55 protein-coding genes (2 of these 55 only partly in view) are annotated in these 56,269 nt (G+C 57.7%); 25 read left to right on the forward strand and 30 right to left on the reverse strand.

Annotated features, from left to right (window positions below):
* On the reverse strand, window positions 1-162 hold the 5' portion of the coding sequence (locus GOW93_RS08260) for a peptide chain release factor 3 (protein ID WP_170383027.1). It extends 1,446 nt beyond the left edge of the window; the window shows 162 of its 1,608 coding nt (coding positions 1-162); the start codon lies at window positions 160-162; its stop codon lies beyond the left edge, outside the window.
* Between the two features lie 109 nt (window positions 163-271).
* On the opposite strand from GOW93_RS08260, the gene GOW93_RS08265 reads away from it, so the two are divergent.
* The 8 genes from GOW93_RS08265 to GOW93_RS08300 all read left to right on the forward strand — a co-directional run bounded on the left by GOW93_RS08265 (window position 272) and on the right by GOW93_RS08300 (window position 7,688).
* A complete protein-coding gene (locus GOW93_RS08265; protein ID WP_170383029.1) occupies window positions 272-634 on the forward strand; it encodes a nuclear transport factor 2 family protein in 363 nt (120 codons plus the stop codon).
* A 72-nt stretch (window positions 635-706) separates the two neighbouring features.
* Window positions 707-1,486: an SDR family oxidoreductase gene (locus tag GOW93_RS08270; RefSeq protein WP_170383030.1), complete on the forward strand. Its 780-nt coding sequence runs from the start codon at window positions 707-709 to the stop codon at window positions 1,484-1,486.
* Between the two features lie 2 nt (window positions 1,487-1,488).
* Entirely contained in the window at window positions 1,489-2,601 is a 1,113-nt protein-coding gene (locus GOW93_RS08275; RefSeq protein WP_170383032.1) for a hypothetical protein, read from the forward strand.
* Window positions 2,602-2,696: 95 nt separating this feature from the next.
* On the forward strand, window positions 2,697-3,743 hold the full coding sequence (locus tag GOW93_RS08280; protein ID WP_170383034.1) for a methyltransferase domain-containing protein: 1,047 nt from the start codon (window positions 2,697-2,699) through the stop codon (window positions 3,741-3,743).
* A gap of 45 nt (window positions 3,744-3,788) precedes the next feature.
* Window positions 3,789-4,910 carry an ABC transporter ATP-binding protein gene (locus tag GOW93_RS08285; RefSeq protein ID WP_170383036.1) on the forward strand — a complete coding sequence of 374 codons (1,122 nt, stop codon included), beginning with the start codon at window positions 3,789-3,791 and terminating at the stop codon, window positions 4,908-4,910.
* Between the two features lie 121 nt (window positions 4,911-5,031).
* On the forward strand, window positions 5,032-5,814 hold the full coding sequence (surE, locus tag GOW93_RS08290; RefSeq protein ID WP_170383038.1) for a 5'/3'-nucleotidase SurE: 783 nt from the start codon (window positions 5,032-5,034) through the stop codon (window positions 5,812-5,814).
* Entirely contained in the window at window positions 5,811-6,461 is a 651-nt protein-coding gene (locus GOW93_RS08295) for a protein-L-isoaspartate(D-aspartate) O-methyltransferase (protein ID WP_170383040.1), read from the forward strand. Before surE ends, GOW93_RS08295 begins: the two co-directional genes overlap by 4 nt.
* Before the next feature lie 63 nt (window positions 6,462-6,524).
* Entirely contained in the window at window positions 6,525-7,688 is a 1,164-nt protein-coding gene (locus GOW93_RS08300) for a LysM peptidoglycan-binding domain-containing M23 family metallopeptidase (protein WP_170383042.1), read from the forward strand.
* Between the two features lie 65 nt (window positions 7,689-7,753).
* On the opposite strand, the gene GOW93_RS08305 is transcribed toward GOW93_RS08300, so the two are convergent.
* Together GOW93_RS08305 and GOW93_RS08310 are read right to left on the reverse strand one after the other, a co-directional pair.
* Window positions 7,754-8,425, reverse strand: coding sequence for a helix-turn-helix transcriptional regulator (locus GOW93_RS08305; protein ID WP_170383044.1), 672 nt, complete (start codon window positions 8,423-8,425; stop codon window positions 7,754-7,756).
* A gap of 21 nt (window positions 8,426-8,446) precedes the next feature.
* On the reverse strand, window positions 8,447-8,752 hold the full coding sequence (locus tag GOW93_RS08310) for a hypothetical protein (RefSeq protein WP_170383046.1): 306 nt from the start codon (window positions 8,750-8,752) through the stop codon (window positions 8,447-8,449).
* Between the two features lie 219 nt (window positions 8,753-8,971).
* On the opposite strand from GOW93_RS08310, the gene GOW93_RS08315 reads away from it, so the two are divergent.
* From GOW93_RS08315 to GOW93_RS08330, 4 genes are all read left to right on the forward strand, one after another.
* On the forward strand, window positions 8,972-9,187 hold the full coding sequence (locus tag GOW93_RS08315; protein WP_170348913.1) for a twin-arginine translocase TatA/TatE family subunit: 216 nt from the start codon (window positions 8,972-8,974) through the stop codon (window positions 9,185-9,187).
* 6 nt (window positions 9,188-9,193) lie between these two features.
* Window positions 9,194-9,652, forward strand: coding sequence for a Sec-independent protein translocase protein TatB (gene tatB / locus GOW93_RS08320; RefSeq protein ID WP_170383048.1), 459 nt, complete (start codon window positions 9,194-9,196; stop codon window positions 9,650-9,652).
* The gene (tatC, locus tag GOW93_RS08325) at window positions 9,649-10,524 is read left to right on the forward strand and encodes a twin-arginine translocase subunit TatC (RefSeq protein ID WP_170383050.1); all 876 of its coding nucleotides are present in this window, start codon (window positions 9,649-9,651) and stop codon (window positions 10,522-10,524) included. The genes tatB and tatC overlap by 4 nt, the downstream gene beginning before the upstream one ends.
* A gap of 117 nt (window positions 10,525-10,641) precedes the next feature.
* Window positions 10,642-11,484 carry an ATP-binding protein gene (locus tag GOW93_RS08330; RefSeq protein WP_170383052.1) on the forward strand — a complete coding sequence of 281 codons (843 nt, stop codon included), beginning with the start codon at window positions 10,642-10,644 and terminating at the stop codon, window positions 11,482-11,484.
* A gap of 61 nt (window positions 11,485-11,545) precedes the next feature.
* On the opposite strand, the gene GOW93_RS08335 is transcribed toward GOW93_RS08330, so the two are convergent.
* From GOW93_RS08335 to alr, 11 genes are all read right to left on the reverse strand, one after another.
* Complete coding sequence (locus GOW93_RS08335; protein ID WP_170383054.1) at window positions 11,546-12,190, reverse strand: SDR family NAD(P)-dependent oxidoreductase; 645 nt, start codon at window positions 12,188-12,190, stop codon at window positions 11,546-11,548.
* Window positions 12,191-12,231: 41 nt separating this feature from the next.
* Window positions 12,232-12,480, reverse strand: a complete 249-nt coding sequence (locus GOW93_RS08340; RefSeq protein WP_170383056.1) for a hypothetical protein — start codon at window positions 12,478-12,480, stop codon at window positions 12,232-12,234.
* A gap of 265 nt (window positions 12,481-12,745) precedes the next feature.
* The gene (purF, locus tag GOW93_RS08345; RefSeq protein ID WP_170383058.1) at window positions 12,746-14,269 is read right to left on the reverse strand and encodes an amidophosphoribosyltransferase; all 1,524 of its coding nucleotides are present in this window, start codon (window positions 14,267-14,269) and stop codon (window positions 12,746-12,748) included.
* A gap of 631 nt (window positions 14,270-14,900) precedes the next feature.
* Complete coding sequence (locus tag GOW93_RS08350) at window positions 14,901-15,512, reverse strand: CvpA family protein (protein ID WP_170383059.1); 612 nt, start codon at window positions 15,510-15,512, stop codon at window positions 14,901-14,903.
* Between the two features lie 41 nt (window positions 15,513-15,553).
* Window positions 15,554-16,915, reverse strand: a complete 1,362-nt coding sequence (gene radA / locus GOW93_RS08355; protein ID WP_170383061.1) for a DNA repair protein RadA — start codon at window positions 16,913-16,915, stop codon at window positions 15,554-15,556.
* Window positions 16,916-17,035: 120 nt separating this feature from the next.
* Window positions 17,036-17,683 carry a DNA repair protein gene (locus tag GOW93_RS08360; protein WP_254443493.1) on the reverse strand — a complete coding sequence of 216 codons (648 nt, stop codon included), beginning with the start codon at window positions 17,681-17,683 and terminating at the stop codon, window positions 17,036-17,038.
* Between the two features lie 287 nt (window positions 17,684-17,970).
* Window positions 17,971-18,423 carry a paraquat-inducible protein A gene (locus GOW93_RS08365; RefSeq protein WP_170383064.1) on the reverse strand — a complete coding sequence of 151 codons (453 nt, stop codon included), beginning with the start codon at window positions 18,421-18,423 and terminating at the stop codon, window positions 17,971-17,973.
* 86 nt (window positions 18,424-18,509) lie between these two features.
* Window positions 18,510-19,121 carry a hypothetical protein gene (locus GOW93_RS08370; protein WP_170383066.1) on the reverse strand — a complete coding sequence of 204 codons (612 nt, stop codon included), beginning with the start codon at window positions 19,119-19,121 and terminating at the stop codon, window positions 18,510-18,512.
* The gene (locus GOW93_RS08375; protein WP_170383068.1) at window positions 19,118-19,864 is read right to left on the reverse strand and encodes an ABC transporter ATP-binding protein; all 747 of its coding nucleotides are present in this window, start codon (window positions 19,862-19,864) and stop codon (window positions 19,118-19,120) included. The genes GOW93_RS08370 and GOW93_RS08375 overlap by 4 nt, the downstream gene beginning before the upstream one ends.
* Window positions 19,861-20,643, reverse strand: coding sequence for an MlaE family ABC transporter permease (locus GOW93_RS08380; RefSeq protein WP_170383070.1), 783 nt, complete (start codon window positions 20,641-20,643; stop codon window positions 19,861-19,863). The genes GOW93_RS08375 and GOW93_RS08380 overlap by 4 nt, the downstream gene beginning before the upstream one ends.
* Complete coding sequence (gene alr / locus GOW93_RS08385) at window positions 20,640-21,674, reverse strand: alanine racemase (RefSeq protein ID WP_170383072.1); 1,035 nt, start codon at window positions 21,672-21,674, stop codon at window positions 20,640-20,642. Before alr ends, GOW93_RS08380 begins: the two co-directional genes overlap by 4 nt.
* A 174-nt stretch (window positions 21,675-21,848) precedes the next feature.
* Here alr and GOW93_RS08390 point away from each other — a divergent pair, with 174 nt between their 5' ends.
* Window positions 21,849-22,430 (forward strand): GNAT family N-acetyltransferase, encoded by a 582-nt coding sequence (locus GOW93_RS08390; RefSeq protein WP_170383074.1) that lies wholly within the window; start codon window positions 21,849-21,851, stop codon window positions 22,428-22,430.
* 1 nt (window position 22,431) lies between these two features.
* Here the strand turns inward: GOW93_RS08390 and GOW93_RS08395 are convergent, their stop codons facing one another.
* The 6 genes from GOW93_RS08395 to GOW93_RS08420 form a co-directional block, all read right to left on the reverse strand.
* Entirely contained in the window at window positions 22,432-23,922 is a 1,491-nt protein-coding gene (locus tag GOW93_RS08395; RefSeq protein WP_170383076.1) for a replicative DNA helicase, read from the reverse strand.
* A gap of 235 nt (window positions 23,923-24,157) precedes the next feature.
* Window positions 24,158-24,838 carry an orotate phosphoribosyltransferase gene (locus GOW93_RS08400; RefSeq protein WP_058280452.1) on the reverse strand — a complete coding sequence of 227 codons (681 nt, stop codon included), beginning with the start codon at window positions 24,836-24,838 and terminating at the stop codon, window positions 24,158-24,160.
* Between the two features lie 142 nt (window positions 24,839-24,980).
* Window positions 24,981-26,162, reverse strand: a complete 1,182-nt coding sequence (locus tag GOW93_RS08405; protein ID WP_170383077.1) for an ammonium transporter — start codon at window positions 26,160-26,162, stop codon at window positions 24,981-24,983.
* 153 nt (window positions 26,163-26,315) lie between these two features.
* Window positions 26,316-26,798 carry a CinA family protein gene (locus GOW93_RS08410; protein WP_170383079.1) on the reverse strand — a complete coding sequence of 161 codons (483 nt, stop codon included), beginning with the start codon at window positions 26,796-26,798 and terminating at the stop codon, window positions 26,316-26,318.
* The gene (locus GOW93_RS08415; protein WP_170383080.1) at window positions 26,795-27,292 is read right to left on the reverse strand and encodes a phosphatidylglycerophosphatase A family protein; all 498 of its coding nucleotides are present in this window, start codon (window positions 27,290-27,292) and stop codon (window positions 26,795-26,797) included. Before GOW93_RS08415 ends, GOW93_RS08410 begins: the two co-directional genes overlap by 4 nt.
* Window positions 27,289-28,419, reverse strand: a complete 1,131-nt coding sequence (locus tag GOW93_RS08420) for a bifunctional 2-C-methyl-D-erythritol 4-phosphate cytidylyltransferase/2-C-methyl-D-erythritol 2,4-cyclodiphosphate synthase (protein WP_170383081.1) — start codon at window positions 28,417-28,419, stop codon at window positions 27,289-27,291. Before GOW93_RS08420 ends, GOW93_RS08415 begins: the two co-directional genes overlap by 4 nt.
* Before the next feature lie 184 nt (window positions 28,420-28,603).
* On the opposite strand from GOW93_RS08420, the gene dusB reads away from it, so the two are divergent.
* From dusB to ntrX, 5 genes are all read left to right on the forward strand, one after another.
* A complete protein-coding gene (gene dusB, locus GOW93_RS08425; protein ID WP_438826185.1) occupies window positions 28,604-29,587 on the forward strand; it encodes a tRNA dihydrouridine synthase DusB in 984 nt (327 codons plus the stop codon).
* Window positions 29,584-30,651 (forward strand): two-component system sensor histidine kinase NtrB, encoded by a 1,068-nt coding sequence (locus GOW93_RS08430; protein ID WP_170383085.1) that lies wholly within the window; start codon window positions 29,584-29,586, stop codon window positions 30,649-30,651. The genes dusB and GOW93_RS08430 overlap by 4 nt, the downstream gene beginning before the upstream one ends.
* A gap of 37 nt (window positions 30,652-30,688) precedes the next feature.
* The gene (locus GOW93_RS08435) at window positions 30,689-32,056 is read left to right on the forward strand and encodes a response regulator (protein ID WP_170383087.1); all 1,368 of its coding nucleotides are present in this window, start codon (window positions 30,689-30,691) and stop codon (window positions 32,054-32,056) included.
* Window positions 32,057-32,155: 99 nt separating this feature from the next.
* A complete protein-coding gene (locus tag GOW93_RS08440) occupies window positions 32,156-34,444 on the forward strand; it encodes a sensor histidine kinase NtrY-like (RefSeq protein ID WP_170383089.1) in 2,289 nt (762 codons plus the stop codon).
* Window positions 34,441-35,850 (forward strand): nitrogen assimilation response regulator NtrX, encoded by a 1,410-nt coding sequence (gene ntrX / locus GOW93_RS08445; RefSeq protein ID WP_170383091.1) that lies wholly within the window; start codon window positions 34,441-34,443, stop codon window positions 35,848-35,850. The genes GOW93_RS08440 and ntrX overlap by 4 nt, the downstream gene beginning before the upstream one ends.
* 12 nt (window positions 35,851-35,862) lie before the next feature.
* Here ntrX and GOW93_RS08450 read toward each other — a convergent pair whose 3' ends face one another.
* Complete coding sequence (locus GOW93_RS08450; protein ID WP_170383093.1) at window positions 35,863-36,345, reverse strand: hypothetical protein; 483 nt, start codon at window positions 36,343-36,345, stop codon at window positions 35,863-35,865.
* A 96-nt stretch (window positions 36,346-36,441) separates the two neighbouring features.
* Between GOW93_RS08450 and trkA the strand changes: the two genes are divergently transcribed.
* The 4 genes from trkA (at window position 36,442) to hflX (ending at window position 40,992) form a co-directional block, all read left to right on the forward strand.
* The gene (trkA, locus tag GOW93_RS08455) at window positions 36,442-37,818 is read left to right on the forward strand and encodes a Trk system potassium transporter TrkA (RefSeq protein ID WP_170383094.1); all 1,377 of its coding nucleotides are present in this window, start codon (window positions 36,442-36,444) and stop codon (window positions 37,816-37,818) included.
* Window positions 37,818-39,356, forward strand: a complete 1,539-nt coding sequence (locus tag GOW93_RS08460) for a TrkH family potassium uptake protein (RefSeq protein ID WP_170383096.1) — start codon at window positions 37,818-37,820, stop codon at window positions 39,354-39,356. The genes trkA and GOW93_RS08460 overlap by 1 nt, the downstream gene beginning before the upstream one ends.
* 125 nt (window positions 39,357-39,481) lie before the next feature.
* Window positions 39,482-39,721 (forward strand): RNA chaperone Hfq, encoded by a 240-nt coding sequence (hfq, locus tag GOW93_RS08465; RefSeq protein ID WP_010440340.1) that lies wholly within the window; start codon window positions 39,482-39,484, stop codon window positions 39,719-39,721.
* Entirely contained in the window at window positions 39,721-40,992 is a 1,272-nt protein-coding gene (gene hflX, locus GOW93_RS08470) for a GTPase HflX (RefSeq protein WP_170383098.1), read from the forward strand. The genes hfq and hflX overlap by 1 nt, the downstream gene beginning before the upstream one ends.
* A 3-nt stretch (window positions 40,993-40,995) precedes the next feature.
* Here hflX and GOW93_RS08475 read toward each other — a convergent pair whose 3' ends face one another.
* From GOW93_RS08475 to hemB, 4 genes are all read right to left on the reverse strand, one after another.
* On the reverse strand, window positions 40,996-41,391 hold the full coding sequence (locus GOW93_RS08475) for an SgcJ/EcaC family oxidoreductase (RefSeq protein ID WP_170383100.1): 396 nt from the start codon (window positions 41,389-41,391) through the stop codon (window positions 40,996-40,998).
* Between the two features lie 107 nt (window positions 41,392-41,498).
* Entirely contained in the window at window positions 41,499-43,961 is a 2,463-nt protein-coding gene (locus GOW93_RS08480) for a penicillin acylase family protein (RefSeq protein WP_170383102.1), read from the reverse strand.
* Between the two features lie 167 nt (window positions 43,962-44,128).
* Window positions 44,129-44,701 carry a YSC84-related protein gene (locus GOW93_RS08485; RefSeq protein ID WP_170383104.1) on the reverse strand — a complete coding sequence of 191 codons (573 nt, stop codon included), beginning with the start codon at window positions 44,699-44,701 and terminating at the stop codon, window positions 44,129-44,131.
* Between the two features lie 142 nt (window positions 44,702-44,843).
* A complete protein-coding gene (hemB, locus tag GOW93_RS08490) occupies window positions 44,844-45,842 on the reverse strand; it encodes a porphobilinogen synthase (protein ID WP_170383106.1) in 999 nt (332 codons plus the stop codon).
* A gap of 119 nt (window positions 45,843-45,961) precedes the next feature.
* On the opposite strand from hemB, the gene GOW93_RS08495 reads away from it, so the two are divergent.
* Together GOW93_RS08495 and mfd are read left to right on the forward strand one after the other, a co-directional pair.
* Window positions 45,962-46,486 (forward strand): component of SufBCD complex, encoded by a 525-nt coding sequence (locus GOW93_RS08495; protein ID WP_170383108.1) that lies wholly within the window; start codon window positions 45,962-45,964, stop codon window positions 46,484-46,486.
* Window positions 46,487-46,507: 21 nt separating this feature from the next.
* On the forward strand, window positions 46,508-49,963 hold the full coding sequence (gene mfd, locus GOW93_RS08500; RefSeq protein ID WP_170383110.1) for a transcription-repair coupling factor: 3,456 nt from the start codon (window positions 46,508-46,510) through the stop codon (window positions 49,961-49,963).
* Here the strand turns inward: mfd and GOW93_RS08505 are convergent.
* From GOW93_RS08505 to GOW93_RS08525, 5 genes are all read right to left on the reverse strand, one after another.
* Window positions 49,960-50,634, reverse strand: a complete 675-nt coding sequence (locus GOW93_RS08505) for an SH3 domain-containing protein (protein ID WP_170383112.1) — start codon at window positions 50,632-50,634, stop codon at window positions 49,960-49,962. The two genes, mfd and GOW93_RS08505, sit on opposite strands and share 4 nt — an antisense overlap.
* Window positions 50,631-52,295, reverse strand: coding sequence for a tetratricopeptide repeat protein (locus GOW93_RS08510; RefSeq protein ID WP_170383114.1), 1,665 nt, complete (start codon window positions 52,293-52,295; stop codon window positions 50,631-50,633). Before GOW93_RS08510 ends, GOW93_RS08505 begins: the two co-directional genes overlap by 4 nt.
* A gap of 57 nt (window positions 52,296-52,352) precedes the next feature.
* Entirely contained in the window at window positions 52,353-53,561 is a 1,209-nt protein-coding gene (locus GOW93_RS08515; RefSeq protein ID WP_170383116.1) for a multidrug effflux MFS transporter, read from the reverse strand.
* Between the two features lie 76 nt (window positions 53,562-53,637).
* Window positions 53,638-54,297, reverse strand: a complete 660-nt coding sequence (locus tag GOW93_RS08520) for a DsbA family oxidoreductase (RefSeq protein WP_170383118.1) — start codon at window positions 54,295-54,297, stop codon at window positions 53,638-53,640.
* On the reverse strand, window positions 54,294-55,811 hold the full coding sequence (locus tag GOW93_RS08525; protein WP_170383121.1) for a class I adenylate-forming enzyme family protein: 1,518 nt from the start codon (window positions 55,809-55,811) through the stop codon (window positions 54,294-54,296). Before GOW93_RS08525 ends, GOW93_RS08520 begins: the two co-directional genes overlap by 4 nt.
* Before the next feature lie 65 nt (window positions 55,812-55,876).
* On the opposite strand from GOW93_RS08525, the gene GOW93_RS08530 reads away from it, so the two are divergent.
* Window positions 55,877-56,269, forward strand: partial view of a helix-turn-helix domain-containing protein gene (locus GOW93_RS08530; protein WP_170383123.1) — the 5' portion only. 231 nt of this gene lie beyond the right edge of the window; 393 of the gene's 624 nt are visible here — the first part of the coding sequence; it begins with the start codon at window positions 55,877-55,879; the stop codon falls past the right edge of the window.

Below are 56,269 nucleotides of genomic sequence, written 5' to 3' on the forward strand. Positions count from 1 at the left end.
CTTGGCGCGCACCTGTCCAGCCATCTGGATCGCGCCCCCGTACAGCAGAAACTTTTCAGTCAACGTCGTCTTGCCCGCATCCGGGTGCGAGATGATGGCGAATGTCCGGCGCCGGGCGATCTCGGGCGGCAATACGGGTTTGTTCGAGGCGGTATCAAGCATGCAGGCGCGTATAGGCGGGGAATCCTGCCGAAGCAAGACAAAGGGGCTAGTTCGAATCGTAGGGTTATGGCAATAAGAACATATAGTGAACAAATAATGGAGAAGATAAATGAATTTGAAAGAAATCGCTGACGAATTGGTAGCCGGATGCCGTGAAGATCGTGCCAAGGAGAATCTGGAAAAACTCTATGCCCCAGATGCCGTCTCGGTCGAGGCGCAAGACTTTATGGATATGGGCCGCGAAACCCACGGGATCGAAGCCATTCGTGGCAAGCATGAATGGTGGGAAGGGGCGCATGAGGTGTCGGGCGCATCAGTTAGCGATCCGTTCCCCCATGGTGACGACCGGTTTGCCGTGATCTTTGAGGTGCAAGGAAAGGTCAAGGAAACCGGCGAGAGTTTCGATATGCGCGAGGTGGGTATCTACCACGTGGCAAACGGAAAAATCGTGCGGGAAGAGTTCTTTTACTGACGCGTTTGAATTCTGGTCTTCTCTGTCTGGCCGGTGCTAGACATGCGGGCAAGGACAGATGGGGAGGATCGAATGGATCTGGGTATTCGCGGAAAGCGCGCGCTGGTATGCGCCAGCAGCAAGGGGCTGGGTTTGGGTTGTGCCGAAGCGCTGGCCGAGGCGGGCGTTGATCTGGTGATGAACGCGCGAGGGGCCGAAGTGCTGGAGGTCGAGGCGGCCCGTCTGCGCTCTGATTATGGAGTGGACGTTCAGACTGTAGCCTGCGATGTGACCGTTACGAGTGGTCAAGAAAAGTTGATTGATGCCGCGCAGGGCGTTGATATTCTTGTAACAAACGCCGGTGGGCCGCCGCCCGGATTGTGGTCGGACTGGGACCGTGAGGATTTCATCAAGGCGCTGGACGCAAACATGCTGACGCCGATTGCCTTAATGAAAGCGCTGCTGCCGGGGATGATGGATAAGGGATGGGGCCGTGTGGTGAATATCACCTCGCAATCCGTGCGTGCTCCGATCGCAGCCTTGGGCTTGTCGAATGCCGCGCGGACCGGGCTGACTGGCTACGTGGCAGGTACATCGCGCCAGGTTGCGCCATTTGGGGTGAATATCAACAACTTGTTGCCGGGCATTCACGACACTGATCGCGCATTGTCTCTGGATACGGGTGTGTCCGCGCAAAAGGGAATTACCATTGATGAGGCCCGTGCTGAGCGTTCTCAAACGATCCCTGCGCGACGTTATGGCACTCGGCAGGAATTCGGCGCGACTTGCGCTTTCCTGTGCTCGCAGCAGGCAGGTTTTATCGTTGGTCAGAATATCCTGATGGATGGCGGCGCGACCAATTTGACGATGTGATTATGGCGCAAGGGTTTTCGCTCAAGGATCAGTTGTTTAACGCAGAAAAGACCCGCTATTTGGCTGGCTTGTTTGCCGCGGCAGATCCGTCTTTTAATGCCGAGGCTTTTCAGTCACGGGTCACGGCGCGTCTGTTGGATCTTGAGCTGAAAGAGCGCATGGCCTGGATCGCCGAGTGCCTGCAACAGGCCGTACCCGGTGATTTACCGGACGTGGCACCTGTTATCCTGAAGGCGCTGCCGCCACCGCTGGACCCGAGCAAATCAGATGATGATTTCGGTGATTTCATATTCGCGCCTCTGGGTGACTGGGTTGTAACTGTAGGGTTGGATCACCCCGAATTGGCGTTGGATGTGCTTGAGGAACTAACTCAGAGGTTCTCAATGGAGTGGGCCATTCGTCCGTTCCTCAACCAACACCAGGATCAGGTGTTGGTGCGGATGGAGCATTGGTGCCAGCATGACAGCTATCACGTGCGACGACTGGTCAGCGAAGGCACGCGCCCGCGTTTACCTTGGGGGCAGGCGGTTGGGTTGGGCTTAACCGACCCGCTGCCCTTGCTGGACCGGCTACACGGTGATCCTACGCGCTATGTAACGCGGTCGGTTGCGAACCATCTAAACGACATATCCAAGAAATACCCGGAGCTTGTGCTGGACCGATTGCAAGAATGGTCGCGGGCTGATCAACAGGCGGCGGACGAATTGCGCTGGATGACCTCTCATACCCTTCGGGGATTGGTAAAATCAGGACATCCGGGTGCGATGAAGATGTTGGGATATGATCCAGATGCTGAGATCGCGGCCACTGCACAGGTAATTGGCACGGCGCGGATCGGTGGGGCGTTGGAGTTCGAAGTCACGCTGAATGGCAAAGGAGACCAACCAGTGTTGGTCGACTATATTATTCATTTTCAAAGGCCTGGTGGGAAAACCTCGGCCAAGGTTCACAAGCTTAAGCAGACTGCATTGCGCGATGGAACGCTAAATCTAAGCAAGAAACACAAGCTCAAGGGCAATGCGACCACTTTTAAATTGGTCCCCGGGGCGCATAGGCTTGAGATACAGGTGAACGGCCAAGTGCGCGCGGCCGCTGATTTCGATTTGCTGGATTAGAACCTCACGCTTTCGTCAAAATTCATCCAACCGGATTGCGTAGGCAGTGGCGCTGCATTAGCTGCATTTCAGCCAATTGGAAAAGGATCGCTACGATGAAGCATGAGTCCGTGCAGAACTACTATGGTGAAGTACTGCAGAGCAGTTCGGATTTGCAGACCAACGCGTGCTGCACTCCCGATGACATGCCGGATCATCTTAAGAGCATCTTGTCCAAAGTGCATGACGATGTACTTGCGCGCTATTACGGTTGCGGCTTGATTGCGCCGCTGGACCTTGAGGGGATGAGCATTCTTGATCTGGGCTGCGGAGCTGGGCGCGATGTCTATGCTCTCTCCGCGATGGTGGGCGAAAAGGGTCGCGTGGTTGGGGTTGATATGACGCCGGAGCAATTGGACGTCGCCCGCGCGCATCAGGATTATCACGCGCAGGCCTTTGGTCACGCGGCCAGTAATGTGGAATTCCATCACGGTTATATCGAGAAACTGGATGACTTAGACCTAGAACCGGGGTCCTTTGACATCATCGTCTCGAATTGTGTGATCAATCTGGCCACTGACAAAGAGGCCGTCCTGCGTGGCGCGTATCGTTTGTTGAAAGAGGGTGGCGAGATGTATTTCTCGGACGTTTATGCCGACCGTCGCGTGCCTCAGGCGATGAGTGAGGATGAGGTGCTGTATGGCGAGTGCTTGTCGGGTGCGCTGTATTGGAATGATTTCCTGTCGATCTCGCGCAAGGCGGGCTTTGGCGATCCGCGTCGTGTGACGCACCGTCCGCTGACCATCGAGAACCCGGTGCTGGAGGAGCGGGTCGCACCGCTGAAGTTCCTCTCGGCGACCTATCGGTTGTTCAAACTGCCCGAACTGGAACCTGCTTGCGAGGAGTATGGTCAGGCAGTGATCTACAAGGGCACCATTCCCAACGCACCGCATCTGTTTGAGTTAGACGACCATCACGCGATTGAAACCGGCAAGGTCTTTCCGGTTTGCGGCAACACCTGGATGATGCTGAAAGACACCCGTTTTGCGCGGCATTTTGACTTCATCGGAGATTTCTCGACCCATTACGGCATCTTTGAAGGCTGCGGTGGCGAAAGTCCGTTTGAGGCCGCAGGCGAGCCTGCTTCGGGAGGGTGTTGCTGATCCCTTGCGCCTGACGGGCGAGGTTGTTATCCCCGCCTAAGTCCGATGATTTTCATCGGGAAAAGGCAACGGGGTCCATCGGTGACAGTAGACGCAACTCCTCCTCGTCTGGAAATTCGCAATCTGATCGCCCGGTACGAGGGGCGTGTAGTTGTCGATAACGTCTCACTGACCGTGCAGGCGGGGCAGGTAACCTGTCTGCTTGGGCCGTCGGGCTGCGGAAAGTCGACCACGCTGCGTATGATCGCCGGGGTCGAGATGCAGGAATCCGGTGAGATTTATGTTGATGGCAAGCTGATCTGCGACACGGTGTTTAGGGTGCCGCCCGAACGTCGTGAGATTGGTCTGATGTTTCAGGACTTTGCCCTGTTTCCCCACCTGAGTGTTGCCGACAACGTCGCTTTTGGTTTGAAGGGGCACAAGGAAGAAAAGCGCGCCCGCGTTGATGAGCTGCTGCGCAAGGTCGATCTGATCCACTTCATTGATAAGTTTCCGCATCACCTGTCAGGTGGCGAACAGCAACGTGTGGCGCTGGCTCGCGCACTGGCTCCGCGCCCGCGGATCATGCTGATGGACGAACCGTTCTCGGGCCTCGACAACCGCTTGCGCGACGGGATCAGGGACGAAACGCTGGCGATCCTCAAGGAAGAGGACGCCGCCGTGGTGCTGGTAACACATGAGCCCGAAGAGGCGATGCGAATGGCGGACGAGATCGCCCTGATGCGGCGCGGCAAGATCGTGCAGCAGGGTGCGCCGTATAACGTCTATACCCGACCGGCTGATAAAGCGGCCGTGGCATTTTTCAGCGATATCAATGTTTTAAAGTCGCAAGTTAATGGGGCGTTGGCGGATACGCCCTTTGGTCAGTTTCTGGCACCCGGTGTCCCGAACGGAACGGATGTCGAGATCGTGTTCCGGCCACAGCACGTGCGTCTGGACTTTGACCGCAGCGGCAAAGGTCCGCTGCCCACTGCCACAGATGGTGTGGCGGCGCGTGGCGTGGTGGAGCGCGCGCGATTTCTGGGAAATGAAAGCCTGATCGAATTCCGAATGGACCATGATGGCTCGATCTTGAAGGCCACGGTGCCGAATGTGTTTGTTCCGGGGCCGGGGCGGGTCATGTGGCTGACGGTCCGCCGCAATCGGTGTTTTGTTTTCCCGGTTTAGGACCCGAAAGTCACAATTTTGGGTCAAGTGGTGCGCGAAAGCCTCAGATTGCGCGTGGCTCCGCTTGCCGTGGCGCAGGGCCGGGTCTATCAAGGTCAAAACGCAGCGGTGGACGGGGCATATGCGTATTCTTTTAACCAATGATGATGGCATCAACGCACCGGGCCTGATTGTCTTAGAGGGTATCGCGGTCGAACTGGCCGGACCTGACGGAGAGGTCTGGGTGGTCGCGCCTGCGTTTGAGCAATCCGGCGTTGGCCATTGCATCAGCTACACCCATCCGATGATGGTCGCCAAACTGGGCGAGCGTCGCTTTGCTGCCGAAGGTTCTCCGGCTGATTGTGTGCTGGCTGGTCTGCACGATGTTATGAAAGATGCGCCGCCCGATCTGGTGCTGTCCGGAGTGAACCGGGGCAATAACTCGGCAGAAAATACACTCTATTCCGGCACCGTTGGCGGTGCGATGGAGGCCGCGTTGCAGGGCATTCCGGCCATTGCACTATCGCAGTATTTTGGACCTCGTAATCTTGGTCTGGACGATCCTTTCGAGGCCGCAACCCGCTTTGGCGCTGATCTGGTGCGGAAAATTCTGGACGCGACACCGACTGAGCAAGGCGATTACCGGCTGTTTTACAACGTGAACTTCCCGCCCGTTCCTGCTGATGAAGTGCTGGGTACACGGATCGCGCCGCAGGGGTATCGCCGTGATACGCATTTCTCGGTCGAGCCGCACAGCTCACCTTCTGGGCGACGGTTCCTGTGGATCAAAGGCGGGTATCAGCACAATCCAACTGCGCCGGGCACCGATGCGGCGGTTAATCTGGCTGGCTATATTTCGGTCACGCCGATGCGGGCGGATCTGACAGCGCATGACACGCTGGAGGCGCTGAAGGCAATCGAATGAACGGACTGAACCCCGAAACCACCATGCAGTTCCTGTTTGCCCTGCGGTCCCGTGGGGTGACAGATGCGCGCGTTCTGGCCGCGATGGAACAAATCGACCGTGGCCGCTTTGTCAAAGGTCTGTTCGCCGAACGCGCCTATGAGGACACGCCGCTGCCGATTGCCTGCGGGCAAACAATCAGCCAACCCTCGGTCGTTGGGCTGATGACGCAGGCGCTTGAGGTGCGACCACGGGATACAGTGTTGGAGGTAGGTACTGGCTCGGGCTATCAGGCTGCGATCCTGTCCAAGCTTGCGCGCCGGGTCTACACGGTTGAACGCCACAAGCGGCTTGTGCGGGAAACCGGCCAGTTGTTCCGCGACATGGGGCTGACCAATGTCACCGCGATGCTTTCGGATGGGTCATTCGGTCTGCCCGAACAGGCACCGTTTGATCGTATCATTGTGACGGCTGCTGCCGAGGATCCGCCCGGGCCGCTCTTGGCGCAGCTTAAAATCGGCGGTATCATGGTTCTGCCGGTGGGACAGTCGGATGCGGTTCAAACCTTGATCCGGGTCAGACGAACAGAGACCGGCTTGGACTATGACGAATTGTTACCCGTTCGTTTTGTGCCTTTGTTAGAAGGTATTGGCAGGGACGGGGCTTAAAAGAATATTCTGCAACACGCGCCGGAACCCCGGAAAACACGGGCAGGCGATGAGGACAGTAAGATGAGAGCAGTTTCCAAATCAGCGATACTTCGCTGCGCGACAAGTGCGGCGGCTTTGGCGATTCTGGTCGGGTGCGAAGGCCCACTGGATTATGACTTGCGTGGGGAAGTCGGCGGATTTTCGACCGCCGATGCCGCGCGAGCGGTGACCACAAATCGGCCCGCTCCAGACGCGCGAGGCGTCATTACCTATCCTAACTATCAGGTGGCTGTCGCGCGCCGGGGTGACACGGTCAATGACCTGGCTGCCCGTGTTGGCTTGCCAGTGGTCGAACTCGCCCGTTTTAACGGGTTGCAAGCCACGGACCGATTGCGTGAAGGGGAAGTGATCGCCTTGCCGCGCACGGTCCCTTCGGCCAGCGGGGTGGATATCGCCACCATAGCCGGAACTGCGATTGATGAGGCTCCGGCTGATGGGTCGGTGCGGACTTCAACGCTGGAACCTGCGCAACCTGCAGCCGCTGCGGCTCCGGCGCCCACGCCACCGGGCCCGGAACCGATCCGGCACAAGGTTAAACGGGGTGAAACAGCATACACCATCGCGCGGCTTTACGATGTGCCGGTTGATGCTTTGGCCGATTGGAACGGGTTGGGGCCTGATTTCACGGTGCGCGAAGACCAATTCCTGTTGATCCCGATTAAGAATCAACCTGCGCCGCAACAGGCCGCTGTTCCGGCCACCAATGTCACGCAGCCGGGGCAGGGCTCTCCTACACCGACACCGCCCAGTGCGACGCAACCGCTGCCGGACGAAGTGATCGCCCCTGCCACGCCTGTTCCGGACGTGACGGCTGAGGCCCCTACCAATCAAAGCAACTCGGCTCTTGGTTTGCCGGTCACGGGAACAATCATTCGGACCTATGAAAAGGGCAAGAACGAAGGCATAGACATCGCGGCTGCTCCGGGCGCTGCCGTAAAGGCGGCTGAGGCAGGAACAGTTGCGGCGATCACCGCAGATGCGGATCAGGTGCCGATCATCGTGGTTAAGCACAACAGTGATCTGCTCACCGTCTACGCAAATGTCGATAAAGCCACCGTCAAGAAAGGCGATCGGGTGCGTCGAGGAGAACAAATTGCCTCTCTGCGCAGTGGTGACAATGCCTATGTCCATTTCGAAGTACGCAAAGGGTTCGAATCTGTTGACCCAGAGCCCTATCTGAAGTGACGGGAATGGCCCTGTGCGGGCCATGCCTCCGGCGGGGATATTTTTGGCCAGATGAAGCGGGCGGATCAGGCGTGCGGGTCGTAGTCGCTGAGCCGTTTTCCGGGCTCATCGGCAAAGATCTCGGGCAGGGGTGAGACGGCTTCGATCAGGTCTATGCGGAATACGCGGAAGCCGTGGCGCAACTCGCACCACGCGGTCAAAGTCCAGACCCGCCCCCAATATTCCATATGTAATGGACGGATCGTGCGGTCTGTTAGCACCCCATCAATGCGACGGTAGGACAGGTGCAGTTTCTGTCGGGATTTGATCGCTGCGCGGATCGGGGCCATATAGGCCAATCCACGTGCCGCGTCTGCGAACGGGTAAACCGCGAATTTCCAAGTGTCCGCCTCGGCCACGACTTGCGTGGGCAGCACGGCGTCAATCTTATCAGCGAGCGTTTCAGCGGCGGCTTTGAGGTCGGGATCGGCTGCTTCGGCCACGATGGCCATACCGAGGTTCAGCGCTTCTAGTTCTGCGGGTGTCAGGTTCAGCGGAGGCAGGGTGATTTGTTCGCGGACCATGTAGCCCACACCGCGCTCACCCTCGACCGGGACGCCAGAGGCAGCCAGCGTGTCCATGTCGCGATATATCGTGCGGACCGAAACCTCGAGACGATCCGCAATGTCCTGCGCGCGGTGCAGTTTCCCGTCGCGCAGGATTTGGATGATATCGAATAGGCGGTCAGTGCGGCGCATGACACCCCGCCCGAACCGCGTCTAAGCGGTCATGTTCCATAGTACATTCTCATGGCGCATCTGAATGCTGCTGGGCTCGATCGCAGCCATTAACCCAGCGCAGAAATCCTGCTGTGGAAATTGCGCGGCGGCGTCCTTTGCGGCCTTCATATCGGTCCAGATGACGTAATCGGTCCAACGACCATCCTCGCCTTGGCTTAGTTGCCGATGAGCAAATCCAGGTGCCGAGCGGACAAACGCCTCGGAGGCCTGGCTGAGTTTCACAAATTCCTCCGGTGTGGTGTCGTTGGCGAGGGTGAAGGTGACGATTTCTGCAACATGGGTCATTTGAGTCTCCGTTGACCAGGTTTCGATGCGTTCTACCTAGCCACCTACAACTGACATAAACCTGTCAGTTGGAAATTGCGAGTCCGCAAAAAATGCGTGAAGGCGGTAAATTTGCTCCCGGATTTGACCTGCCTCACTTTTGTGATCGGGAATGTGGGCGTAAACACTGGGCCAGATCATATTCCCGGCGTGCTGCGCCGACGTACAAGGAGAAGAGACATGCTTAACAATATCGGCCTTCCCGGTCTTCTGCTGATCGCAGTTGTGGTGCTGGTGCTGTTTGGACGCGGCAAAATCAGCTCGTTGATGGGCGAAGTGGGCAAAGGCATCACATCGTTCAAGAAGGGCGTCAAGGAAGGCGCGGACGAACTAGAGCAGGACGCAGCCGAAGTGGCAAAAGACGTCACGCCCGAGACCGACAAAGACAAGGCCTAAGACCAGATGTTTGATCTTGGCTGGACCGAACTTCTGGTCATCGGCATTGTCGCCCTGATCGTTGTGGGGCCAAAGGACCTGCCGGTGTTGTTCCGCAATGTCGGCCGCTTTGTCGGCAAGGCACGCGGTATGGCGCGCGAGTTCAGCAGCGCCATGAATGAGGCCGCAGATCAGGCGGGGGTGAACGAGATCAAGAAGGGTCTTGATGCGGCTGCAAATCCTGTGGGCAGTGCCATGGATGGCGTGAAAGAAGCCGCGCAGGAAATGGCCCGAAGCATGGACCCGACCAAGTTCGACCCCGACAGCGAAACCGGCAAGCTGGCCGCTGAACGGGCCGAGCAAGCCAAGAAGATTCAGGCATCGGCTGCCCGTGCCGCTGCCGGGCGGAAAGCTAAGGAAGCTGCCGAAGCACTAACCAAAGCTGAAGAGGCCGAGGCCGCGCTGAAGACTGAAAGCAAAACATGACCAACACCGACGAGATCGAGGACAGCTCGGCCCCATTGATCGAGCATCTGGCGGAATTACGCACGCGGTTGATACACTGCGTTGTGGCGTTTCTGGTCGGGATGATCATTTGTTTCACCGTGGCCACGCCGCTGTTCAACTTTTTGACCAACCCCCTGTGCGAGGTTCTGGCTGAGCGCGGGCAGGATTGCGACCTGATCTTCATCTCTCCGCAGGAAGGGTTCTTTGTCGCCATCAAGGTCTCGTTGCTGGGCGGGTTCATTCTGGCCTTTCCGTATATCGGGATGCAGATGTGGCGGTTTGTAGCGCCTGGGCTGTATCGGTCGGAAAAGAACGCGTTCCTGCCCTTTATGCTGGCGTCACCTTTCATGTTCCTGCTGGGCGCAAGCTTTGCGTTCTATGTGGTCACACCGCTGGCCTATGACTTCTTTCTGGGCTTCCAACAGTTCGGCGCTGAGGGCGAGGCAGTAACCGAGGGCGCAACCGCAGCCCCGCTAAGCGTGGTGTTCCAAGGTTCGGCACAGGAATATCTGAATCTGACAATCAAGTTTGTCGTAGCATTTGGCCTGTGCTTCCAACTGCCCGTCTTGCTGACCCTGATGGGCAAGGCCGGGCTGGTTTCGGCCGAAGGGCTGGGCTCGGTGCGCAAATATGCTGTGGTTGCCATTCTGGTGCTTGCTGCATTGGTCACACCACCGGATGTGATCACTCAGGTAATCCTGTTTGTGGTTGTGTATGGGCTCTACGAAGTGTCGATCTTCCTCGTGGGTCGCGTCGAGAAAAAGCGCGAGGCGCAACTGCGCGCCGATGGTTACTACGACGATGAAGAAGAAGCGGATGAAGAGATCGTCCGTGAAGAAGACGCCAAGTAATCTGCTGAACTTCAGAAGACAGGCGCGCCTAAATTAGGCGCGCCTTTTTCGTTGCAAGACCTTGTTGCGCGAGGCGGAACATGGTTTGAAACCGCCAAGACACGACCGGAGGCCTCAATGGACGACCAAGCCCTGAACCGTATCGCAGATGCGCTGGAACGTATGGCTCCGGCACCTCTGGCCGCACCCGATTTCAGCGCGGCCCCGGCGTTTGTATGGCATGTCGAACCCGACCGCCTTGAGCCGGTGACAAAGGTTAATCGCGTCGATCTGGACCTGCTGTTGGGCATCAACCGCTCGCGCGATACTCTACTAGACAACACGCGGCGCTTCGCGGCTGGGTACAAGGCGAATAACGCGCTGCTCTGGGGTGCGCGGGGCATGGGGAAATCCAGCCTGGTCAAAGCGGTCCACGGTACCCTGCAATCCGACTGTCCCGACCTGAAACTGGTCGAACTTCAGCGCGAGGATATGGGCTCGGTCGCGCGCCTGCTGAACCATCTGCGGGCTGCACCGCATCGGTTCATCCTATTCTGCGATGACCTGTCCTTCAGCCACGATGACCAGCACTATAAATCGCTTAAGGCGGTGCTTGATGGCGGCATAGAAGGCCGACCGGAAAATGTGGTGTTCTACGCCACGTCGAACCGCCGCCACCTGATGCCGCGGGACATGATCGAAAACGAACGCTCTAGTGCCATCAACCCGTCCGAGGCGGTTGAGGAAAAGGTCTCGCTATCCGACCGATTCGGCTTGTGGCTGGGCTTCCATCCCTGCGATCAGGACGAGTACCTTGCCATGATCGACCGTTATTGCGCGGCCTATGGAGTCTCGGTCGACGCCGACACCCTGCGGGCCGAAGCGATTGAATGGCAGGCGACGCGCGGCGCGCGCTCGGGTCGTGTGGCGTGGCAATTCTTCGTCGATCTGGCCGGGCGAACTGGTGTTCATATCGCCTGATCCGCCTGCTTCATCTGGCCAAAAATATCCCCGCCGGAGGCATGGCCCAAAGGGCCATTCCTTATAGCAATGCCAGGATTCGAGCAGCCTCATCCGTTGTGCTGGTCAACGCATCACGATCTTCCCCAGGATGGAACCGTGCACGTACAGCAGTTGGCATCGGTGCGGGCTCGACAATTGTCACACGCGGGCCGGTGCGTTCGGTTTCAAGTGCCCAGCTGCGTGCCAAGGCCATCTGAGCCGCTTTGGTCGCGCCATAAATCCCGTAAAATTTCTCACCGGCTTTGGGGTCGTCAAAAAACACTGCGTGACCGCTCTCACCCAGCAGGGGCGCGATATAGGGAATCAAAACCGATGTTGCGGTCGCGTTCGTATTGACCGCTTTGGTCCATTCCTTCGGGTCAATAAAATGCGTGGGCGTCAGGGCCGATGTGTGAACAGCCGTGTGTAGCCACAGGTCCACTTTACCCCAGCGGTCGTAAATACCACGGCACAGAGTCGCCATTGCATTCGGATCGGCGATGTCCATTGGCGCCAGAGTGGCCGCACCGCCCTTGGCTTGAATACGGTCGTCCAGTTCTTCCAACCCGCCAGTGGTGCGGGCAACAGCGACAATGTGGTATTCAGGTGCCAGCGCCTCGGCAAGTGCAGCGCCCAACCCGCGGGAGGCCCCGGTAACAAGGGCAATTTTGGTCTGATCGGTCATGACAGCGGTTTGAACCCCTGCGCGCAGGGCGTCAAGCCAGTTTAACTGCCAGGGATGGTGATCCGCTTGGTCTGGCCGCTTTGTCGCAGCATCACGCCTTCGGCATCAATTGCAACTACGGTGCCCGAGGACACGCGACTGCCCAGCTTGACCTCTTTCACGCGTCCCGAGGACATGCGCATCAAGGCCCGCATGTCCGATTTCGGGCCAAATACCCCCAGAACGGACAAAGAGCTTTTGTTCAGCGCGCCCTTTTGTGTGGCCGCACTTTTGACGGTGGCGTTTGACATGCATTCCTGTCCAGCCGCAGCGGCCCGACCCCTTGTTTTATGTGGTTGGCAGCCTGCGGGCTACCAAACCGGATCAAGAAGGAAAAGCCTGATTGGGTTTTCGTCATCCCATGGGATTCTGCACCCTGGCGAAGCCCTTGCGATTGCAATTTCTTCACCGATGGGTTGCAGCGGAAATCTTCCTAGGCAACCCTGTTGTCAGATGAAAAAGGCCCGCATCGCTTCTGCGAAACGGGCCGGATGAAAGGTTGATTCGGGTTAATCTCTAGCCCGAAGCAAGCTTCGCGCTGTTCCAAGAACCACCGGGAACCTGCATATCCTCGCGCTTCTTACTTACGCGGCTGCTGTTTTCCAGATTGTCCAAATAGTCACCACTGACGCTGCCGGTGATGTAATTACCGTCAAAGCAGGAACAGTCGAAGGCTTCGATCTCGGGGTTGCCTTCCTTGGCAGCCCAAATCAGATCCTCGAGGTTCTGGTAGAACAGTGCATCGGCACCAAGTTCCTGTCGAATTTCTTCGATCTCTTTGCCGTTGGCTATCAGCTCATGCTTGGTTGGCATATCAATGCCATAGACATTGGGGAATTTCACTGGTGGTGAGGCGCTGGCGACATAGACTTTCTTGGCACCAGCCTCGCGGCACATCTGCACGATCTTCTTGATCGTGTTGCCCCGGACGATCGAGTCGTCGATCAACAGAACATTGTGGCCTTTGAACTCTAGCGGAACGGCGTTCAGCTTGCGGCGTACGGACTTCTGACGCTCTGCCTGACCGGGCATGATAAAGGTCCGACCGACATAGCGGTTCTTGACCAGGCCTTCGCGGTAGGGGATGCCGGTCGCCTTGGCAACCTCAAGCGCCACGGGGCGGGCGCTGTCGGGCACGGGAATGATGCGGTCAATATCAAGACCGGCGGCCTCAATCTGACGCGCCAGCGTCTGGCCCATGCGCATCTGTGTTTTGTAAACCGAGACACCGTCCAACAGCGAGTCCGGTCGTGCGAGGTAGACATATTCAAAAATGCACGGTGTCAGTTGGCCTTCGACCGCCTGGAATGTGTGCATGTTGCCATCCAGATCAATCAGGATCGCTTCGCCGGGCTTCAAATCGCGCAGCTTTTCAAAGCCATTGATGCCAAAGGCCACATCTTCGGAGGCAAAGGCATAATCGTCGCCTGCACCGTCGACATCGCGCTTGGCAATAGACAGGGGGCGGATGCCGTACGGGTCGCGGAAGGCCAGCATGCCAACTCCAGCGACCAGACAGATCACCGAATAGGCACCCTGAACGCGCTCCATCGTCATCTTTACGCCGGCAAAGATATTGCGGATCGGCTCGCCATTACCGTTCACCTTGATCGCGTCCGCCACTTTGTCGGCCAGTACATTCAGCATGATCTCGGAATCCGAGGTGGTGCGCAGGTGGCGGCTGTATTTGGCGGTGACTTTCTCACGCTGTTCAGCCGTGTTGGTGAGGTTGCCGTTGTGGACCAGATAGATGCCATAAGGCGCATTCACGAAAAAGGGTTGCGCCTCAGCGGCGCTGAGTGACCCTGCCGTGGGATAACGGACATGACCCATGCCGACCTGGCCCATCAGGGTCTCGGCATCCTGTGCGTTGAACACGTCCTTGACCAGGCCATTGGCTTTTTTCTCACGGAAGAATTCGCCGTTATAGGTGACGATGCCCGAGGCGTCCTGGCCCCGGTGCTGCAGCATCAGCAGACCGTCATAGATTTCCGCAAAGACATCATGTGTCCGGCTTGCGATCCCCAATATCCCACACATTTACGGGCTCCAATTTCTATGACGTTATCGAGTGGCGGTGTTGATCTGAATGTCTGCATGGATGAACCTGTGAGCAGCCGTGCCAATGCGGCCGATGGTGCAAACGCGCCGTCGTCCCGAGGGCAGGCGCGAAAGAAAACAGGTACAGCAAGATCGGTGGCTCCGATTCCATGTCAGTTCGGCCTCCACATAATGCCTAATTCCGCCTGTGTCATCAGAGGATCACAATTGTTGGTTATGGCGCGCGGATTTTGCCGGGCAGAGTATCAAAAGGTGACATGCGTGTAGTCTTGTGCTGTCATGCTGAGAGTTATTCAGTTTTAGCGGTATTCGGAATGCGATTGGGGCTGAGGCATGTGGGAACACAAGCAAGGAAAAAATAAGGAAGAGCCCGTCAAACGGCGGTGCCACCGGTGCCGTGGCATGGGGCGCGCGCCTTGTCAGATATGCAACGGGGCAGGAGAAGTCATCAAAAGCAGGGATGTTTTTGGCAAACCAGTTTTCGGGCGCTGCGATGGGTGTTTTGGTCTCAAAAACATCAGGTGTACGGCCTGCGCAGGTGAGGGCTTTGTCTGACAGGACGTCGATAATAGGCTGTTTAAAAAATGCCCGGTCAAAGCCGGGCATTTTTTTATTCGGTTGTTGTTGGGGCCGTTGGCTCTTCCGAGGCTTCGGTTTCGGTTTCAGACCCAGCACCGCAGCTTGCAACCAGTTCTTCGTATTGTTGTGTTACCCAGCCCAATGCTTCTTCAGGGTTCTGTTCCTCGATCTTGTCGCTGAACTGTTCAAACACTTTGGCCGAGCGGCTTTCATCGACTATCGTATAGGACTGGCCGGTCATCACAGTGTCATAGACAAAGAACGCAATGGCGACCAAAAGGATGCCGCGCGCAATACCGAAGAAAAATCCAAGCGCCTGATCCAGACCGCCGATGGCCGACCGCTGTACGATCGACGAAAACAATGGCGTGAAGATGCTGACCACAATCAGCGCAACCGCAAAGACGGCGGCAAAACCGGTGATCACTGACAGCTCACAGCTGTCACGCAGGAAATCCCCGACCACTGGTATTTCTTTTATCAATGGAACTGCTTGCGGCGCAAAAATGAAGGCCAGAACAGCTGCTGCGACCCAGCCTGCGATGGCCAAAACCTCACGTAAAAAGCCGCGCGAATAGGCCAACAGGCCTGACACGACGATGATCAGGGCAACCACCCCGTCGATTAATGTAAAACCTTCCATGGCCCTCGCCTGTAATTTTATCTGCCCCTCAAGGCGTTACCTTAACCTGCTCCGAAGGTTTCGCCAACAAACCCCACCAAATCAGAGGGTCGGGTGAGTGACAGACCTGCCACAGTACCGGTTTTGCCACCCGCCGGAGCTATTGCGGATGTGAAACCAAGTTTTTGGGCTTCTTTCAACCTGTTTTCGGTCTGCGGGGCAGGTCTAAGTGCCCCGGATAGCGAGATTTCCCCGAAAACCACGGTATCGGCGGGCAATGCGGTATCTTCGCGCGCGCTGAGCAGAGCGGCGGCAACAGCAAGGTCGGCTGCGGGTTCGCTGACTTTCAACCCTCCGGCAACATTCAGGTAAACGTCGAGCCCTGCGAAGGGGATACCGCAGCGCGCTTCGAGAACCGCGAGGATCATCGCAAGCCGTCCGCTGTCCCATCCAACGACAGTGCGACGGGGCTGAGAATGCGGGGACGGAGCGACCAAAGCTTGCAATTCCACCAGCACAGGCCGCGTGCCTTCAATCCCGGCAAATACGGCTGACCCCGGACTGGGCTTGCCACGTTCTGAAAGAAACAAGGCCGACGGGTTCGTGACCTGCGCCAACCCTTTTCCAGTCATCTCGAATACGCCAATTTCATCAGCCGGGCCAAAGCGGTTTTTCACGGCGCGAAGAATGCGGAATTGGTGGCCGCGCTCGCCTTCGAAGTAAAGCACAGTATCAACCATGTGTTCGACCACACGCGGGCCGGCTATCTGGCCTTCCTTGGTGACATGCCCAACCATGATGATCGAGACACCGTGGCGTTTGGCAAAGGTGGTCAGTTCATGTGCGGCAGCCCGCACCTGACTGACCGAGCCGGGGGCGCTGTCCACGTTGTCCGCCCACATAGTCTGAATCGAGTCGATTATGGCGAGCCCAGGCTTTTCGGCCTCCAGCGTTGTCAGGATATTGCGCAGATTGGTTTCGGCGGCTAGTTGGACCGGGGCGTCTTCGAGCCCTAGTCGGCGCGCGCGCATGCGGACTTGTGCGCTGGCTTCCTCGCCAGAGACGTAGATGGTTTTGACACCCGCGCGCGAAAAGCGCGCAGCGGCCTGCAACAACAGTGTGGATTTGCCGATGCCGGGGTCTCCGCCCACCAGCAAGGCCGAGGCGGGCACGAGGCCGCCGCCCAGAACGCGGTCCAGTTCCTCAACCCCGCAGAGGGTGCGGGGCGGGGGTGTTTCCTCGGTGGACAGGTCCGTGAGCGTGATGGACTGGCCGCGTTTACCACCAAGGGATTTTTTGGCGGGGCCTGCCGAAAGGGGAACGTCCTGCGTGATCGTGTTCCACTCACCGCATGCGTCACAGCGCCCGGACCAGCGCGAATGCGACGCGCCACAGGCCGAGCAGGAGAAAGTCGTCTTTGCCATGCGGCCTTGGTGCCCGAGGATGGGCGCTTCTTCAAGCCCTTGCAGGGCTTTCATCTCCGCCGGAAGGGCGCTGCGTCCTCAGACCCAATGGGTCATCATCCGCAGCGGGCGCTAATGCGCCTACTCCGCAGCGCGAGGGGGTGGTGACATTGCAACTACACTGGATGCCTTAGATGTGCTGTCTTTCGGGAGGGATTGCAGTTGTGCCGAAAGCTCGGGCAGCAGTTCAAACAATTCATCCCGCAAGCGGCTGAGTTGGGATTTGGCGATGGATTCCTCGATCTCCACATCTCGCGTCCACTGGCGAAGTTCATTCTGGATCACCTGAGCTTCTTCGAGCCGTTTCTGGAACAACTCGATCTCTTCCTGTCGCTGCTGCAAGAAGGTGCGGGCTCGGCTGACCCGATCATCGCCGTAAGTCTCGGCCAGTTCCTGGCTGATCTGGCTCATCTGTGCGGCCAGTTCAAGGATCTCGGGTTCCAGCGACTGCAGGTTGGGATGCTGGCGCAGAAACGCCATACGCTCTTTGACGCCGTCGAACTCGGAGGACATCATGAACAGCCCCTCGCGGTCAGCGGCATGGGCCATTTGGTAGGCCGCGGTGACATCGTGCATGGTCAGTGTGAACTTGCGATGGTTGTTTTCCAACGCCATCATTCGTGCGTTGGCAGGCAGATAAAACGCCAGCATGAGAATCAGGGCGGTCAATCCGATCTGGATAAACATCCCGGCATCCATGATCGCTCCGTCACCGAATCCGGCCTGCATTGAGAGCCAGGGCAACACACCTAATGCGGATAAAATTGTTGCAGATACGGAGGCCAGAGCCGCCGCGCATATGAGGAAAAAAGTCAGTCTTAAAAAGACATTCTGAAATTGCAATGTCAAATTGTGGAGGGCTGTCATGATCGACGAACTCCTTCTAGAACCGGTACACACCAGGCCCAAGCGGAGAACACCTAAAACACGCAGATTGATCCGCTGCGGACCCGTAAACTACAATTTTTTACTGCTCGAAATATAAAGATGATACTCAGATGAGTGTTTTCAATCAATTAGCTCTGAGGATTTCGTGAACTGCGTGTCATTTCGGTAATGTGGCCCAGTGCGATCGAGGCCAGAATGCAGGCAGTGAACAGGTAAAGACCCCATGCGGTTTCGATGGTTGCGTAGGAAATTCCCTTGGCAAGCGTGATGTAGAGCGCGATCAGGAAGATGTCGGCCATCGCAAGTTTGCCGAGGATGTTCAGTGCGGGTTGGACACGGGCATCCAGCAGATCCCATTGGATCAGGGCGGTGCCGATGGTTTTTATATAAGGCGCAAACAGGGCGAAGATGGTGACGATCAGAGCGAGGAATACGTCCGATTTCCACAAGGATTGCAGGCCGGTGATGACGCTGATTTCAGACAGGCCAAAGATCGGCAGCAGGCCCGCTCGCATGAGTGGGGCGAACCACGCGATTGGGTAGAGGATCAGGAGGGACAGGGTGGCGAGACGGAGGGTCACTTTTTTGGTTTTTCTTGATCGGGCAAAAAGTTTATGTGGGCTTCTTGTGTAGCTAGCTAGGAATTCGCTAGGTGCGTGAGACTATCCTATCCGCCTTTATTTGAAAGCCTCGCATTCAACTCAACTTGCAATTCTGACAGTAGAGTGTCGACACCGGCCATTACAGCTTCGATACAAACATCCCTATAAGCTCGATCTTTTGCCGGATAGCGGGAGCGGAACCTGTCGGAGTCGTACTCTCCGTTCGTGTTCTCAAACAAACTGTAGTTGCTGTTGAGCGATTTAATGTGTGTCTGAAGATTAAACCACCTGCTTGTAGGTTGGCCGGAGTTCTCAATGCGTGACAGCATGCCAGCAGGTAGACCAACTAAGACAGCTGCTTGGAATGCAACGTTTTCTACGTTTGTTAGGTCATAGTCGAGGTCTAGACGATCGTAGAGTTTGATAAGGTCGTGGCCCAATCTCTTGAGTTCAGTTTTATCACAACCTGCCAGAAGAAGAGCAGTCTTGAAGGTAAGCTCAGTCGTTAAGCCAAGGTTCTGGTAAACTGGCCCGACTCTAAAGACCCTTGCTTCTAAATCTGAGAGTTCCGTTACGCTCTTTCCAATCTCTTTCTCGGAAATGAGTATTTTGCACAGTTTGAAATAGGCATTTGCGTAGTGGAAGAAATCGACAATTTCTTCGATGTCTCGGCTCATCTAACCGCCTCAATCGGCCCCTCAGCACTCCCACTGATAAACTGCTCGACATAGGGATCACCCGAGGCATCCATATGCCCAACCGGGCCGGTCCACTGGATCACCCCGTCGTGCAGCATCGCCACGTTGTCGGCAATGGCGCGGACGGAACTCATGTCGTGGGTGATGGTCATCGCGGTGGCGCCCATCTCGGTTACGATCTCGCGGATCAGGTCGTTGATGACGCCGGACATGATCGGGTCCAGCCCCGTGGTGGGCTCGTCGAAAAAGATAATCTCGGGTTCAGCAGCGATGGCGCGGGCAAGGCCGACGCGTTTCTGCATCCCGCCTGACAGCTCGGACGGGAACCGATCGGCCACGTTGGATTTCAGGCCAACACGGCGCAGTTTCTCGATGGCGATCTCGCGGGCGTATTCCGGCGGGCGTTTCAGTGGGCCGCGCAGCAGGCGGAAGGCCACGTTTTGCCAGACGGGCAGGGAGTCAAACAAAGCCGCGCCCTGAAACAGCATCCCGAAGCGCGCCAGAAACTTATCCCGGTCGCCCTTGGTGGCATCCTTACCGTCGACATAGATCATGCCGCTGTCTGGTTTGATCAGACCAAGGATACATTTCAACGCAACCGACTTGCCGGTCCCCGAGCCGCCGATGATGACCATCGACGTGCCCTTTGGGATCTCAAGGTTCATACCCTGCAGAACCGGGTTGTCGCCAAAAGCCTTTTGTACATTCTCCATCCGGATCATAGCGAGAAGAACACCCCTGTCAGAATGAAGTTGGCGGCCAGAATCATGATGGCGGCGGATTCGACTGAAGACTTGGTGGCCCGGCCCACGCCTTGTGCACCACGGCCCGAATTCATGCCGTAGTAACACCCCATCAAGGCGGCGATCAGGCCAAAAGCCGCCCCTTTGACGAGCGAAGAAACGATATCACGCGTCTCAAGGAAATTGACCGTATTGGACAGGTAAGTCGCCGGGTTGAAGCCCAGATTCTGGGTGGCAACGACGTAACCACCAGCGATCCCGATGATGTCGCCAATCCCAACCAGCAGCGGAACGGTGATCAGGGCGGCTAGAACGCGCGGGGCAGTCAGGTATTTCATCGGGTGGGTGGACAGGGTGACCAATGCGTCGATCTGCTCGGTCACTTTCATGGTCGCGATTTCAGCAGCGATAGACGAAGTCACACGGGCGGCAATCATCAGCCCGACCAGCACCGGGCCAAGTTCGCGGACCATGCCGATGGCGACGATCTGGGGCACCACGGCCTCGGCGTTGAAGCGCGCGCCACCTGCATAGATCTGCAGGGCCAGTGCACCGCCGGTAAAAATCGCAGTCAGGCCGACAACCGGCAGGGACAGCCAGCCGATATTCATCAGCGCGACGGCAAACTCCCTTGGGTAATAAGGAGGGCGAAAGACGTGCGAAATCGCATCGACTGAAAACAGGGCCACTTTGCCGAAAGTGGCGAACAATGTCAGAATCGCACGGCCCAGCCCGCCCAGCAGATGCAAAGGGTTCATTCCACGTAGCCTCGGGAATAACGCGCACCAAGCGAGGTAAGGATTTCATATCCTATGGTGCCTGCGGCTTCGGCCAGATCATCGACCGTCTGGTGGCCGTTCAGGATGCGTAGACGTTCTGGATCTTGAGGCAGGTCCGTGACATCCACAGTGATAAGGTCCATCGAGATGCGCCCGACCAAGGGGCAGGGTTTCCCACCAGCAAATACGTCGATGCCGCCACCGATGGCCCGATGCAATCCATCTGCGTATCCCGCAGCAACGGTCGCGATTCGCGACGGGCGCCGAGCAATCCAACTGTTTCCATAACCCACGGATTCCCCGACCTCGACAGGGCGAACCTGAATTACGGGCAAATCAACGGTTACAACGGGTTTGGCGTCCGCAAAAGGCAAGCCGCCATAGAGGCCAATGCCCGGGCGGCAGAAATCAAAGTGAAATTCAGGAGGCAGTAGCATGCCACCGGTCGCTGCCAGCGACCGAGGTGCGTCTATGCCATCCGTCAACTCGCGAAAGGTCTTCAATTGCTGTCGGTTCATCGGATGATCTGGTTCCTCAGAACAGGCGAGATGCGACATGACGACAACAGGTTTCAGCGCTTCGACTTTATGGCGCAATTCAGCCCAGTCGGCAGGCTCCCACCCCAGACGATTCATGCCGCTGTCCAACTGGATGCCAAACGCGTGATCCGGAAGCGCCTGCTGATGCCGAACGAATTGTTCGGGCGAGTTGATCAACGGTGTCAGGTCGTGATCCCGCAGCAAATCGGTGTCGCCTTCCATATGACCCGAGAACACGCCGATCATCGGGCCGGGGCCAACAGCTTGGCGAACAGCGACACCTTCCTCGGCTGCTGCAACAAAAAACTTGCGGACGCCTTCCTCGGCCAGGGTGGCGGAAACTGGCCCGACCCCAAGGCCATAGGCATCAGCTTTGACCACGGCGCCGGTTTCGACATCCGTTTTCGCGTTGAGCGCCTGCCAGTTACTGGCCAGCGCGTGAAGATTGATCGTCAAACGTGCGGTACTCATGGTGCTGTTCATGACATTGGATCGCCGCAGGTCAAGGGGGGTAGAGGCAATTCTTCTACATATTGAGGCATTCTCGTGCGGGTTCCGGCCTGTCTTCCAAAGCCTTGGCAGGAAAAGGCCTTTTTAGTACGGATCCGGGTCTCGTCATTGTGTCTGTAGCGTGATCAACTGAGGGTGCTGAAGCGGGATCGTTTATCTACCATAAGGAGGCCGGCATTGCTGAATCTGACCACAAATTACAAAGCGCGGGTTGCGGAATTGCCCGGTTTGTTTCGCGATGTCTTCACCGCCTCTGAGAGCGCGGAGGAGGGGCACGCTGTTGGCGCTTTGGCAGAGGATTTATTGAGCACGACTCCCGAGGACGATTTGATATGTGTATTGGCGCTGGACGGGAGCGTGTTGTCAGGCTGTGTTTTGTATACGCGCCTGAGCTACGATCAGGACCCACGCCAGGTTTTCTTGATGTCGCCGGTGGCTGTGCGAACAGACAGACAAAAAACGGGGATTGGCCAAAAGTTGATCAGTTTCGGGCTAGAAGAATTGCGCCTACAAGGGGTGGATTACACGGTTACCTATGGTGATCCGGCCTATTATCAAAAGGTCGGGTTCCAGCAGATCACAGAAAACTTCGCGCAACCGCCCATGCCGCTAAGTATGCCGCATGGATGGCTGGGGCAGTCTCTGGCCGGTTCCGAAACACCGATTGAGGGGCCATCTCAATGTGTCAGTGCGTTCAACAGGCCCGAGCTTTGGTAAATCAGTAGCCCTCGTTCTGACCGTCCTGTTGCCAGGGTTTGACCAGATTGCCGAATCTTGTGAACTGTGCCTCGAACGAAAGCTCGACCGTGCCGATGGGACCGTGACGCTGCTTGCCGACGATGACTTCAGCCTTGCCGTGTAGGCGCTCCATCGCCTCGATCCACTCGGCCATCTTGTCTGCTTCGTGATCGCCGGGCTTTTCGCGTTCCTTATAGTATTCCTCGCGGAACACGAACATCACCACATCGGCGTCCTGTTCGATCGAGCCCGATTCTCGCAGGTCAGAAAGTTGCGGGCGTTTGTCGTCACGGTTTTCTACCTGACGTGACAACTGAGATAGCGCGATGACCGGGATGTTGAGTTCCTTGGCAATGGCCTTCATGCCCATCGAAATCTCAGCGATTTCGTTGACCCGGTTGTCAGCCATACCCCGGCAGAGCTGCAGGTAGTCGATCACCAGCAGGTCCAACCCATGCGTCCGCTTCAACCGTCGCGCGCGGGCGGCGAGTTGCGAGATCGGCAGGGCGGGGGTGTCGTCGATGAACAGGGGGCAGGCTTCCAGATCTTTGGCTGCGTCTACGAAACGGCGGAACTCGGCTTCCGTCATGTCACCCTGACGGATTTTATGCGACGAAATCTCGGACGCTTCGGCCAGAACACGGCCCGCCAACTGCTCGGCGCTCATCTCCAATGAGAAGAAGCCAACGACACCGCCATCAATTGCGCCTTCGCTGCCGTCGGGCTTGGTGCCGCGCTTGTACGCCTTGGCCACGTTGAACGCCACGTTGGTCGCCAGCGAGGTTTTACCCATCGACGGACGACCCGCCAGAATGATCAGGTCGGACGGGTGCAGGCCCCCAAGCTGTTTGTCCAAGTCGGCCAGACCGGTGGAAATCCCCGCCATGCCACCACCGCGCTGGTACGCTTCGTTGGTGACGTTGACGGCTTCTGTGACCGCCTTGAGGAAGGATTGAAAACCCTGTTCGGTCTGGCCCTGCTCGGATAACTGATAAAGCTGTTGCTCGGCTTCGACGATTTGTTCTTTTGGTTCGCTGGATACATCGACCCGCGCCGCCTTGTCCGAGATATCCCGGCCCAGTCGGATCAGCTCGCGCCGGATGGCGAGGTCATAGATCATCTGAGCATAGTCATGCACCGCAAAGGCACTGATCGAGGCTCCCGCCAGTTTGACCAGATAGGCCGGGCCACCCAGTTCCTTCAGGCCTTCGTCTTCGGCCATGAAGGATTTCAGCGTCACAGGCGAAGCCAGCGCATTCTTGGCGATGCGTGTGGCCGCGACTTCGTAGATGCGGGCATGGACCGGGTCATAAAAATGCTCGGCCCCGATGATCGAGGCGACCCGGTCATAGAGGTCATTATTCGTCAGAATCGCGCCCAGAAGCTGTTGCTCGGCCTCAATGGAATGCGGCATGGTCTCGGCATTCTGAATCTGTGCCGCTGCCTGCTCGATACTGCTTATCTCGTTCATTTTGTCCCCGCTGCCCTGTGGCAGTTCTAATCAATCAGGCCCGCACAAGGCCATCTGTAAATCTCTGAAGATAAGTCGCGTATAACTTTGCTTCAGCTTGGGATAACTTTGGGCAACTCTGCCAAAAATTGTCGCATCACGCAATATTTTGTGTAGCCGATATGCGGCCACACAAGATGCAAGTGGCCGGAGGGCGATTCTATGTTGAGTTACCCCCAGCTTATTCACAGGCGCTTTAGGAAGATTTATTCGCTTCCTGCCAGCCGCGGGGGTCGTTCAAGAAGGCCTCGACACCGTCAAGTGTCTCTTGGTCAAAGGCTTTCTGCGCTTTGGCCTCGGCCAGAACGTCCCACCAGGTGCACAGGTGATGCAGTTGGACGCCGTGGTCGCCAAGTGTTTTTTCGGTTTCAGGGAATATGCCATAATAAAAGATGACCGCCGTATGCCCACAGGTCGCGCCCGTTTCGCGGATCGCATCCACAAAAGACAGTTTGGAGCCACCATCGGTGGTCAGATCTTCGACCAGCAGCACGCGCTCGCCTTCGCTCATGGCGCCTTCGATACGGGCGTTGCGGCCATAGCCTTTGGGCTTCTTGCGCACATAGGTCATGGGCAGCGCCATACGCTCGGCGACCATCGCGGCGAAGGGGATACCCGCCGTTTCACCACCTGCGATATTGTCAAACGCCTCAAAACCCGCATCGCGCATCACAGTGACCGTCAGGAAATCCATCAAGGTCGAGCGGATGCGCGGGTACGAGATCAGCTTGCGGCAGTCGATATAGGTCGGGCTGGGCAGGCCGCTGGCCAGTGTAAACGGTTCGCGCGAGTTGAAGTGGACGGCCTTGATCTCCAGCAGCATCCGCGCGGTCAGGCGGGCGATTTCGGTGCTATCGGGGAAAGAGCTGGGGATCATGGTGCAACCTCGGGATTGAAATGACGTTGCGGGCAGATAGCCTGTCCATCGCTCCAGAGTCGAGAGGGTTGCGCGCAAAAGAAAAGCGGACCCGCAAGAGGTCCGCTTTTGCCCTTACGGGCGTCAGGCAGCCAAGGTGGGCTCAGCTGCTCATGTCATAGGCGCGTTCGCCGTGTACCGACAGATCGAGCCCGTTTGTTTCGGTCTCGGCGTCTACGCGAAGCGGAGTGATGAGCGCAACCACCTTGATCAACACAAATGTGACAACTGACGTAAAGACACCCACGATCAGCAACCCGCCCAGCTGCGCGGTCCACGCACCCAAACCAAAGACGGCGATCATGATGGTGCCAAAGATACCACCAACACCGTGCACCGCGAAAACGTCCAGCGTGTCGTCGATGGTCAGCATGTTGCGGATGACGTTGACGGCCTCTTGGCACAGCACGCCTGCCACGGCACCGATGATCAGCGCCTGAACCGGGTCAACATAGCCCGAAGCCGGCGTGATTGAGGCCAGACCGGCAATGGTACCGGTGACCAGACCCACCATCGAGGCTTTGCCGTATTTAATCCGCTCCCACAGCGCCCATGTCAGCGAGGCGGTCGCGGCTGAAATATGCGTAACGGTCATCGCCATTGCAGCGCCACCGTCAGCCGCCAGCTGTGAACCACCGTTGAAACCGAACCAACCGACCCACAGCATTGCGGCGCCGATCATGACAAAACCGGGATTGTGCGGAGGTGTGGTGCGATTGCGACGCGGCCCAAGCGCGACAGCGATGATCAGCGCAGCAAGACCGGCGGTTTCATGAACGACAATACCACCAGCAAAGTCGCGCACGCCGATCTCACCCAGTATGCCGCCATCGGTCAGCATGCCACCGCCCCAGATCCAGTGAACGACAGGCGCATAGCACAGCAGCATCCATAGGCCCGAGAAGGTCAGAACGAAGCCAAAGCCTACGCGTTCAACATAGGCGCCCACGATCAGTGCCGGGGTGATGATGGCGAAAGTCATCTGGAAGGCAAAGAATAGAACCTCGGGCAAGGTGCCTGACAGGCTGTCAGCATCCACACCGTTCAGGAAGGCTTTGCCCAGGCCGCCCCACAAGCCCGACCCACCATCGCCAAACGCGATCGAATACCCTGCGATCAGCCACAGAATGCTCATCAAACAAGCGATGCTGAAACAGTGCATGAACACGCTCAGCACGTTGCGGGCGCGCACGAGGCCGCCGTAGAACAGGGCCAGGCCCGGCAATGTCATGAACAGGACCAGGGCGGTTGCCACAATAATCCAGGCGGTATCGGCTCCATTCATCAGCCGGTCTCCTCTTTGCATCTCAAACTTGCACAGCGCGCTTTGAAGCGGAGGGCGTGAGAGGAAAAAAGAGGCAAAGGTAGATTTTGGCGCCTGTTTAAGGGGCTTTTGGTCAACTGGTGACTAAATAAGCGTCGATTGGCAATTGATGCCTTAAATTTGTGCGAGAGTGAAAAGGCCCTGTGATAGCAGATTCAGCGCATGATCCCGCGCAGCAATGCGAACGTTGCTGCGTCCTCGCGCGCCGAATTCCACAGTTTCCGTGCGCGTGGGTAGTCCTTCGGCTGCCAACCCAAAACAGACCCGGCCTTCGGGCTTGAATTCAGAGCTGCCGGGACCCGCGATGCCCGTGACCGAGACCGCAAGCTGAGCCTCCGAGCGCCGTATCGCCCCTTCGGCCATTTCGCGGGCGACCTCTTCGGACACCGCGCCATGTGCGGCCAGCGTTTCACCTAATACGCCCAACATCTGCTGTTTGGCGGTGTTTGTGTAGGTGACAAAGCCACGCTCAACCACGGCAGAACTGCCGGGGATATCCGTCAACGCCGCTGCAACCAGACCGCCAGTGCAGCTTTCTGCTGTGGCGATCATCACTTGTTGCGCCTTGGCACGGTCGAGCACGTCTGAAACGGTCATAGGCCCATCACCCCATGCGCGATACCTGCTAGGATCAGCACACCGAACGCGGCGAGAATCCCTGCAATCACATCATCCAACATGACGCCCATCGCGTCGTTGCGCCGATCGGCCCAGCCGACGGGGCCGGGTTTGGTGATGTCGAACAGGCGGAACAGCACGAAACCGGCAATCCAGCCGGGCCAAAGTGTTGTGATCTCGATCCCATGCGCCCACGAGGGGTAGGATACCGCCCACAGAGCGATGAACTGCCCTGCAACCTCGTCAATAACGATCTCGGACGGGTCGTGATTGTCCTGACCCGCAGTCATGACGCGGGTTGCCCAGAGACCGCCGAAAAACATGGCGACAGTTGCGATGACCAGTAAAGGAAATCCGCCCAACGTGTGCAGCACCCAAGCGAGGGGTAGGGCGGCCAGCGATCCCCAAGTGCCCGGCGCAGGACGCAGATAACCGACGCCGCCGACTGTTCCGATCAGAAGCGCGGCCCTCATGATTTCACCAGGCAGGCTGTGGCCAACGAGGCAATCCCTTCGCTGCGGCCGGTGAAACCAAGCCGTTCAGACGTCGTCGCCTTGACCGAAACCTGATCCGCGCGCAGCCCCATGATCCGCGCCATCTCGTCCCGCATGGCAGGCGCGTGCGGGCCGATCTTGGGGTATTCACAGACCAGAGTGCAGTCGACATTCGAGATACGGTAACCCATATCTTCGGCTAACTTGACCGCGTGGCGGAGGAAGATCTCACTGGCCGCGCCTTTCCATTGTGGGTCCGAGGGCGGAAAGTGCTGACCGATGTCGCCCTGCGCCAACGCGCCGTAGATGGCGTCGGTAACGGCATGCATTCCCACATCTGCGTCCGAGTGGCCTTGCAGCCCGCGCTCATGCGGTACCTTCACTCCGCACAGGATCACATGATCCCCGTCGCCAAACCGATGCACGTCGTACCCGTTGCCCAGCCTTACATCCATATCCATTCCCAATATGCGTTCCGCCCGGGCAAAATCCTCGGGCCGTGTTATTTTGATATTATCCGGGTCGCCCGGCACAATGGTCACGTCCAGCCCGGCGGCGCGGGCAACTTCCACGTCATCGGCGGCCCCTCCGGCATGGGCTGCATGTGCAGCGACGATCACATCATAGCGAAAGCCTTGCGGCGTTTGCGCAGCGAACAGGCTGTCTCGATCTTGTGTTCCGGTCACCACGTGCCCATCCCCGGTCCAGAGCGCATCGGTTACAGCAAGGCCGGGCGCAGCAGCATGGTGACTGTCTAGCGCTTTCAGAACCTGCTGAATGATGTGCTGGCTGACACAGGGGCGAGCGACGTCGTGAATCAGAACCTGTTGGACGTTCAGCGATGCCAGCGCCGTTAACCCGTTGCGAACGGAGCCTGCCCGGTCACTGCCGCCTGTAGCAAGGATCAGGTCAGTGCCTTCGAATTCGGCCCAGGCCTCGTGATCATCTTCGGACAGCACCAGCACGATATGGTCCACCTGGCCCCGAAATCGGTCGAGGGTCCAGTCCGCGACACGCCGTCCGGCAAGCGTGCGCCATTGTTTGGGAACGCCCCCTCCGGCGCGCAGCCCGCGTCCTGCGGCGACAATGATGGCAGCGGTGGTCATGGGGCGTTGTCTCCGGTGATTTGCGGCCAATGTTTAGGGTGAGGAGAATGTAGAGGCAATCATTTGCGTAATGCTGCCTAAAAAATAGGCATGTGATGATTTTGCGGGCTTGATGGCCGCCATTTTGTTGTTCATATGCGCTCAATTCGTTATCCAACCCGTAAATGCCCAAGGATTAAGCACGTTGACCCTGCAACTCGCTGACAAAGCCCTGAACCCGCCGGTTTTGCTGGCTCCAATGGCCGGAATCACCGACCGGCCATTCCGCGATCTTGTGATGCGGTTTGGTGCCGGCATGGTCGTCAGCGAGATGGTCGCCAGCCAGGAGATGGTGCAAGCCAAGCCAGGCGTCCGTGAGCGGGCTGAATTGTCGGCAGACGTGGAAAACACCGCTGTGCAACTGGCCGGACGCGAGGCGCATTGGATGGCTGAAGCGGCCCGTCAGGTCGCTGATCGCGGCGCGCGGGTGATTGACATAAACATGGGATGTCCGGCCAAGAAGGTGACGAACGGTTATTCCGGTTCGGCCCTGTTGAAAACGCCAGACCACGCGCTGACCCTGATCGAAGCCGTGGTCGAAGCTGTCGATGTCCCGGTCACGTTGAAAACCAGATTGGGGTGGGATGATAGCCTTCTCAATGCCCCTGACGTTGCGCGGCGCGCGCAGGATGCTGGTATCTGCATGGTCACGATCCACGGACGCACTCGGTGCCAGTTCTACAAAGGTAGTGCTGATTGGTCGGCAATCCGTGCTGTAAAAGAGGCGGTTTCGATCCCGGTCATTGCTAATGGAGACATTGTAGACACAAACGCCGCGCGTGTGGCGTTGGATCAATCCGCTGCCGATGGCGTCATGGTTGGGCGCGGGGCGCAGGGTAAACCATGGGTTTTGGCCCAGATTTGTCACGACTTATACGGTGCTAAGGCACCCGTGATTCCAACCGGCGATGATCTGGTTGAGATGGTGCGTGCACACTACGGGTCGATGTTGGAGTTTTATGGTTCCGACCTCGGTCTGCGCGTCGCGCGTAAGCATCTAGGCTGGTATATGGATGAGGCCGGAACACCTGCTGCCCTGCGCCGTTCCGTGCTGACGTCCCGCGATACGGATGAGGTGCTGCGCCTGTTGGGTGATGCTCTTGCCGCCGAAGGGGAGGTCGCGGCATGAATTCGGACCAGAGTATCTGGACATCGCTGCCAGTTCCGGCCTTCATCATTGATAACGAGGATCGGATTTCCGATGTGAACTCGGCGGGCGAAGGTTTCCTGAATGCCTCGCGCAAGTCGGTGATCGGACATCCGGTCTGGGACCAGATCGCCGTTGATGCCCCTTTAGAAGAAGCCTTCGAGCGTGCGCGCGAACAGGGTACTCCTTTGTTCGTGAACGATGTGGATGCCGGTTCGGGCAACCGCGCGCCGCTGCAATGCGCGCTGCAGATAGCTCCGCTGGTTGGGCATCCGGGGTCGATGATCATGATCATTTCTCCGCGCGAACTGGCGGGGCGGATGACGCGGGGCAACACAGTAAAGTCTGCGGCGCAATCAGCCATTGGAATGGCCGAGATGCTAGCGCATGAGATCAAGAATCCTCTGGCTGGGATCACCGGCGCTGCACAGTTGCTAAGCATGAATATCTCGCAGCAAGACCTTGAATTAACAGATCTTATCGTTGAGGAAAGCCGCCGGATCGTGAAGCTGCTAGAGCAGGTAGAGCAATTCGGAAACCTCTCACAGCCCGATTTCAAACCGGTGAACATTCACGATGTTCTGGATCGGGCGCGCCGTTCGGCGCTGCTGGGGTTTGGTGCCCATATGCGGATCATCGAGGATTACGACCCTTCGCTGCCGCTCGCCTATGGCGACCCGGATCAGTTCCTGCAGGTGATCCTGAACTTGCTTAAGAACGCGTCGGAAGCCGCTGATGCAAAGGGTGGCACGATCCGGCTGCGTACTTATTTCGAACACTCCTTCCGTCTGCGGCGTAGCGATGGATCAGGCCATTCCCTGCCACTGCAGATCGAGATCATCGATGACGGCCCGGGCCTGCCCGAGAAAATCCAAAGCGATATCTTCGATCCGTTCGTGTCAGGTAAGGAAAATGGCACCGGCCTCGGGCTGGCGTTGGTAAGCAAAATCATCTCGGACCATGACGGCTGGATTTCAGCCGACTCGGTGCCGGGTCGTACGGTGTTCCGCATCTCGCTGAGGCGGGCACCAAGAGACGCAACATGAAACGGCCGTAAAGAGCTAAGAACAAGGAGAGCACCCAATGGATGGCACAGTATTGGTCGCAGATGACGACCGCACGATCCGCACCGTACTGACGCAGGCCCTGACGCGGGCAGGGTGCAAGGTTCACGCGACCTCGTCGCTGACCACGCTGATGCGCTGGGTCGGTGAGGGCAAGGGCGACGTGGTGATCTCGGACGTGGTCATGCCAGATGGAAATGGATTAGAGATGCTGCCGAAGATTGCGCAGGATCGCCCCGGTTTGCCGGTTATCGTAATCTCGGCGCAAAACACCATTATGACGGCGATTCAGGCCGCCGAGGCAGATGCTTACGATTACCTGCCCAAGCCTTTTGACCTGCCTGATTTGATGAAACGCACCGCGCGGGCGCTGGAGCAAAAGCAGCGGGTGCAGACCGAAGTGGCCGAACCTTCCGAGGACCGCCCCGAGGAGCTGCCTTTGGTCGGGCGCACCCCGGTCATGCAGGCGCTATATCGGTTGGTCGCCCGGGTGATGAATACTGACCTGTCGGTGATGATTTCTGGTGAAAGTGGCACCGGCAAATCTTTGATTGCACGCGCTATTCATGATTTCTCGGACCGTAGAACGCTTCCTTTTGTCACTGTCACGGCGGCCGATTTGCGTGATCTTGAGGGCCCTGCGCGTGTCATGGCGAGGGTGCGGGGCGGCACGCTGCTGATCGACGAGATCGCAGACATTGAGGATGAATTGCAAGCCCGCATCGTGCGAATGATGGATACACCCGGTGATCATGTGCCGCGGTTCATGGCCACTAGCCAATCGGATCTGACCGAAGCAATGGAGGGCGGCCGTGTACGGCAGGATCTCTATTATCGTTTGTGCGGTGCAACGGTACATGTGCCGGCCCTGCGCGAGCGCGTGGATGATATCCCCCTGTTGGCCGAACACTTTTTAGCGCGGGAAGAGCGTGAGCACGGCGCGATGCGCTGGCTCAGCGAAGATGCGGTCGAACTGGTGCGGCGTTATTCTTGGCCTGGCAACGTTCGGCAGTTGGAAAATGCCATCCGACGCCTTAGCCTGACCAGTCGCGCCGATGAAATCTCGAAAACCGAAGTTGAGGCTGTGTTAGGCAGCCAACCCGAGGCCGAGCCGGTTCTGGGCGATGGGGAACGCGAGAAACTCTCGGCCTCAGTAGCCCGTCATTTGCGTCGCTATTTTGATCTGCATGGCAATATGCTTCCGCCTCCGGGGCTGTATCAGCGTATCCTGCGCGAGGTCGAGGCGCCCCTTATTGAGCTGGCGCTGGATGCAACCGGTGGAAATCAGGCAAAATGTGCGGATTTACTTGGGATTAACCGAAATACGCTGCGCAAAAAGATAACAGACCTCGATATTCAGGTGACACGTAGGCGCAAACTGATGTAATATCGCCACACAAACCGTGGCATCCGGGTTTGCATCCGGCAACGACCACGACATATGGCGGTACGTCGCGCACGCGACACATCAGAATGAGGGCAGACGGTGGCAACCCGGGCACAGAGCGGGCCGATTCCAGCGATTAATCGGTGGCGGAAATCCCGAAAACTGCGCAATTTCGGCACTTTGGGGCTGGTTCTTCTAGGCCCTGTGTTGGCTTTGGCCACCTATCTTGTAATCGGACCGTTTGACCTTGGTGCGACTGCTCCGACATTGCGTCTGATCCTGCTGGCCGACCTCGTTTATGTGCTGGTCGTTGCCGCGCTTGTTCTGGGGCAAGTCTTCAATCTTATCGCAGCGCGCCGTGAGAAATCGGCCGGTTCACGTCTTCATCTAAGGCTGATCGGCGCTTTCACGCTGTTGGCACTGGTTCCGACCGTGACCGTTGCGATATTTGCAGGTCTGACAGTGAATATCGGCCTTGAGGGCTGGTTTTCGGAGCGTGTGCGTCAGGTGGTGGGCTCGTCCCTGACAGCGGCTGAGGCCTATGAACTGGAGCATCGGCAGGGTCTGACGCAGGACGCGACCGTTCTGGCGCGTTTTCTGGATAATGCCCGGACCTTGGATTTCTACATCTCGGACGCAGAATTGCGTGAGGTTCTTGCGCAGGGGCAGGCACAGATTCAGCGCGGTCTGCGCGAAGCGTATGTGATTGACGGTAGTGGTGAAATCCGGTCGCGCGGGGATCGGTCCTACCTGTTCAACTACGAAGCGCCTACGCCTGAGCAGCTTGTTGAAGCCAGGGATAGCGGGTTGCTAGTGATTGCTGATTGGCAGAACAACGAATTTCGCGCCCTTGTGCCATTGCAGGCATATTTGGACCGGTATCTATATGTGAGCCGCGAGGTGGATGGGCAGTTGTTGACCCTTCTGGATGACACCAAGGAAACAGCCCAATTCTACCAACAGCTTGAAAGCGAGCGGGGCAGGGTGCTGTTTGAGTTCGGGCTGTTGTATCTGGGTTTTGCAGTGATCCTTATTCTTGCAGCAATGTCGCTTGGAATGTGGTTTGCCGAACGACTGTCACGCCCTGTGGGGCGATTGACAACCGCGGCGCAGCGCGTTGGGGCCGGTGACCTGAGCGTACAGGTGATTGAAGAGGCCAGCGATGATGAAATCGCTATGTTAGGGCGTTATTTCAATCAGATGACGCGGCAACTTAAAGGACAGCGAGACACTCTTTTAGAAAATACCCGCCATATCGAACGCCGGCGGCGGCTATTCGATTCGGTGCTCAGTTCTGTGACATCGGGTGTGGTCGGCGTTGATCCGGATGGCTGCGTGACCTTTGTAAACCGCTCGGCAGAGCGGTTGCTGGACTGGACGCGAGGGGAAGAGCAACTGGCCATTGGTATCGCGGTGCCAGAGTTTCTGCCCTTGTTTGAAAACCTTAAGGATAGCGGGCAAGAGGCAGTGCAGGACGAGGTCAAGGTAACCCGTAAAGGGCGGCTTGAGAACCTGCTGGTCCGCATGGCCACCCGTCGTGGCGAAGATGGCGGGTTGGAAGGCTACGTGGTTGCTTTCGACGACGTGACCGATCTTGTGAGCGCGCAACGGATGGCAGCTTGGGGTGATGTTGCCCGGCGGATCGCGCATGAGATCAAGAATCCACTGACACCGATCCAACTGAGCGCTGAGCGTATCAAGCGCAAGTTCTCACGCAAGCTGGATGAGGAGGATTGTGACAGCCTCGTATCCATGACTGACGTGATTGTCCGGCAAACCAATGATTTGCGGCGCATTGTGGACGAGTTCTCAAAGTTCGCGCGAATGCCCGAACCGGATCGCCGTGAAGAAGATATTGTCGGATTGGTACGCGAGGCGGTGCTGTTGCAGAAGGCCGGACAACCTGATGTGCAGATTGACGCCACTCTGCCGGATCAGCCCATTATGTCGGATGTGGACTCAACGATGCTGAATCAAGCGTTGACCAATCTGATCAAGAATGCCGGTGAGGCCATCGAAACGCTAAAACAAAAAGACCCACCAGAAAACTTGAAGCCACAGATCAAGGTGGATGTCAGCAAGGATGACGCGGGTACGGTTATAACGATTGCGGACAATGGCGTTGGTCTACCCGAAGACAGGGCGCGGCTGTTCGAGCCATATGTGACCACACGTGACGAGGGTACCGGACTGGGATTGCCCATCGTCAAGAAGATTATTGAAGAACACGGCGGGGCGCTCACGCTTGAGGACGCACCCGTCTTTGACGGACAGGACCATTTTGGCGCGATGGCCGTGATCCGGTTGCCGGGGGGCAATTTTTCCCCGGTCGACGCGCCGCAAAAGCAGGCAATTAAAACCAACATACTGAAAGCAGGCCAAAGATGAGCGACATTCTGATCGTAGATGACGAGCGCGATATTCGCGAGCTGGTGTCCGACATTCTGGAGGACGAAGGCTATTCAACCCGGCTGGCCGGCAACTCGGATGAGTGCATGGCCGAGATCAACTCTGAGCCACCGGGACTGCTGATTCTGGATATCTGGCTGAAAGATAGCCGCATGGACGGGATCGATATCCTGAAGGCTGTGAAACGCGACAACCCGGACGTACCGGTTGTTATTATTTCGGGCCACGGCAATATCGAAATCGCGGTGGCTGCCATCAAGCAGGGGGCATATGATTTCATTGAAAAGCCCTTTAATATTGACCAGCTGATGGTGGTGATCCGCCGAGCGATGGAAACCTCTCGCCTGCGTCGCGAGAATGCGTCGCTAAAGCGAAAAGAGGTCACCAATTCGGACATGATCGGCAAATCCGCCGCGTTCCGTGCGATGCAGGGTCAGTTGGACAAGGTGACCAAGTCGAACGGTCGCGTGATGTTGAGCGGCCCGGCCGGATCAGGCAAGGAAATCGCGGCACGATATATTCACGCTCATTCCAACCGCGCCAACGCGCCTTTTGTGACGGTGAACTGTGCCGGGATCGAGCCTGAGCGGGTCGAAGAAGTTCTTTTTGGACGGGAATCCTCGGAACGTGGCATCGAATCCGGTCTGCTGGAAGAGGCCCATGGCGGCGTGGTTTATTTTGATGAAGTTGCGGACATGCCTTTGGGCACTCAGTCCAAGATCCTGCGTGTGCTCGTAGATCAGCAATTTCAGCGTGTGGGCGGTTCGGACAAGGTGCGTGTCGACTTGCGTGTCATTTCTTCGACCAACCGTGATCTTGAGGCCGAAATCGCGGCCGACCGGTTCCGCGAAGAACTGTATCACCGTCTGAATGTGGTTCCAATCGCGGTGCCTTCGCTTGAAGAACGGCGCGAGGATATCCCGGTTCTGGCACAGCATTTCATTGAGATGTGCAATGAATCGCAGGGTCTGGCGATGCGCGAGATCTCGGAAGAGGCGGTGGCGTTACTGCAGACCATGACTTGGCCGGGCAATGTCCGGCAGCTTAAGAACCTGATCGAGCGCGTTCTGATTCTGGGTGAAGGATCGGGCCCGATCGAGGCCAAGGAACTGCCAGCCGAAGAGGAAAAGGCTGACGACACCGGACGTGTTGTGCTGTCGGGGGCTCTGGCCACCTTACCCCTGCGCGAAGCCCGCGAAGCGTTCGAACGAGAATACCTGCTGACACAGATCAATCGTTTTGGAGGCAACATCAGCCGCACCGCCAGTTTTGTAGGGATGGAGCGCAGCGCGCTGCATCGCAAATTGAAATCACTGGGCGTTGTGACCTCGAACAAATCCGGCGCGCGGGTGGCGCAACTGGATGAACCGGAACCGGCGGAGTAATCCGTCGGGTCTTTATCCGGTCTGACCGGGAGAGATGATCTGGAACGACTCGTTGTCGTATTTCACATAGCACGACTGTGTTGTCAGCGGTGGCAAGGTTGTTGTGGGTACAGCTGGTGCCCGTGACTTATCGGCCTGCTTGCATGGCGGCAGGCTGACCGGACGAAATCCCTTTTTGGCCATGCACTGCGCCTCGACCTGATTCCGCAGCCCTTGATTGACATCAACGGTATAAACACGCCCAGGCTGCCACCAGCCGGCCGAGCGATAGCACTGTCCACGACCATCGCAATAGGTTCGACCGGGCCAGTAGGTGGGCGGGCTTTGACGAACCTGATTGGCGACGGGCACCTCATTGATGGCCTGAACCTGACATTGCGTGGTCTCTGTCTGTAGGCGAGATACGCTCTCGCCTTCGCGGTAATATAACGAAAGCGGGCCGTCGCAAGCCGACAGGGCCATTACCGGTAAAAGCAAACGAAGCACTGTTTTCATGCACTTATCTTGCCTTAGCTTCGGCGGGATGACAAATCAATTGACCGTTTTGGGGGCATCTGTCATTCAAGCAATTCAGGCAGAAAGGCCAAAAACATGAAGGTCATCATTTGCGGTGCCGGTCAGGTCGGCTGGCAAATTGCACGGCACCTGTCGGGCGAGCTTAATGACGTAACGGTGGTGGACAACAACCCCGATCTGGTGCGCCGCGCGACCGAGACGCTGGATGTGCAGGGTATTGCGGGATTCGCCAGCTATCCAGATGTGCTGGATCGGGCAGGGGCCCGAGACGCTGACATGATCATCGCCGCGACCCATTCGGACGAGGTGAACATGGTCACCTGTCAGATGGCGCACTCGATTTTCTCGATCCAGCGCAAGATTGCTCGGCTGCGGTCAAAGTCCTACCTTGAGGCGATCCATTCTGACCTGTTCCGGCGCGATCACTTGCCAATTGACGTTGTGATCAGCCCCGAACGCGAGGTGGCAGCAGCCGCCATGCAACGCCTGTCGGCCCCGTCCGCCTTTGATACCGAGATGTTCATGGACGGCAAGGCGCAATTGCTGGGCATCCGTCTGGAAGAAGACTGCCCCATCGTGAATACGCCTCTGCGGCAGCTTACTGACCTGTTTTCGACACTCAGCGCGATTGTTGTAGGCGTTCGGCGCGAAGGCCGCCTGTTCGCCCCGGAAACCGAGGATCAGCTGTTTGTCGGAGATGAGTGCTATGTGTTCACCAATGTAGATGACGTCGACCGCACGATGGAGGTTTTTGGTAAGACACAAAAGAAACAGGATCGTGTCGTGATCGTCGGTGGCGGTAATGTCGGGCTTGAGGTCGCACGCACGCTGGAAGAACGTGAAAGTCGTGTGCGGGCCAAGATCATTGAACGCGATCGCCAGTGCGCAGAATTGGCGGCCGAGGTGCTGGAACGAACTATTGTACTGAACGGCGACGGCCTGGACGCCGCTTTGCTGCGTGAGGCAGGCATTGAACGTGCCGATGCGATGCTGGCGGTCACTGACGATGATCGTGCGAACATGCTGGCGGCAGTTCGCGCAAAGGCCGAAGGATGTATGCTGGCGATTGCCCTGATCAACGATCCCAGCATGGTGGCGCTTATGGGCCCGTTGGGAATTGATGCCTATATTAACCCTCGGGCCACGACAGTCAGTTCAATCCTGCGCCACATTCGCCATGGGCGCGTGCGTCAGGTTTATTCTGTTGGCGACGCCGAAGCCGAGGTAATTGAGGCCGAGGTGCTGTCGACCTCGCCAATGGCCGGACAGAAGTTGCGCGACATTGATTTCCCCGAAGGCGTTCTGGTTGGAGCGGTCCGCAAGGGCGATGAGGTTTTGCGCCCGTCTGGCAGTTTGCGGATCGAAGAAAAAGACGTGGTAGCAATCTTTGCCATGGCCAAGGATGTCCCCGAGGTTGAGCGGTTGCTGCAGGTTTCGATCGATTTCTTCTGATGATGCGTGTGCGAACACAACAAATCGGCTTGGTGCGACGGTTACCGTTGTTTTTGCTGATCTGGGGCGTGGTTTCGCTGTCGATGTGGATTCCGGGTATCTACGCTCTGGCGCTGGATGATCACGAGACATCTCGATCCTTTTTCTATTCCGGTTTGCTGGGTTTGTTTGTTGTAGCGTCGGTTTCGTTGGCGACCTCAAACCGGATTCCGCGCCGGGGCACATTAGGGCAATTGGCAGTGTTGTTCGGATGTTTCACCGTTCTGCCGTTGTTTCTGGCCATCCCGCTTCATGATGCCTTGGGCAATACGACCTTCCTGAATGCCTATTTCGATATGGTCAGCGCCTTTACGACAACTGGGGCGGATATTTTCCCTGATCCCGATCGTCTGACGGCACCGCTGCACCTTTGGCGCGCGTTGGTTGGCTGGATGGGCGGGTTGCTGATGTGGATTTCCGCAGCCGCTATTCTGGCCCCGCTTTCGTTGGGCGGCTTTGAAATCACTGCGCGGGGCGAGCCTGGTCGCCCGGTGTCGGGCGTTGCGCAAAGCGAAGAGGTTGATCCGCGCGGGCGGTTGATCAGGGTGACACGAACCTTGACCCCTGTGTATGCAGGTCTGACCGCAGTGATTTGGCTGCTGCTCTTGATCGCAGGTGAGCAAGGGCTGACGGCGATCAGTCACGCAATGTCCACAATGGCCACCTCTGGGATCTCACCGGTTGGTGGGCTGGAAGGCGCGCAGGCCGGCATCACCGGCGAGGCGATCATTTTCCTGTTCTTGTTCTTCGCCTTGTCCCGGCTGACATTTTCAACCGATACCGCAACTACCGGGTATTCGAGGCTGGACAAGGACCCGGAGTTTCGGATTGGCCTGCTGATTGTATTCGCCGTTGCCGTGCTTCTGCTATTCCGCGTGTTGGCCGGGGTGAATGAAATTGGCGGGACTGTGCAGCCGCTGGACGCGGTTCATGTGTTCTGGGGAATGCTGTTCACGGCTTTGTCGTTTCTGACCACCGCCGGGTTCGAAAGTTCAAATTGGAACGATGCACAGCAATTGTCAGGATTGGGTACACCGGGGTTGATACTGATGGGATTGGCCCTGATCGGCGGAGGTGTTGCCACTACGGCGGGTGGGGTCAAATTGCTTCGGGTATTTGCCCTTTACCTGAACGGCGCGCGCGAGATTGATCGCCTGATTTATCCCTCATCGGTCAGTGGTGCAGGCCAAGGAAACCGACGGATTCAAAGCGACGGCGCCTTTATTGCGTGGATCTTTTTGATGATGTTCGCGCTGACTGCGGCACTGTTCAACTTACTGCTAGCCATGATGGGGGCCGGGTTCGAGCAGGCCATGGTATTGACCGTAGCATCGCTCAGCACCACGGGTCCTTTGATCGAGCTTGCAACAGATATACCGATCCGCCTGGTGGATTTGTCAGCGGGGGCCAAGCTGACCATGTGCGCGGCGATGGTGATTGGGCGGCTGGAAACGCTGGCGATTATTGCCTTGATCACGCCAACGCTCTGGCGGGACTAAGGTTTGCCATATGTAAATTGACTGATTTTTCATCTGGAAACTCGGTTAACTCCACTCCATACTCATCCAGAGGGAGCGCGTTGGTCCGCAGCGCGTAGCAAGAACAATGGCGAGATTATAAAAATATGGCTTCGGACAGACAGAATCTGCAGGACGCGTTCCTGAACAATGTACGGAAAGCAAAGGTCCCGGTCACAATTTTCCTGATCAACGGTGTGAAATTGCAAGGTGTCATCACCTGGTTCGATAATTTCTGCGTGTTGCTACGCCGCGACGGACAGTCGCAGTTGGTCTACAAGCACGCGATTTCGACGATCATGCCGTCGCAGCCGATCAGCCTGTATGAGGGCGAAGACGCCTCTTGATGGAACATGACAGGACGCGCACCCGCGCTTGGGTGCTGCATCCGGAAATCAAATCAGATGAACAGCGCCGTGTCCCCGAGCCGGCGCTGGAAGAGGCGGTGGCATTGGCCGCCGCTTTGCCCGATCTGGATGTGATCGGGTCCGAGATCGTACGCCTGCAACGCGCCCAACCGGGGTTGCTGTTTGGCAGCGGCAAGATCGAGGAACTGGCTGAACGGCTGCATGACAGTGAGATTGAGCTGGTTCTGATCGACGGACCGGTGACGCCTGTTCAGCAGCGCAACCTTGAGAAGGCGTGGAAGGTCAAAATCCTCGACCGGACCGGCCTGATATTGGAGATTTTCAGTGACCGCGCCCGCACCCGCGAGGGTGTGCTGCAGGTCGAGATGGCCGCGCTTAGCTATCAGCGGACCCGATTGGTGCGGGCCTGGACGCACCTTGAGCGCCAGAGGGGCGGATTGGGATTTGTCGGCGGTCCGGGTGAAACCCAGATCGAGGCTGACCGTCGCGCCATTGACGAACAACTCGTCCGATTGCGCCGTCAGCTTCAGAAGGTGGTCAAGACACGCACGCTACACCGAGCCGCGCGGGCCAAGGTGCCGTACCCGATTGTCGCGCTGGTTGGCTATACCAACGCTGGTAAGTCCACGCTGTTCAATCGCTTGACCGGTGCCGAGGTCATGGCAAAGGATATGTTGTTTGCCACGCTGGACCCGACCATGCGCCGGGTCGAACTGCCTGATGGCCCCGAGGTGATCCTGTCGGACACGGTGGGCTTTATCTCGAACCTGCCGACCGAATTGGTCGCGGCGTTCCGCGCCACGCTTGAGGAAGTCTTGGGTGCCGATATCGTCGTCCATGTCCGTGACATCAGCCATGAGGAATCCGACGCGCAGGCGCAAGACGTAGAAACGATCCTGACATCGTTGGGTGTTGATGATGAACGCCCCAGGCTGGAGGTCTGGAACAAGATCGACCTGCTGAACGCAGATGAGCGCGAGGCAGCCTTCAAGCGGGCGGACCGCGACTCGTCGATCTTTGCAATCTCAGCCGTGACGGGAGAAGGCGTCGAACCCCTGCTGGCTGAGATCGCAACCCAGTTGCAAGGTGTCCGGCATGAGGAGACGCTGACGTTGGGGTTCGCTGAAGGCAACAAGCGTGCGTGGCTGTTCCGGCAGGACGTGGTTCGGTCGGAAAAACAGACCGAGGATGGCTTCAAGATTACGGTCTTGTGGACCGAAAAACAGGCGGCGAAGTTTGCTGGTCTCTAGCGATCACGCTCCGTCGATTTGCCGTTGCATGTCTTCAACGTCGAACCATCCCTGCGAAAACAGGACCTTGTGGTTCTCGTTCAGGTCCCATTCTTCCCATCCCCGCGTCAGGACATGATTGCCTGTTTTGGCGTGATGACCTTCAAACGTCCAGACAAAGATCGCGTGGCTTCCGGCCCAACGCATCATGTCGCAGCGCAGTTCAAGATCGGGGAAATCGGATTGAAATCCACGGGCCATTTCAGCAATTGCGGCACGACCTTGCAGAGGCTCAGCCCTGTTCATGCTCATCTGGCAATCAGCGGCGAAGAAACTGGCAACTGCTTCCGCATCGCCTGAACTCCAAGCAATTGCGTAATCGCGTGCGAGATTGTTAAGTCTGTCCCGAATACTAGCCATCCACGCCCCCGGTCCCAAATTGTCCGCCCGCAGATCGTAGGCGAAAACACCCGTCTGCGTCCATGACCGCGCCGGAAAGGGGCAAGGTCTTGCCGAAGCGGGGATAATCAGCGCGGTATCAGGTTGGTGACGCCAACGGCAGCAGCACGCGCCAAATCCAGATCCAATGACATCGGAATATATTCCCCACGACGCCACAGTTGGGCCTGATCGTCATAGTAACGCGACAAGAAGTGACCCGACTGACCGGTGGCCGTGATAAAGACCGAGCTATCGGGGTCGGCAAAATCGTAAACACCGCGATAGCCCGCCCCGTGTACGTTTTGGAACGGGTCTTTGCCCTCGCCTGAGGTTCGGCCGCGCAGCAGAGTGTTGTCGCCACCGCTGGTGGATTGGCGGATATTGACGAAGTACCTCAGCACTGGCACCGAGCCCAGAACCGGATGATCATGGGTGGCCTGATGCGCGTCACCCCAGCGAAGGGATTCAAGCGCGCTGCCGTAGTTCTCGGAAATCCAAATCAGCGCGTCGTCCAAGGCCAGTCGCGCCATGTCGGTACAGGTCTCGGTCGGGGCGCTCTGGCGCACGTCGCACCATACAGAGGCGCCATTGATATCGCGGAAGACACGTTCAATAAACAGTGGCTCGACATGTTTGTATTCCGCGGCCAGCGGTCCCAAATCATCCGAGATCAAGCGAATTTGCAGCGCCCGAACCCAGGCCGCATAGATCAGCGGCTCGGGCAGGTGTTCGTTCATCTCACCATTCCACTCGGCCAGCAGTGACAGCGCGATTTGGCGCTGGCGTTCCGGGGTTCCCTCGGGGGCTGAGGCTCCGGTGAACCACAGATCAGCACCAATCAGCGGCAGCAGCGAACGGGCAGTAAAGCTGACGGTATCCAGTTGCGCCTCGATAAAGCTGTCGCGGGTGTGGACTTCACGCGATTGCATCAGGCGTTCCCAACGGTGCACGCGCTGGGTGTCGCCCCACTCATAGGATACGTGTTCAGGGAAGGGGCGGTCGATGATCTTGTTGTTGGTGTTGCCCAGAATGCCGCCTGCGGGGGCGACGAATTCGGGATTGTCTGCATAGGGAAGGCGACCCTGCCATAGGTTCTCGGCCAGCCAACCGGGCGTTGGAATACGTCCCCGGCTTTGGTTGCGTAGGCCGCGCTTTGGCATGGCTCCGATCAATTTCAATCCGATCGTATTCTTGTCGACCAGTGACAGGTTCTGCGAAGGTGAGATATACAGTTCCGCACCCTCAATGGCTTCTGGAACGCTGTCTGCGTTCATCAACGCCATTGAGGCTGTCATCGTCGTGTCGCGCGGGCTGAGAGCTGTCCACGAAAGCGAAGCGACGTGGCCCGGTGGCGTAATCGTTTCCAGATCGTAATGGCTGCCGGGCAAGACCGGGCCGTTTTCAGTCCAACGCAGGGTTAGGGTGACGGGCGCTTGATCCTTGATCTCGATGATCGAGGGGCGGTTGCGGAACTTTTTGTACCCATCTGGTGTCAGATATTCCTCGGGGTTATCGGGGTTCAGCTTCTCGATATGTACGTCTTGGTCGTCCAGATAGGATGAGGTCAGCCCCCAGCCCAGACGATCACTACGCCCGGTCATGACGGCCGGAACACCGGGGATGGTGCCACCGATGACGCCACCCTTGGCCAGCTCCAGCCGAGCCAGATACCATATGCCGGGCGCGGTAAAGCCCAGATGCGGATCGTTGGCCAGTAATGTGCCACCGCTGGCCGAACGAGACGGCGCGGCGGTCCAAGCGTTTGAAGCCCCAGCCAGCCCTCGTTTTGGAAAGGGCGACAGCGGTGTCTCGGGCATCGGAACGCTACGGGCATAGCGGGGAACATTCGGAAACAATGCGGCGTATTCCGGCAGGGCTGCAATGCCCGCGCCCGGAACATCGGGCAGGATATCGGACAGCCTCGCAGGATCACTCAGTATAAGCGACGTACGTGCGCGCAGCACCTCATCCTGCAGATGACCAGACAGTTGCAGGCCCATCAGCTTGATCACCGCGATACTGTCGCCGGGTTGCCAAGGAGATACGGGCGCATTGAACAGGAACATTTCGGGCGCGCCACGGCCCAGTGCGGCTTCGTTGATCTCATCCAGCCGCGCATTCACACCTGCTGAATAGGCGCGCAGCGCGGCCTTGGTGTAATCATCTTGTACCTCAACCGAACGATGCGCCAGACCGTACAAATCCAACCGGCGCAGCAGTTTGTCGATATGAACGGTGCGCGCGCCAAAAACTTCGGACAAACGGCCTTGCGCTGTGCGGCGCAAAACCGTCATCTGCCAGAGACGGTCCTGCGCGTGGGCGTAACCGAGGCCAAAGAATACATCCGGATCATTCGCCGCCAGAACATGAGGCACATTGGCCGTATCCCGAATGATTTCGACCGGGGCACTTAATCCCTTTACCTCGACCGTTTGGTCGTAGCCGGGCAAGGATTGACTGGCCAGAAAATACACCAACGCAATGGCAGCCACTGCCAGCATTATCAGACCTGAGGTAATGCGCACGAGCCAGCGAAATACGAGTGCCATTTATGGCCTACTACCTTGATCCAGTTCCGATTGCCGCGAGATTAATGGATGGCTTTGCTGACCGAAAGAGGAACAGCGGGGGAATATTCGCGTTTACTTCGATTTAAACAAAAATCCCCGCCACATACGGGGCGGGGATGTTGATGTAGGAGAGTGGTTGCCAGACGTTAAGGAATGATCCGTGTATATTTTGTGCCTTCAACCGTGGCGCCGAATTTCAGGCCGGCCTGGCCAAACACTGCCGCCAATACTGGCGAACGCAACGTCGTGGTGTCGGTTGACAGCGAATCTCCGGTTGCATCCACCACGTAGCCAATATCGGCTCCGGCGGTCCAACCGTTAGAGCGCCGGAAATTGTTCAGCGCATCTTCTGTCATAAAGAACAGCACATGGGCATATTGCTGTGCGCCGATCTGCAGGCCGGCAGTGCCGGATATAGCGGAATAGTAATCAACGGTTGCGCCCTGAATGCGCAATGCGCCTTGGCCGTAGGCACCTCCAAAGATAAACCCGGCGTCGGTTATCAGGGGCATGACCAGCATGCCGTTGGCCTTGTTTGCGATCTCAACCGTGTTGGGATAGCTCGCATACATCTCGGTCAGGGTGGCATCGACGCGGGCGTCGATCTTGGCCGCATTGGAACTGCCGACGCCATTGCCGCAAGCGGCGGTCAGTGTCAGCCCGGCCATGCCAAAGGCAAAGCCACGACGGCTCAGTCGGGGTGCATTGGAACTGCTCATGTTTTTTATCTCTGTATAACTGCCTGAATTGTCGGGTGTTCCCGATCTTGTGTGCGAGAATACGCCGATTGCGCCTGTGTGTCACGGGAAAGCTGAGTGACCGCGCCGTACAATCGGCGAAAAACCGCGACAATTTCGGGTTTTAACCTTGAAGCAAGCGTGCGACCCGCGGTGCAAAGTATGTGAGGATGCCGTCACAGCCTGCGCGCTTGAACGCCAAAAGGCTTTCCAGCATCACCTTTTCTCCGTCTATCCATCCGTTCTGCGCAGCCGCCTGAACCATCGCGTATTCGCCTGACACCTGATAAGCGTAGGTCGGCGCGCCAAACGTGTCTTTCACACGGCGACAGATATCCAGATAAGGCATACCGGGCTTGATCATCACCATGTCTGCGCCCTCGGTCAGGTCACGCTCAATCAGGCGCAGGGCCTCGTTCGAGTTGGCCGGATCCATCTGATAAGTCTTCTTGTCGCCTGTCAGCGCACCCGAAGCTCCCACCGCGTCGCGGAACGGTCCGTAAAAGGCGCTGGCGTATTTGGCGGCATAGCTGAGGATCATCACGTTCTGGTGGCCCGCAGCCTCTAACGCCCGACGCATTTCGCCAATCCGTCCGTCCATCATGTCGGATGGGCCGATGATATCGGCACCAGATTCTGCTTGGGCCAACGTCATTTTCACCAGTGCCTCGACAGTCTGGTCGTTCACGATCTCGCCATCTACCACATAGCCGTCATGACCATTGATGTTGTAGGGGTCCAGAGCCACGTCGGTCATCACCGCGACATCTGGGGCCGCGGCCTTGATCGCGCGAATGGCGCGGTTCGACAAGTTATCGGGATTCCAGGCCTCGGCGCAGTCCTCGGTTTTCAGGCTGGGGTCGGTGTATGGAAAGATGCAAATCGCCGGAATTCCCAGCGCCTGTGCTTCAACTGCGGCTTTGGCTATCAGATCAACCGACCGACGCACAACGCCTGGCATTGACGGCACGGGCTCTTCTATGCCCTCTCCATCGCGTACGAAAACCGGCCAGATCAGATCGTCGGTAGTGAGCGTATTTTCCCGGACAAGCCCCCGCACGGCCTGAGATTGGCGCGCCCTGCGGAAACGGGTCAGGGGATAAGGGGCGATGGTCGGTTTCATGTCGCGCTCTCCTTGAATAATTCCGCATTGGGTGGCATGAATTCTCCGTAGTCTCAAGGGTAACGATGGACGCGCCTGTGCGAAAAAGCCCCTCAGGACTGAGAACAAAGGGCTGACGCTTGGACTTATACTCTTCGCTATTCGAAATCATCGACATGCGCAGTTTTTCGAATCTGTGGTATTGGATCTGTCTGGCCGTTTTGTGGTCATCGGCCAGCCACTGGGCGATGGGTGTGCCATTTGACCTATTGGTGCGCGCACGCCGTGCCGGTGGGCAGGCCGAGCGCGATCTATTGGATATCGTGCGGATCAACACTAACCGTCTGCTTTACATCGTTGATGTGTCCGGCCAGATCATTCTGGGTTTGTCCTGTTTCATTTTCACTGGTCTCGCGATGCTTGGTTTTTACTATGGGGTCGAGTTCGCACAGGCAGTATTCCTTCTGCTTTTTCCGGGTAGCTTTGTGATGCTGCTCAATATCAGGGCTGCACGTAGATTAAAGAACAGCGAGGGAACGCTTGAGGTCGTAGGTAAGACTTTGACGCGATGCAGGATCTATACGCAGATTATTGGAATGATTTCGATCCTGATCACTTCTTTTTGGGGCATGTATCAGAACTTCTCAATCGGGGTTCTGGGGTAAGAAATTCGGAAAGGCACGAAGATGACGGCTCCGAACCACGTAACGGTTGGCGGCGCCCCTGAAGGGTTTGACGCACAACTTGTCCTGAATGAGATCGTACGGTCCGGAGGGCCGGTCTGTCACGTCGCGCGCGAGGATAAGCGTATGGAGGCGATGCGCGCCGCGCTTGCTTTCTTTGCGCCGGACATGCCGGTCTTTGTCTTTCCGGGCTGGGATTGCCTGCCTTACGACCGGGTTTCGCCCAATGCGGATATCGCGGCGGCCCGCGTTGCGACATTGGCAGCGCTGGTGCATCAGATGCCGGAACGGTTCGTGCTGCTGACCACGTTAAATGCGGCGACCCAGCGTGTGCCCGCGCGCGATGTGCTGCGTGAGGCTGCGTTCACGGCGCGCGTTGACCACCGCGTCGACGAAACGGCGCTGCGGAACTTTTTGGTGCGCATGGGTTTCACCCAAAGCCCTACGGTTATGGAACCCGGTGACTATGCGATCCGCGGTGGAATCATCGACATCTTTCCACCCGGTGAATCCGGCCCAGTCCGTCTGGACCTGTTCGGCGACGTTCTGGATGGGGCGCGCCGGTTTGATCCGGTGTCGCAACGCACGACCGAAAAGCTGGACGTAGTAGAGCTGGCTCCGGTCTCTGAGGTTATTCTGGACGAGGCCGCCATCACCCGCTTCCGCCAAAACTATCGCATCGAGTTTGGCGCAGCGGGCACGGACGATCCGCTGTACGAGGCGGTCAGTGCGGGCCGCAAGCATCAGGGCATCGAACACTGGCTGCCCTTCTTCCACGAAAAATTGGAAACGCTGTTCGACTATTTGCCGGGGGCCACGATCACTCTGGATGATCAGGTCACGCCCGCTCGGCTCGCCCGGTGGGACAGTATTGAAGATCAGTACCAGACCCGGAAGCTGGCGTTAGAGAACCGATCGCGCATTGACACGGTTTACAAACCGACGCCGCCGGGCTTGCTGTATCTGGACGACGCCGCCTGGCAGCAGGCGGTCGGCGACCGTCGCGTTATGCAATTCAGCCCGCTGCCGCAGGCCAGTGGCCCCGGAGTGATCGACGCGGGCGGACGGATCGGCCGTAACTTTGCCCCCGAACGGCAGCAGGAAAGCATTAGCCTGTTTGGTGCGCTGGCTGGCCATATCACCGACAAGATGGCCAAGGGGCCGGTGCTGATCGCGTCCTATTCCGAAGGGGCGCGCGAACGCCTGACCGGGCTGATCGAGGATGAAGGGCTGGCCGAGGCCATCCCCGTATCCAACGGTACCCGCATCGGAAAACGCGGATTGCATCTGGCAGTTTGGGCGTTGGAACACGGGTTCGAAACACCCGGTCTTACGGTTGTAGCGGAACAGGATGTTTTGGGTGATCGCTTGATCCGCCAACCCAAAAAACGCCGCAAGGCCGAGAATTTCCTGACCGAGACGCAATCGCTTACCCCCGGTGATCTGGTGGTTCATGTGGATCACGGCATTGGCCGTTATCTTGGGATGGAGGTGGTCACCGCTGCGGGGGCTGCTCATGAATGTTTGCTGCTGGAATACGCCGAGCAGGCAAAGCTGTATCTGCCCGTTGAGAATATCGAGTTGCTGTCGAAATACGGCCACGATGAAGGTCTGCTAGACCGTCTGGGCGGCGGCGCATGGCAGGCGAAGAAAGCCAAGCTGAAAGAGCGTATCCGCGAGATGGCGGACAAGCTGATCCGCATCGCCGCCGAACGTGCCTTGCGCAAGGCGCCGGTCATGGACCCGCCGCCTCATGCGTGGGAAGAGTTCAGCGCCCGGTTCCCCTATCAGGAAACCGACGACCAACTGCGCGCCATTTTCGAGGTGATGGAAGACATGCACTCCGGCGCGCCGATGGATCGCCTGATCTGCGGAGACGTGGGCTTTGGCAAGACCGAAGTGGCGATGCGTGCAGCCTTTGTTGCCGCTATGTCGGGCGTTCAGGTGGCAGTAGTTGCTCCGACCACACTGCTGGCGCGCCAACACGCAGCATCGTTCAAGGAACGTTTCCGGGGCTTCCCGCTGGAAGTGCGGCAACTGTCGCGGTTTGTGTCTGCCAAAGAGGCGCAGCAAACAAGGGATGGTCTGGCGCGTGGCACAGTCGATATCGTTATTGGGACCCATGCGCTGTTGGCCAAGGGTATCCGGTTCAACAACCTTGGCCTGCTTATAATCGATGAGGAACAGCATTTCGGCGTTGGGCATAAAGAACGCCTGAAACAACTGCGTTCCGACATTCATGTGCTGACCCTGACAGCCACGCCGATCCCGCGCACTCTGCAATTGTCGCTGACTGGTGTGCGCGATCTGTCGATCATCGGCACGCCGCCCATCGACCGCCTTGCGATCCGCACCTATGTCAGCGAATTCGACGCCGTCACAATCCGCGAGGCGTTGCTGCGGGAACATTATCGCGGCGGGCAGAGTTTCTATGTGGTCCCACGCATCTCGGATCTGCCCGAGATAGAGGATTTCCTAAAGGAACAACTGCCGGAACTGACCTATGTGATCGCTCATGGTCAAATGGCGGCTGGTGAACTCGATGACCGGATGAACGCGTTCTATGACGGCAAGTATGATGTGCTGCTGGCCACGACGATTGTTGAAAGCGGGCTGGATATTCCGACGGCGAATACGATGGTTGTGCATCGTGCGGATATGTTCGGGCTTGCGCAGCTGTATCAGATACGCGGTCGGGTAGGGCGCTCGAAAACCCGTGCCTATGCCTATCTGACGACGAAACCGCGCCAGAAACTGACCGCCACGGCTGAAAAACGTCTTAGGGTTCTGGGGTCATTGGACACGTTGGGGGCCGGGTTCACGCTGGCCAGCCAAGACCTGGATATTCGCGGCGCGGGCAATCTGTTGGGTGAGGAACAATCCGGCCAGATGCGCGATGTGGGCTATGAGCTCTATCAATCGATGTTGGAAGAGGCGATTGCCAAGATCAAAGCCGGTGAGATGGAGGGGCTGTCGGATGCTGACGATCAATGGGCTCCGCAGATCAACCTGGGCGTGCCGGTACTGATCCCCGAGGACTACGTGCCCGATCTGGACGTGCGTCTGGGCCTCTACCGTCGTCTGTCGTCGCTTTCAACCAAGGTAGAACTGGAAGGCTTCGCCGCTGAGTTGATCGACCGCTTTGGCAAGCTGCCGAAAGAGGTAAACACCCTGATGCTGGTCGTGCGCATCAAGGCGATGTGTAAGCGCGCGGGCATTGCCAAGCTGGATGGTGGGCCGAAGGGTGCGACGATCCAATTCCACAATGACAAGTTCGCGTCCCCTCAGGGATTGGTCGAATTTATTCAGAACCAGCGCGGTCTGGCGAAGGTCAAGGACAACAAGATCGTCGTGCGCCGTGACTGGAAAAAGGACAGCGACAAGATCAAGGGCGCCTTTGCCATTGCACGTGATCTGGCGGAAAAGCTTGTGGCCGAAAAGAAGAAGGCCAAGGCCTAGTCGCCGCTGACAAAGGTACATAACTGCCAGTTACCCGCGTCGGATTTAACGAAAGCGGCGCGGTAACCGGTCATAGGCCACAGAAAATCGGTATGCATATAGCCTTGCGTACCGTCAGTCAGCAATACGCGCTGATAGTCGGCACCGTCCTGAAACTCGCGGATGATTGCGATTTCGTAGCTGATCAGCCCCAGAATAGGCGCGGTGCGATCCGGTCTTTGACGCAGAGATACATCTGTTCCCGTGACGAAATATGCTAGCTGCGGATCCAAAGAGGCGGGCAGAGTGATCTGCCATTGATGCGGCATCCAGAACTCGCCTTCGTCGTCGAAATAACCAGGTTGGGACAGGGTGTTTTCCAGATCGGTCCAATACTGGTCGCGCAGCGCATTGGCGTTCCCACGGACCTCTTCCGAAAGGGTATTGGGGTCGAGAACTAGATTGGCGCGCAGTTCCTCGGGACCACCGCCGCCGCCGTGACTTAGGTAGATATCTGGGCAAGCCTCGGCAACGATGGCTTCGATGTCGCGTGCCTTGACCTGTATTAGCAATTCGTCCCGAAATGCCACCAGAGACGGGTCTTGATCGGCCTGATCGACGGGCGGAAAGGACTGGCGATCTGCAAGGGCAGGCCCACCGATCAAAGCGACCAATAGTAAACAGTATCTCATTCGGCGGCCCTCATCGCTGCCTGAGCGCAGAAGCAGGACGCACCAACTGCCCGGTCGGCCCGGGCCAGAGCAAGGTCAAGGCGCTGTTTGATCTGTTTGATCTCATCCTGTTCCCCCCGTGCCTTAAGGCAATCATAGAGTCCCTTAAGGCTCCAAACATTGTCCGGATGGATCGAGGCGCGGCTCAGCGCGCCGCCTAATCCGAGGTCTTCGCGATAGAAGGCCTCGGCCTCAACAACATGGCCTTGCTCAAACAGCAACGCCCCCAGCGCGTGACGGGTGGGCTGCATCCAACCCCATGGCTCATCATAGGGTAGCGTATCATCCAACTCGACCGAGCGGCGCAGGTGGGCATAGGCCATGTCGTAATTGCCTTTGCGATACTCGATTTCACCACGAAGCATTTCGCGAGCGATCTCGAGCAGATCGACGACACGGTTGTTGTGCAGTAGTCGCGTTTCGGGAACGCAGGCTTTGGCTGAAAGGAAAAGGTGTTCTTCGGCCTCTGCTTTGGTCACATCACCTGTCGCAGCATGCGCAATGGCGCGGGCGTAGTGGATGGTCGCAGTTAGAGTGCGGAATAGATCAGGGTCCTTGGGCAGTTCCAGCGATTTGGCTTCTTCCCACCGGCCAAAACGGATTAGGATGTGCGGGCCCATGGACATATAGCTTTCGAAATAATCGGCCATGGGTGGGCTTTCGATGCGAAGCATGTCCTCTGGCGTGGTGTCCCACAAACCTTTGTTGGCACGCAGGGCGGGTTCCATCTGGCCCAGAAACAGCGCCCCGTAGATAGCGAAGTGGTAATTGTGTTGCCGGTAGCCGGTGTAGATGTTGAACGCGCCTTCCCGCTCGTAATACTTCAGATCGGCGATTGTAGCTTTCTCGTTCCAGTAAACGACGTTGTGATAGTGGCCGCAAAGCACGTCGATATGGGTTGGCATATGCACCAGATGGCCCGCATCGGGCACCAAGGTGCGCAGGACATCCCCTGCTTTCAAAGCCGCCTCTGGGGTCGGAGACATTTCCATCAGATGCACATAGAGGTGAAGCAGTCCCGGATGGGACAGGGCGGCAGGATCGTTGGCCATTGCGTCCTCAAGCGCCTTCTGCGCCTCAACCGTGGCCGCGCCCTCGGCGGGCTGACCTGTCTTGAGGTCCCACATTTGCCAGGGTGTCAGGTTCAGCAATGCCTCAACATAGATGGTGCGCAGGTCCAGATGATCGGGCTGCGCGGCAAAAGCGGCGCGCATGGCGTTGGCAAAATCATGATTCCATCCGTGCATATCCGCGATCGGATCACGCTGAGGGTAACGTGCGGGAAGGGCACGGATCAGCGCCTGTTCAACTGGGGTGCAGGTCTTGAGCAATTCTAACGCTCGTTGGGTGGCATCATACGCCTGATTCAGCGCTTTCTGCTGGCCGCGGTCGTCCCGCAAATCCCATGGCAGATTGTAGTTCGGTCCAGCCGCATAGGCGATCCCCCAATAGGCCATGGCGCAGGTTGGATCGTGCTCGGCGGCGCGTTGGAAACAGACAACGGCCTCATCATGATTATAGCCATAGGTCCAGATCAGCCCGCGATCAAACCACAGCTGCGCTTCGGGAACGGACGTGGTGACCGGACTGGAATGTGTGCCAAGATCGTAATAGTCGCTCATCGAAAATCTCCCCTCGGATCAAGAGGAGGTTAGCGGGATTCGCGCAAGCTGCACAGATCAGGCAGGCAGCCTGTTTTCGATCCGCCCCATATGCAGCATCAGCCCGAACCCGCTCAGACTCATGACCAGAATGCCAGTGCTCAAGGGGACCAAAGTACCGTCGAATAAAAGCCCGATTGGCGCGGCAATGGCGGCGGCCAGAACGGTCGAGAACGCTCCGATCACCGAGGCTGCCATACCAGCAATATGTCCCATCGGCTCCATCGCGATCGCGTTCAGGTTGCCCATGGTCATGCCTGCCATGAAAAAGATGGACGTTTGCCAAAAGACGAAAACCGCAAAGGACAAGTTTGGTGACAGCGGCATCATGTTCAGCGTGATTACACCTGTGGTGATGACAATTTGCGCCCCCAAGGCCCATGTCACCAGCCGCCGCATACCTACGCGGATTACCAGCGCCGCGTTCAGCAGGCTGGCCGAGCCCGCCATAAGGGCCACGAACCCGAACCAGAAAGGGAAGCTGTCTGCGCTGTCATGGATCACGTCATAGACTGGCTGAACCATGGTCAGAGTTGTGAACAGAATACCCAGACACAAGGTCTGCACGAAGATTGAGACACGCACGGTCGGGTGGTTGAACATCTCGCGCGCAGCCGAAGCCATCAAGGGCAGGCGCAGAGGCCTGCGGTTCTCGGGCTTCAGAGATTCAGGCAGGCGCAAGCCCATCCAGATCACTGTGATGACTGAGAACAGGATGAATGACACAAAGATGGCGCGCCATCCTGCAACAGAGATCACACCGGCCCCCAGCATCGGCGCGACGGCCGGGACCAGTGTAAAGATCATCATTGCGATAGAGACGATCCGGGCCATTTCCCGGCCTGAATACAGATCCCGGATTATGGCCATCGCCACGACGCGCGGTGCGGCGCAGCCGATACCCTGCGCGACCCGCGCGATTAACAGCAGCTCCAACGAGGAACTGGCCCAAGCGATTGCCGCAGAAATGATGTAAAGAGCCGAACCTACATAGATGACCGGTTTGCGCCCGAACGCGTCCGACAGCGGACCGACAAAAAAAGTGCCGATACCCATGCCCAGCACAAATGACGTCAGGATCAGCTGCGCCCTGTTGGTGTCATCAGGGCTAAGTTGTGCACCGATCTCGGGCAGCGCAGGCAACATCGAGTCGATCGAAAACGCAATGGTCGCAAACATCATTGCGACGAGTGCGATGAATTCTCCCGAAGACATACGATTGGCCATAGTGCCCCTCCTGACCTGTTCGCGCTATCACGACGGGTCAGGTGGCGCTAGGCATCATAATGCACAGAGACCTGTGCTAATTTGCAGGGGAAGCCTCAAGCTGAGACATGATTTCGCCGATAACTTTTTCCCACATTTCAGGCGGTTGAGCGCCGGGAACCGCGTGCTGGTTGGCCACGATATAGGTCGGAACCGAGTTCACACCCATCTGGCGCGAATGGGTGTCGCGGTTGCGGATATCTTCGCGGTCGGCGTCGGAATTCAGCAGTTTGAGAATAACGGCAGCGTCCATGCCAGCAGCGTCGGCGATGTCTGCTAAAACCTCATGGTTGCCGATATCACGTGCCTGCACAAAGTAGGCGTCAAAAAGCGCATCCACGACCTCATTCTGTTTGCCTTCGATACCGGCCCAATGGATCAGGCGGTGGGCATCCAGCGTATTGGGCGTGCGTTTCATGCCTTCGAAGTCGATGTTTAATCCAGCTTTCTCGGCGTGTTCAACAACCGGTGCATAAGCGAGAACAGCGCCATCCTTGCCGCCGAATTTGCCTTCCAGATACTCGCGCCGGTCCATGCCTTCGTCGGGCATGTCGGGGTTAAGCTGAAAGGGATGCCATTCGATTACCATCGGATGGTCGGGGATAGCGGCCAAAGCCTTGTCCAGATGGGTCTTGCCGATATAGCACCACGGGCAGATCGGGTCGGACATGATGTCAAGTTTGACGGTCTGGGTCATGGTGTATTCGCCTTGAAATAGGCCGGCAGCGCCCGGCGCAGGAGTTTGCCATTGCCGCCGGTCGGAAGCTCGGGCAGATGAATGAACGCGCGCGGCTGTTTGTACCGCGCCAGATTTGCTTCGACATAGGTGCGCAACGCGTCATCGTCCAGCTTTTCCGGGCCTGTGTAGAAGGCTGCTATCACAAATGTGTCCTGTTTGACCTCAACTGCCGCGGCGCCCACCTGCGTTATGCCGGGGTATTTGGACAGCGCGGCCTCAACCTCGACCGGGGACACGCGATAGCCGCCTGCATTCATCATGTCATCGTCGCGGCCCAGATAGGTGATCTGCCCGTCCACAGCCATCGCGCCCTGATCGCCTGTCAGGAACCAGTCACCCTGCATCCGTGCCTGCGCTTCTTCCGGCGCGTTCAGATAGGTCAGCATCAGGCCGGGGTCCGAGCGATGAATGGCAATGGTCCCCTCCTGTCCCTGGGGGACCGGACCGTCCGGCCCGAGGATCGCGACCCGGCGTCCCGGTTGTGGTTGCCCCAATGCCTCGCCGCGTGCCGGGTGGGCTGGGCTGGACGAGATGAAGGTCGAGCATTCGGACATGCCGTAAGCTTCAAACAATTCGGTTCCAGTTGCTTCGGCCCATTGCGCATGCAGGTGCCGCGAGAGTTTTTCCCCGGCGCACAAACCGTGGCGCAAGTTTGGTAGGTGGAGATCATGTGCGGTTTTGAGCAATTTACGGAACACACCGGGTGCCGCCGCAAAAATCGTTGCGTTGTGTCGTCGCAACAAGGCGGGCAGGGTGTCTGGGTCGGTGCCCGGCTCTGGGATCAGTGCAGTTGCACCCATGGTCCAGGGATCCATCAAACCAGTGCCCAGCGTATAGGTCCAATTGAACGCCCCTGCATGACACACGCGGTCCGAGTTTCTCAGCCCATACCAACCTTCGACCATCATCTGACGCGCCCAGATGGCGCGGTGGGCGTGAGCAACAGCGCGTGGTTTCCCGGACGTTCCGGACGTATAGACGACATAGGCAAGCCGGTTCGGGTCGCCGAACTCAAATTCTGCCGGAGGCAGGGCGCGCATACGGGACAACTCTTCCAGTGTAATCTGGAACGGGTGCGCCGCGCATGCGACGGCTGGGTCTCGAAGGATCGCTGCTGGTTTCAGGTCTGCGATCATGCGCGCGGTTTCGGGCTCGGTCAGTTGTGACGATGTTGGAACCGGCACGATCCCGACCGCAATCGCCGCAAGATATGCAATCGGGAAATCCACGGTGTTCCCCAACCGCATCAAGGCGATGTCACCCGGTTTTAGCCCGGCGTTCAAAAGTCCGGTTGCGGTACCCAGAATGGCCGCTTGCAAAGCGCCATAGGTCCACTCCTCGGATCCGTCACTTTGCAGAACCGACAACGCGATTTTGTCTGAATGGTCATTCGCCCGGCGTAGAACATGCGCGGCGAGGTTGAACGGTGCAGGGCAGGGCGGAGGTGGCCCCTGATCGAAAACGGAAAGCATGGCAACTGGCTATCGTGTGGATTGGCGCGTTGCAAGCGTGGCAAGCTGGCCCTATAGAGTTGCGCATGAGCACGAAAGAACAGCCATCTCTGATCCGTATCGCCCGAGACTCGGGTGAACATACTGATCCTGAACCGCTTGATCTGGGCGCGCGCGTGCGCGAGTTGCGCAAGGCGCGGAACTGGACTCTGGAACAGGCCGCCTCGCAGGCGGGGCTGGCGCGGTCGACTCTCAGCAAGATCGAAAACGGTCAGATGTCGCCAACCTATGACGCGCTGAAAAAGCTGGCGACTGGGTTAGAGATTTCGGTGCCTCAGTTGTTCACACCGCCACAGCGTGAACAGGTTATTGGCCGAATGGCCGTGACCCGAATGGGAGAAGGCGCCGCGCATCCAACGGTGACTTATGAACATGAGTTGCTGGCTGAAACGCTGACGAAAAAGCAAATGCTGCCCTAT

Origin of the sequence: Ruegeria atlantica (genome assembly GCF_013032455.1) — a bacterium.
Taxonomy (GTDB): Bacteria; Pseudomonadota; Alphaproteobacteria; order Rhodobacterales; family Rhodobacteraceae; genus Ruegeria; species Ruegeria atlantica_B.

What these genes read in the sequence shown, in the direction of transcription:
- GOW93_RS08350 (WP_170383059.1), bottom strand. Translation starts at nt 15,512, where the DNA reads ATGGAAGGTTTTACATTAATCGACGGGGTGGTTGCCCTGATCATCGTC.
- GOW93_RS08360 (WP_254443493.1), bottom strand. Translation starts at nt 17,683, where the DNA reads ATGCAGGCCGGATTCGGTGACGGAGCGATCATGGATGCCGGGATGTTT.
- purF (WP_170383058.1), bottom strand. Translation starts at nt 14,269, where the DNA reads ATGTGTGGGATATTGGGGATCGCAAGCCGGACACATGATGTCTTTGCG.
- GOW93_RS08435 (WP_170383087.1), top strand. Translation starts at nt 30,689, where the DNA reads ATGGATGGCACAGTATTGGTCGCAGATGACGACCGCACGATCCGCACC.
- hflX (WP_170383098.1), top strand. Translation starts at nt 39,721, where the DNA reads ATGGAACATGACAGGACGCGCACCCGCGCTTGGGTGCTGCATCCGGAA.
- GOW93_RS08460 (WP_170383096.1), top strand. Translation starts at nt 37,818, where the DNA reads ATGATGCGTGTGCGAACACAACAAATCGGCTTGGTGCGACGGTTACCG.
- hemB (WP_170383106.1), bottom strand. Translation starts at nt 45,842, where the DNA reads ATGAAACCGACCATCGCCCCTTATCCCCTGACCCGTTTCCGCAGGGCG.
- GOW93_RS08270 (WP_170383030.1), top strand. Translation starts at nt 707, where the DNA reads ATGGATCTGGGTATTCGCGGAAAGCGCGCGCTGGTATGCGCCAGCAGC.
- GOW93_RS08305 (WP_170383044.1), bottom strand. Translation starts at nt 8,425, where the DNA reads ATGCGCCGCACTGACCGCCTATTCGATATCATCCAAATCCTGCGCGAC.
- GOW93_RS08405 (WP_170383077.1), bottom strand. Translation starts at nt 26,162, where the DNA reads ATGAATGGAGCCGATACCGCCTGGATTATTGTGGCAACCGCCCTGGTC.
- GOW93_RS08480 (WP_170383102.1), bottom strand. Translation starts at nt 43,961, where the DNA reads ATGGCACTCGTATTTCGCTGGCTCGTGCGCATTACCTCAGGTCTGATA.
- GOW93_RS08400 (WP_058280452.1), bottom strand. Translation starts at nt 24,838, where the DNA reads ATGATCCCCAGCTCTTTCCCCGATAGCACCGAAATCGCCCGCCTGACC.
- GOW93_RS08295 (WP_170383040.1), top strand. Translation starts at nt 5,811, where the DNA reads ATGAACGGACTGAACCCCGAAACCACCATGCAGTTCCTGTTTGCCCTG.
- GOW93_RS08310 (WP_170383046.1), bottom strand. Translation starts at nt 8,752, where the DNA reads ATGACCCATGTTGCAGAAATCGTCACCTTCACCCTCGCCAACGACACC.
- GOW93_RS08485 (WP_170383104.1), bottom strand. Translation starts at nt 44,701, where the DNA reads ATGAGCAGTTCCAATGCACCCCGACTGAGCCGTCGTGGCTTTGCCTTT.
- GOW93_RS08370 (WP_170383066.1), bottom strand. Translation starts at nt 19,121, where the DNA reads ATGAGCCGAGACATCGAAGAAATTGTCGATTTCTTCCACTACGCAAAT.
- GOW93_RS08505 (WP_170383112.1), bottom strand. Translation starts at nt 50,634, where the DNA reads ATGAGATACTGTTTACTATTGGTCGCTTTGATCGGTGGGCCTGCCCTT.
- tatB (WP_170383048.1), top strand. Translation starts at nt 9,194, where the DNA reads ATGTTTGATCTTGGCTGGACCGAACTTCTGGTCATCGGCATTGTCGCC.
- GOW93_RS08340 (WP_170383056.1), bottom strand. Translation starts at nt 12,480, where the DNA reads ATGTCAAACGCCACCGTCAAAAGTGCGGCCACACAAAAGGGCGCGCTG.
- tatC (WP_170383050.1), top strand. Translation starts at nt 9,649, where the DNA reads ATGACCAACACCGACGAGATCGAGGACAGCTCGGCCCCATTGATCGAG.
- GOW93_RS08415 (WP_170383080.1), bottom strand. Translation starts at nt 27,292, where the DNA reads ATGAGGGCCGCGCTTCTGATCGGAACAGTCGGCGGCGTCGGTTATCTG.
- GOW93_RS08265 (WP_170383029.1), top strand. Translation starts at nt 272, where the DNA reads ATGAATTTGAAAGAAATCGCTGACGAATTGGTAGCCGGATGCCGTGAA.
- GOW93_RS08330 (WP_170383052.1), top strand. Translation starts at nt 10,642, where the DNA reads ATGGACGACCAAGCCCTGAACCGTATCGCAGATGCGCTGGAACGTATG.
- GOW93_RS08280 (WP_170383034.1), top strand. Translation starts at nt 2,697, where the DNA reads ATGAAGCATGAGTCCGTGCAGAACTACTATGGTGAAGTACTGCAGAGC.
- surE (WP_170383038.1), top strand. Translation starts at nt 5,032, where the DNA reads ATGCGTATTCTTTTAACCAATGATGATGGCATCAACGCACCGGGCCTG.
- GOW93_RS08450 (WP_170383093.1), bottom strand. Translation starts at nt 36,345, where the DNA reads ATGAAAACAGTGCTTCGTTTGCTTTTACCGGTAATGGCCCTGTCGGCT.
- GOW93_RS08335 (WP_170383054.1), bottom strand. Translation starts at nt 12,190, where the DNA reads ATGACCGATCAGACCAAAATTGCCCTTGTTACCGGGGCCTCCCGCGGG.
- GOW93_RS08475 (WP_170383100.1), bottom strand. Translation starts at nt 41,391, where the DNA reads ATGGCTAGTATTCGGGACAGACTTAACAATCTCGCACGCGATTACGCA.
- alr (WP_170383072.1), bottom strand. Translation starts at nt 21,674, where the DNA reads ATGAGTACCGCACGTTTGACGATCAATCTTCACGCGCTGGCCAGTAAC.
- GOW93_RS08525 (WP_170383121.1), bottom strand. Translation starts at nt 55,811, where the DNA reads ATGCTTTCCGTTTTCGATCAGGGGCCACCTCCGCCCTGCCCTGCACCG.
- GOW93_RS08395 (WP_170383076.1), bottom strand. Translation starts at nt 23,922, where the DNA reads ATGAACGAGATAAGCAGTATCGAGCAGGCAGCGGCACAGATTCAGAAT.
- GOW93_RS08430 (WP_170383085.1), top strand. Translation starts at nt 29,584, where the DNA reads ATGAATTCGGACCAGAGTATCTGGACATCGCTGCCAGTTCCGGCCTTC.
- GOW93_RS08285 (WP_170383036.1), top strand. Translation starts at nt 3,789, where the DNA reads ATGATTTTCATCGGGAAAAGGCAACGGGGTCCATCGGTGACAGTAGAC.
- GOW93_RS08420 (WP_170383081.1), bottom strand. Translation starts at nt 28,419, where the DNA reads ATGACCACCGCTGCCATCATTGTCGCCGCAGGACGCGGGCTGCGCGCC.
- radA (WP_170383061.1), bottom strand. Translation starts at nt 16,915, where the DNA reads ATGGCAAAGACGACTTTCTCCTGCTCGGCCTGTGGCGCGTCGCATTCG.
- GOW93_RS08410 (WP_170383079.1), bottom strand. Translation starts at nt 26,798, where the DNA reads ATGACCGTTTCAGACGTGCTCGACCGTGCCAAGGCGCAACAAGTGATG.
- GOW93_RS08520 (WP_170383118.1), bottom strand. Translation starts at nt 54,297, where the DNA reads ATGACCCAGACCGTCAAACTTGACATCATGTCCGACCCGATCTGCCCG.
- GOW93_RS08275 (WP_170383032.1), top strand. Translation starts at nt 1,489, where the DNA reads ATGGCGCAAGGGTTTTCGCTCAAGGATCAGTTGTTTAACGCAGAAAAG.
- GOW93_RS08300 (WP_170383042.1), top strand. Translation starts at nt 6,525, where the DNA reads ATGAGAGCAGTTTCCAAATCAGCGATACTTCGCTGCGCGACAAGTGCG.
- GOW93_RS08315 (WP_170348913.1), top strand. Translation starts at nt 8,972, where the DNA reads ATGCTTAACAATATCGGCCTTCCCGGTCTTCTGCTGATCGCAGTTGTG.
- GOW93_RS08375 (WP_170383068.1), bottom strand. Translation starts at nt 19,864, where the DNA reads ATGATCCGGATGGAGAATGTACAAAAGGCTTTTGGCGACAACCCGGTT.
- hfq (WP_010440340.1), top strand. Translation starts at nt 39,482, where the DNA reads ATGGCTTCGGACAGACAGAATCTGCAGGACGCGTTCCTGAACAATGTA.
- trkA (WP_170383094.1), top strand. Translation starts at nt 36,442, where the DNA reads ATGAAGGTCATCATTTGCGGTGCCGGTCAGGTCGGCTGGCAAATTGCA.
- GOW93_RS08380 (WP_170383070.1), bottom strand. Translation starts at nt 20,643, where the DNA reads ATGAACCCTTTGCATCTGCTGGGCGGGCTGGGCCGTGCGATTCTGACA.
- ntrX (WP_170383091.1), top strand. Translation starts at nt 34,441, where the DNA reads ATGAGCGACATTCTGATCGTAGATGACGAGCGCGATATTCGCGAGCTG.
- mfd (WP_170383110.1), top strand. Translation starts at nt 46,508, where the DNA reads ATGACGGCTCCGAACCACGTAACGGTTGGCGGCGCCCCTGAAGGGTTT.
- GOW93_RS08515 (WP_170383116.1), bottom strand. Translation starts at nt 53,561, where the DNA reads ATGGCCAATCGTATGTCTTCGGGAGAATTCATCGCACTCGTCGCAATG.
- GOW93_RS08510 (WP_170383114.1), bottom strand. Translation starts at nt 52,295, where the DNA reads ATGAGCGACTATTACGATCTTGGCACACATTCCAGTCCGGTCACCACG.